Source organism: Trinickia sp. HAY1-2D (genome assembly GCF_056754935.1).
Map to the genome: position 1 here is coordinate 914,785 of NZ_JBPGWX010000001.1, position 57,671 is coordinate 972,455.

Here is a 57,671-nt window from a genome sequence, read left to right on the forward strand (position 1 = left end):
ATGCATGGTTCGCCGTTGCGGCTGACCGGCAGCATTCCCAAAGTCCTGGAAATTAAATGAATCGCGCGGGGCCGCTCGGCGCCTCAGGCGCAACTTCGGGTGATGATCGAAACGCGGCAAGCACTGAGAAACATACCCCCGAACTGGCGGGCAGCACATCTTCTTCAATGTCGTCGACGTTCGACAAGCTAGCTTCATATTCGTCGCTCGTAAGCCTCGCCACAGACACCCCGAAGGCGACATTTTCGTCGCCACCGCCCGAAGCACTGGGGCGCTTACCGAGTGTGATGCATTCGGTTTTGGAGCGGATCGCCGCCTCGGCCGCCCGCGACAGCAGGGCTGCGATGTCGCCAGTGACGCCGCCGGTTGCGTTCATGATGCCGTTGACGATAGCTCTGTTATCGGCGATCCGAGAGGCTTTGCGCAACGGAAGTTGTCGTTCGAAGCCGGCCAGAAAACTGCGTAAGTCCTCGCTCTCGCGCCAGCGTGGCAGTTCCATGCGTTTTAACGGCTTCCCTCAACATCTCGCACTGGCGCGTTTCAGCGAAGCGATCCGCTCATCGATCCACGCCCCGACGGTAGCTGACCTGCCCGTCGTCCTGAATCTCTGCCGAGAGGTATTGAGAATATTTGGCATATGCCCCGGCGGAGGGCGGGCCTGATCCATAGGGCACGTCCATACCCTGCAGCATGGCTTCCATGGCTTCCCGCTGCTGCATGCCAGCGTGCGAAGTGCTGTCGCCACCGGTCACATACGCATCGACCTCGTAGCCTTCCGAACGCAGTGAGTTGATTTTCCGGGCGACGTCCAACCCTGGCTTGCGCACACCGGGCAGCAAATGGAACACGGAGGCCGAAGAGGAGATGACACTGCCATCAGAGCCCCGGCGTACTCCTCCGACGGCGACGCCGGTGCATAGATCCAGCCCGGTAGTCCTCAGCGATTGACCGCGCCCGGAGATGGTTTGCGATTCAACACCCTGGGCAGAGAAGTCGACCCGATTGGAAGACGACGACGCGCGTTGGCTTGTCGTCGGCACTGGCCGTGAACGCCCGGTGTGTCGGCCCAACTCTTCATAGTGCGAGCCCAACCCGAGGCTCTCCCCCGGAGCACGCGACGTGCGGCGGCTCGCGGCCGAATAGCTCGACCCATCCGAGCTGACAGATGCCTCGCTCATGTCGCTGAGTACCGAAGCAGCCGATGCCATCGATGCCGTATCGCGGGGCGTCACCGTACGGTTCGACGGCGCCGACGCGCTGCTGCGGCCGCTCTGGCGCGAGGAGGACCCGAGTGCCCATGACGACAGATTGTCGATGAGGCTCGAAATACCGCTGCGCCGGCTTCGTGTCGATCGTTCCTCCCTCGGGGATGTCGCCGGCGCGCTCGGCGAACTCGAAGGGGCTCCGCTCCATTCGCTGCCGCCGCTGCGGTAGATTCGACTCACTGCTTCTGCTCCTCTTGCAAACGCGGCCGGCTGCCGCGCAATCGGGGAATTGGCGTTCTGAAAACGAGATTGGATTCTTGATCACGCGCTTCGGTGTGGCCGCGTCCCGACGCGAAAAAATGGCGAAAAATGTGCGAGGTACCGCAAAGCTCACCGACGCTACTCCTATTTCGCCAAGTCATACATGGTTTCGGTTCGAGCTCGATATCAAGAATGCCGAGACATCGATCATCGGGCCGGCGCTGTGAACGGCGGTTGAAAACCGACAATAAACGGCGGCGTCACAGTGCGGCGGCGCCACGTGTGAATGGTCAAGGCTGCAGAAGGGGCGGGCTTCCCGATGCCAGCGACCGCGGTCGGGCGCCCAAAGCAAAAACCCCCGGTCTGCTTGTCGCGAGCCGGGGGTTTTATGCACGTTGCGTAGGTCAGAGTAGGCACTGAGGTGCGCACTCTGCCTGGCAGAGGGAGCCTGACGATTACCTACTTTCACACGGGCAATCCGCACTATCATCGGCGTGGAGTCGTTTCACGGTCCTGTTCGGGATGGGAAGGGGTGGGGCCGACTCGCTATGGTCATCAGGCATGACTTGTTGCTGTGCGGCTTGGGCTGCACAGCCAATCTGGGAAGAAGTGGGGGTGTAATGGGGGGTAGTGACGTATCGCTAGTGAGGAGTTCACTAGGGCAAGGCGCGGATCACAACCTGGGCATATAAAACGCTCCGGTTATAGGATCAAGCCGTACGGGCAATTAGTATCGGTTAGCTGAACGCATTACTGCGTGTACACACCCGACCTATCAACGTCCTGGTCTCGAACGACCCTTCAAGGGGATCAAGTCCCCGGGGATATCTCATCTTAAGGCGAGTTTCCCGCTTAGATGCTTTCAGCGGTTATCTCTTCCGAACATAGCTACCCGGCGATGCCACTGGCGTGACAACCGGTACACCAGAGGTTCGTCCACTCCGGTCCTCTCGTACTAGGAGCAGCCCCCTTCAAATATCCAACGCCCACGGCAGATAGGGACCAAACTGTCTCACGACGTTTTAAACCCAGCTCACGTACCTCTTTAAATGGCGAACAGCCATACCCTTGGGACCGGCTACAGCCCCAGGATGAGATGAGCCGACATCGAGGTGCCAAACACCGCCGTCGATATGAACTCTTGGGCGGTATCAGCCTGTTATCCCCAGAGTACCTTTTATCCGTTGAGCGATGGCCCTTCCATACAGAACCACCGGATCACTATGACCTGCTTTCGCACCTGCTCGACTTGTCGGTCTCGCAGTTAAGCACGCTTATGCCATTGCACTATCAGCACGATTTCCGACCGTACCTAGCGTACCTTCGTACTCCTCCGTTACGCTTTGGGAGGAGACCGCCCCAGTCAAACTGCCTACCATGCACTGTCCCCGAGCCCGATTCAGGGCCCAAGGTTAGAACCTCAAACAAACCAGGGTGGTATTTCAAGGACGGCTCCAGCAAGACTAGCGTCCTGCTTTCATAGCCTCCCACCTATCCTACACAGATCGGTTCAAAGTCCAATGCAAAGCTACAGTAAAGGTTCATGGGGTCTTTCCGTCTAGCCGCGGGGAGATTGCATCATCACAAACACTTCAACTTCGCTGAGTCTCGGGAGGAGACAGTGTGGCCATCGTTACGCCATTCGTGCAGGTCGGAACTTACCCGACAAGGAATTTCGCTACCTTAGGACCGTTATAGTTACGGCCGCCGTTTACCGGGACTTCAATCAAGAGCTTGCACCCCATCATTTAATCTTCCGGCACCGGGCAGGCGTCACACCCTATACGTCCACTTTCGTGTTTGCAGAGTGCTGTGTTTTTATTAAACAGTCGCAGCCACCAGTTTATTGCAACCCCTTCACCCTTCTGGCGCAAGCCAGTCAAGCTACCAGGGCGTACCTTATCCCGAAGTTACGGTACCAATTTGCCGAGTTCCTTCTCCCGAGTTCTCTCAAGCGCCTTAGAATACTCATCTCGCCCACCTGTGTCGGTTTGCGGTACGGTCATCATGAGACTGAAGCTTAGAGGCTTTTCTTGGGACCCCTTCCGATTGCTTCGCAGCTTAAAGCCGCTCGCGCCACACCCTTGAATTACGCGCCCGGATTTGCCTAAGCGCCTTCTCCAATGCAGCGACCGGGACGTCCAACACCCGGACAACCTTCCGCGATCCGTCCCCCCATCGCATCTCACAATGGTGCAGGAATATTGACCTGCTTCCCATCAGCTACGCATTTCTGCCTCGCCTTAGGGGCCGACTCACCCTACGCCGATGAACGTTGCGTAGGAAACCTTGGGCTTACGGCGAGGGGGCCTTTCACCCCCTTTATCGCTACTCATGTCAGCATTCGCACTTCTGATACCTCCAGCATCCCTTCCGAGACACCTTCGCAGGCTTACAGAACGCTCTCCTACCATGCGTGTACTCCTTCAAATCCACCTTGCATTACACCCAACGATCATTGTTGAGCGCTTTGTCGCCACTGACGTGGCGACAAGCTTGGTGCACTTGAAGGAGTACACGCATCCGCAGCTTCGGTATATGGCTTAGCCCCGTTACATCTTCCGCGCAGGACGACTCGATCAGTGAGCTATTACGCTTTCTTTAAAGGGTGGCTGCTTCTAAGCCAACCTCCTGACTGTTTTAGCCTTCCCACTTCGTTTCCCACTTAGCCATATTTAGGGACCTTAGCTGGCGGTCTGGGTTGTTTCCCTCTTGACACCGGACGTTAGCACCCGATGTCTGTCTCCCGTGATTGCACTCTTCGGTATTCGGAGTTTGCTATGGCGAAGTAATCCGCAATGGACCCTTCAACCATGACAGTGCTCTACCCCCGAAGGTGATACACGAGGCACTACCTAAATAGTTTTCGGAGAGAACCAGCTATTTCCAGATTTGTTTAGCCTTTCACCCCTATCCACAGCTCATCCCCTAACTTTTCAACGTTAGTGGGTTCGGTCCTCCAGTACGTGTTACCGCACCTTCAACCTGGCCATGGATAGATCATCTGGTTTCGGGTCTACGCCCAGCAACTGAACGCCCTATTCGGACTCGCTTTCGCTACGCCTGCCCTAATCGGTTAAGCTTGCTACTGAACGTAAGTCGCTGACCCATTATACAAAAGGTACGCCGTCACCCCGCTTTAAGCGCTCTCGCGCTTAAATCCACTTTAAGCGCACAGCTTGCTATTTCAAGCTTGAGCGTCTTTTGACGCATTCATTTCATGAATGCGCCGAAAGCGCTTAAAGCGGGGCTCCGACTGTTTGTATGCATGCGGTTTCAGGATCTATTTCACTCCCCTCCCGGGGTTCTTTTCGCCTTTCCCTCACGGTACTGGTTCACTATCGGTCGATCACGAGTATTTAGCCTTGGAGGATGGTCCCCCCATCTTCAGACAGGATTTCACGTGTCCCGCCCTACTTGTCGTACGCCTAGTCCCACCACACTGTTTTCGCTTACGGGGCTATCACCCGCTATGGCCGCACTTTCCAGAGCGTTCAGCTAACAGCACAGCTAACTCGTACAGGCTCTTCCCATTTCGCTCGCCACTACTCTGGGAATCTCGGTTGATTTCTGTTCCTGCGGTTACTTAGATGTTTCAGTTCACCGCGTTCGCCTCTCGTAGCCTATGTATTCAGCTACGGATACTCCATACGGAGTGGGTTTCCCCATTCGGACATCCCCGGATCAAAGCTCGTTTGCCAGCTCCCCGGGGCTTTTCGCAGGCTACCGCGTCCTTCATCGCCTGTGATCGCCAAGGCATCCACCACATGCACTTGTTCGCTTGACCCTATAACGAGAGCGTCTCATCCCTTACGGGGCTCGACACACATCGTTACAGGTTTGAGTTCTCGCGTTTGCCGTATTCCAAGTGAACTTTCGATCACTTTTCATACTGATACAATCACTACCCTGATATCTTCCACGTCCATCTCATAGACGCTTCCAATATCCATTACTACTTCTTCCAGATTGTTAAAGATCGACAGTCGATAACTACATCGCACTGACTGGCTCAATCGCCAATGACAAATATTCGACTCGCGCGAGAACCTTGCCGCTCTCGCTCAAACACTTCCCATTGATGATTCCCCCTTCGGGGATCGCCCCCTCGTAAGCGCTAAAGCGCCAACGAGGGCGGGGATGGTGGAGGCAGACGGGATCGAACCGACGACCCCCTGCTTGCAAAGCAGGTGCTCTCCCAGCTGAGCTATGCCCCCAGGCACAGACTTATCGGACTCGGGTTCATGCTTCAGCCACACCGCAGACAATGGTGGGTCTGGTTGGATTCGAACCAACGACCCCCGCCTTATCAAGACGGTGCTCTAACCGACTGAGCTACAGACCCCTGAGTCTGTCAATCTTCACAGCCGATAAGCGTGAGCACTTAAGCTTTGAGCACTAGCTCGAGAAAGGAGGTGATCCAGCCGCACCTTCCGATACGGCTACCTTGTTACGACTTCACCCCAGTCATGAATCCTACCGTGGTGACCGTCCTCCTTGCGGTTAGACTAGCCACTTCTGGTAAAACCCACTCCCATGGTGTGACGGGCGGTGTGTACAAGACCCGGGAACGTATTCACCGCGGCATGCTGATCCGCGATTACTAGCGATTCCAGCTTCATGCACTCGAGTTGCAGAGTGCAATCCGGACTACGATCGGTTTTCTGGGATTAGCTCCCCCTCGCGGGTTGGCAACCCTCTGTTCCGACCATTGTATGACGTGTGAAGCCCTACCCATAAGGGCCATGAGGACTTGACGTCATCCCCACCTTCCTCCGGTTTGTCACCGGCAGTCTCCTTAGAGTGCTCTTGCGTAGCAACTAAGGACAAGGGTTGCGCTCGTTGCGGGACTTAACCCAACATCTCACGACACGAGCTGACGACAGCCATGCAGCACCTGTGCGACGGTTCTCTTTCGAGCACGACCACCTCTCAGCGGCCTTCCGTCCATGTCAAGGGTAGGTAAGGTTTTTCGCGTTGCATCGAATTAATCCACATCATCCACCGCTTGTGCGGGTCCCCGTCAATTCCTTTGAGTTTTAATCTTGCGACCGTACTCCCCAGGCGGTCAACTTCACGCGTTAGCTACGTTACTAAGGAAATGAATCCCCAACAACTAGTTGACATCGTTTAGGGCGTGGACTACCAGGGTATCTAATCCTGTTTGCTCCCCACGCTTTCGTGCATGAGCGTCAGTATTGGCCCAGGGGGCTGCCTTCGCCATCGGTATTCCTCCACATCTCTACGCATTTCACTGCTACACGTGGAATTCTACCCCCCTCTGCCATACTCTAGCCTGCCAGTCACCAATGCAGTTCCCAGGTTAAGCCCGGGGATTTCACATCGGTCTTAGCAAACCGCCTGCGCACGCTTTACGCCCAGTAATTCCGATTAACGCTCGCACCCTACGTATTACCGCGGCTGCTGGCACGTAGTTAGCCGGTGCTTATTCTTCCGGTACCGTCATCCCCCCATCGTATTAGGACGAGAGTTTTCTTTCCGGACAAAAGTGCTTTACAACCCGAAGGCCTTCTTCACACACGCGGCATTGCTGGATCAGGGTTGCCCCCATTGTCCAAAATTCCCCACTGCTGCCTCCCGTAGGAGTCTGGGCCGTGTCTCAGTCCCAGTGTGGCTGGTCGTCCTCTCAGACCAGCTACGGATCGTCGCCTTGGTAGGCCTTTACCCCACCAACTAGCTAATCCGCCATCGGCCGCCCCTTGAGCGCGAGGCCCTTGCGAGTCCCCCGCTTTCCTCCATAGAGCGTATGCGGTATTAATCCGGCTTTCGCCGGGCTATCCCCCACTCCAGGACACGTTCCGATGTATTACTCACCCGTTCGCCACTCGCCACCAGGGTTGCCCCCGTGCTGCCGTTCGACTTGCATGTGTAAGGCATGCCGCCAGCGTTCAATCTGAGCCAGGATCAAACTCTTCAGTTCAATACCTGTTACTGTTTTCGACTCTTTACGAGTCGGTCGCTCACTCAACGTACTGACGTGTTTTCGATTCCATCCATTGCTGGATAGCTCGAAACCTTCCTCAATACTGTGTGAGACTTGATACTTTCGCTTAGGCACGTCACTCCGAAGAGTCACGTGCCGCTCGCCGCATCAAGTGCCCACACTTATCGACTGTGAATTGTTAAAGATCGCGTCGCTCAACCGCTTGCCGTCATCACCACCCGGCTCACCGTCTTGCGTTGCTGCTTAAGCAGCAGAGAAGCGAGATTATGCAGCCCTTCTCGTACATCGTCAACTGGTTTTTTCTCGCTTCGCTTAAAACCCGTCGACCGCGGCACGCTGCAATCCTGCGCCTCTCAAAGAGGATGCGAATAGTAGGCCAAGCAGACTCGCATGACAAGCCCGTGAACCAAACTTTTTCAGCGCCCGCGCGCGGCCGCTACGACCGCCTCCAGTGGGACCGCACGCGCGGCAGACCTGCTGCGGTATCATCGCGGCCGCACTCACTGCTGCCTTCAGATGCGCCGTCAATGACCGAGCAGAACTATCAATCGATTCTCGAGCAGATTCATCGCGACATCGAACCTTGGCGCACCGCCGGGCGTGTTGCCAATTACATTCCCGAACTCGCCAGAGTGCCCGCTGAACGCTTCGGCATGGCTATCGTGACCGTTGGCGGGAACGTCTTCAGCATCGGCGACGCCAACGTACGCTTTTCCATTCAGAGCATCTCGAAGCTATTCGCCTGCACGCTCGCGTTCCAGTTGCTGGGCGACGCACTATGGGAACGCGTCGGCCGAGAGCCGTCGGGTACGGCATTCAATTCGCTCGTGCAACTCGAGACCGAACGCGGCAAACCGCGCAACCCGTTCATCAACGCCGGCGCACTCGTCGTCACGGACATCCTCTGCCGCCGCTTCGTCGGCGCGGAGACTGCACTCGTGCAATTTATGCGGCGGCTGACAGGCGCCACGGATATCGACTACGACCTGCGCGTCGCCCATTCCGAACTCGCGCACGCCGAACGCAACCGCGCGATGGCGCACTTCATCGCAAGCTTCGACAACCTGCAGATGCCGCCCGAAGTCGTCATCGACGCATATTGCCGCCAGTGCGCGATCGAGATGAATTGCGTCGAGCTCGCCAAGGCGGCGCTGTTTCTCGCCAACGGAGGTGTCGCCCCCGTGTCGGGCGAACGCATTCTCGACGAAAGCTCGACCAAGCGTCTGTCCGCACTGATGTTGACCTGCGGCACCTACGACGCAGCGGGCGACTTCGTTTATCGCGTCGGGCTGCCGGCGAAAAGCGGCGTCGGCGGTGGCATCGTCGCCGTGCTGCCTGGCGAAATGGCGGTGTGCGTGTGGTCGCCCGGGCTCGATGCCAATGGCAATTCACTCGCCGGCACGTTGTCCCTGGAATGGTTGACCACCCTGAGCAAGCGGTCCATCTTCTGAGGAGAGCGATCGCTCGGAACCTCGCTCGAACTCAATCGGTAGCAACGACGTTCGGTGCCGAACTCTTTGCTCGCGGCAGGGTTGCCAGTCGCCTGGTACCCCACTGCACGATCATGGCCAACAGTGACGCCTCCAAGAACGCGACAGCCGGATGCTGATGAGGCAACGAGAACGCAAGCAGCAAGCAAAAAGCCGCAAACGAGAATCTGCCGAGTACCATGCCTCGCAGCAGCGAAATCACAAAGTCTGGTCCATACGCGCGGTGCGATGAGACCGACAAGACGATTCCGAGCAGCGGAAAGACCGCGAGCAAACCGCTCCATGCGGCGCCCAGCCGACCAGACAAGGAAGTAACCAGCAGCGTGAGGACCGCGCCTGCAACCATCCGGCCGATCAAGTCGGAGCGCCCAAGCGATGCGCCTGCGGCGCTGGACGAACTGCGCGGCAAGAAGAACTGGCCGAAGCCCACAGCAGCGAGGGCTGCGGTGACGGCCCAGCCAGGCGATGCCGGCAGCATCGACAACCCGCACGCAGACATGAACCACGCAACCAGGCCGGCAGCTAACGCTATCGGCCACGAATGGGAGCGACAGCTCCACGCATAGGCGAAATTGAATGCTTCCGATGCGAGGATCGCAGAGAGGGAAAGCGTAGCAGCATGCGCGCCGAAGACAGGGCCATGCGTGAGTACAAGGATGAACAATATCGGCCCGGCGACAACGGGTAAGCCGGCTAACCATCCAGCAATCGATGGCCCCCACCACCTGCCCGACATTGAAACGATAGCCAAGAAGAACGGAACAAGCGTCAGTTTGAGCGCGAGCATGCCGGATCGAGCTGATTTAAAGCACGATCATACCTTTGCGAGCGCGAAGGGCTCGCTAAAAAAGCGATTTTCCTCTGACCGATATAGGCACGTCCGTTGCGGTTATCCCACCATCCGGATGCCGATAGGCCGTAGCCAACCGGGAGGAGGCAATCATGAGACAAACCGTCGTAGGCGTTTATGACGGCTATGCCGATGCGTGCGCGGCACAGCGTGCGCTGACTGAAGCCGGTCTATCCCAGGCCGACATTTCGATTTACGCGGCGTCGGTTGGCACGTCGTCCACGGGTGGCCCGCGCGTCTATGCTCCCGGGGGCACAGAGGTGCGCCGCGAAAAGCCGGTCTTCGATCAACTCGAACAATTGTTCTCCAGGCTGTTCAAGCCCGGCGAGTATCCACCCGAGACGGAAGATTATCGCGAAGTCATCCGGCGCGGCGGAGCGGTCGTCAGCGTCGATGTCCCGGAAGTGCAAACCGATCTCGCGTGCGACGTCATGCGCCGAACCGGTGCGAACGACATCGCGGAACGTGCCAAAGCGTGGCGCGATCGCCTGGACGAACAGTCCCGGCGGGCACAGGATGAAGAGCGCACGATGAGCAGCCGTGAAGAGCCGCCACTGGCATCTGCGCCGCAGCATTCACTCGGGCAGCAACAGCATCAATCGACGAATACGAGCGAAGCAAGCTCGGCCTCCCTCGACGATATGCCCGCCGCCGGCGGAACGCCGACGCCTCGTACTACACCCGCACCGTCTTCCGCATCGGCTCCAAATCCGAGCAGCCGCATGCAGCAAGTGTCGACGCGCACGGATGACGGCACGCTCCTTCGCACCAACGAATCCGCCGCGCAACCGGGGCTTTCCTCGGGCGTTCCAGGCGATGCTTCGGACGTCTTCGAGAGAGAGCCGCAGTCTGCTGGCACGGCTCGCGAGTCGGAAGACAATCCATCGGATTCCGATCGACGGCGCGACGAGGCGGTGAAGGCATCCGCGCCACAATACACCCCCGGTACCGGATACGCCGGCGACCCGGGCATGGACACGGCGTTCAGCGACGATAGTGCATACGATGAAGAATTCCGCCGTGACTATGACAGCCGTTATGCGAATGCGGACGCGCCCTACGATGACTATCGCCGCGCATATGTCCACGGCGTGTCGGTCGCGCAGGACGAACGAAATCGCGGACGGGATTGGTCTCAAGTGGAACCCCATGCACGCGAGCATTGGGAAACACGCTATCCGGAAAGCGCCTGGGAACGCTTCAAGGCCGCCGTCCGGCACGGATGGGAGCGGGTGACGGACAAGCGATAGCGCTCGCATCGCCTCTGCCAGAACAACGAGGAAGCGCCGGCCGAGCGGCGCTTCCTCGCCTTCCCTCCGCCCCTCTCTCCCAGCGTCAGCCGTATCGATCGACGTGTCGCTCCTCGGGCGCTACGTTTTCTTCGATACGTATCTACCGATTCCCCCTTACCCCTGCGTGCCGATTCATCCTAAGCTTTAGCCATCAGCGCGGCCTTTCGCCGCCGGCGGCGGCGTCTCGGAGGGCGCCGGATGAAAAAAATGGAGACCCGCCTGTTCCCGCAGCGTCACTGCTCGCCGTTTGCCTGCGCGCCCAGGCGCCGGGCGCGATTCGTTCCGATTCCGTTCGGCAGGGTAGTCGCCTTCCTTTCGGTGTGCCTCGCTTGCGCGCTCGCCGGTGCGCAAGCCAGCGCGAACGAAGTCGTCGTCGCGACGGTGGCAGGTGCCATTGGGCCGGCCAGTGCGGATTTCATCATGCGAGGCCTTGCCCGAGCGGCCCATGACCGGGCCGAACTCTTCGTCCTGGAGATGGATACCCCCGGTGGGCTCGATACGTCGATGCGGCAAATCATCAAGGCGATCCTGGCGTCGCCGGTGCCGGTCGCCGCGTACGTCGCCCCGAGCGGCGCACGCGCCGCGAGCGCGGGAACCTATATCGTCTATGCGAGCCATATCGCGGCAATGGCCCCCGGCACAAACCTTGGCGCCGCTACGCCGATCGAACTAGGTGTCGGCGGGAGCCCCGCATCGCCGCCCACGCCCGCCGCAGCGCCACGCGACCGTCCCAACGACGCGAATACCGAAGCCGCCTCCGCCGCCTCTACACCGTTGCCGTCCGATACGCGATCGACAGAAGCTCGCAAGCGCATGGCGGACGCTGTGGCCTATATCCGCGGCCTCGCGCAAATGCGCGGGCGCAACGCCGAATGGGCCGAACATGCGGTCCGCTATGCGGCAAGCCTGCCTGCCGGCGACGCCGCAACACAGCATGTCATCGATTTCATCGCGAACGACCTGCAAGACCTGCTTGCCAAGTCGAACGGTCGTACGGTGCAGACCTCGACCGGCGCTCACCGCCTCGACACATCGCATGCCAACCTCGTCATCCTCGAACCTGACTGGCGCAGCCGCTTGCTTGCCGTCATCACCGATCCGAACGTTGCGCTGATCTTGCTGACCATCGGGGTGTACGGTCTTTTCTTCGAATTCGCGAACCCAGGATTCGTATTGCCCGGCGTGGCGGGCGCAATTTCCCTGCTGATCGGACTCTTTGCGCTGCAACTGCTGCCGATCAACTACACCGGCCTGGCGCTCGTATTTCTCGGCATCGCCTTCCTGATCGCGGAGGCATTCCTGCCGACCTTCGGTGCGCTCGGCTTCGGCGGCATCGTCGCGTTCGCGGCCGGTGCACTCATGCTGATCGACACCGACGTCCCCGGTTACGGTATCCCGTTGCCGGTCATCGCCGCGCTCCTCACGGCAGGCATCGCGTTCGTCTTCCTCATGTCCCGGTTCGCGCTCAAGGCGAGACGCCGGCCCGTCGTAACGGGAGCGGAGGCAATGATCGGCAGCGTCGGCGAGGTGATCGACGACGGTCTGTCGCCGGCGCTCAGCGGATCGTCCGAGAGCGAAGGAATGGCAGGATGGGCGCGCGTACATGGCGAGCGCTGGCGCGTACGCGCACAGGCCGCCCTGCCCGCCGGCACGCGCGTGCGCGTCACGCGCCGCGACGGGCTCGTGTTGATCGTCGTCCCCACAGGAGAATCGTAATGATCGGATTTACCTTCGGCTTCACCAGTCTGCTCATTCTGTTCGCCATCGTTCTCGTTGCCTCGTCGATCCGGGTGTTTCGGGAATACGAACGGGGAGTTGTGTTCACGCTGGGCCGGTTCTGGAAAGTCAAAGGCCCCGGGCTCGTGCTGATCGCCCCGGTGATCCAGCAAGCCGTACGTATGGATTTGCGAACCATCGTCTTCGACGTGCCGCCGCAAGACGTCATCACGCGCGACAACGTGTCCGTCAAAGTCAATGCGGTCGTGTATTTCCGGGTCGTCGATCCCGAAAAGGCGGTCATTCAGGTGGCGCGCTTTTTCGAAGCGACGAGCCAGCTTGCGCAGACGACGCTGCGAGCCGTTCTCGGCAAGCACGAGCTCGACGAACTGCTGGCGGAACGAGAGCAATTGAACGCCGATATTCAAAAGACGCTCGATACGCAGACCGACGCATGGGGAATCAAGGTCTCGAACGTCGAAATCAAGCATGTCGATATCAACGAAACGATGATTCGCGCCATCGCGCGCCAGGCCGAAGCCGAACGCGAACGCCGCGCGAAGGTGATCCATGCGGACGGCGAACTGCAAGCGTCGGAAAAACTGTTGCAAGCCGCGCAGACGCTGGCTCGGCAGCCGCAGGCCATGCAATTGCGATATCTGCAAACACTCACTACAATCGCTGCCGACAAAAACTCCACTATCGTTTTCCCGCTCCCGATCGATGTCCTGGAGAGCCTGCTGAGCCGCCGCTGAGGCGCGCGACGCCTGATTTTCGGGGCATGTTCGATGCGCGAGCGATGGCGCGGCTCAAATAGTCGCTATTACGCCTGACAGCTGGCATCGGTATATCGGCTGTGTACAGTGGGACCCACCGCATTCGACGTCGGACCGCACCGCATCAGGAGACACACCGTCCATGGAACAAGTGAAAGCCTTCCCCTTGCTGGAATCGGCAAAACGGTATTTCGGCTTCGAGGAAGCCGGCACAAATCTGCGCACCGAATTGCTTGCCGGACTCACCACGTTTCTGACGATGGCTTACATCATCTTCGTCAATCCGGCCATTCTGGGCGATGCCGGCATGCCGAAGGAGTCGGTGTTCGTCGCAACCTGCCTCGTCGCGGCGCTGGCCACGCTCATCATGGGTCTCTATGCGAACTACCCGATCGCCTGCGCGCCGGGCATGGGCCTCAACGCCTATTTCGCCTATACCGTCGTGAAAGGCATGGGCTTCACCTGGCAAGCCGCGCTGGGAGCCGTTTTCATCTCCGGTTGCCTTTTTCTCGTCGTCACGCTCTTGCGTGTGCGCGAAATGATCGTGGACGGCATTCCGCACTCGATCCGTGCTGCCATTACAGGCGGCATCGGGCTGTTCCTTGCCATCATTTCGCTGAAAACGGCCGGCATCGTGGTCGGCAATGCCGCCACACTCGTAACGCTGGGCGATCTGCACAAGCCGCCCGTCATCCTCGCCACGATCGGCTTTTTCATGATCGTCACGCTGGACTTCCTGCGCGTGCGCGGTGCCATTCTCATCGGCATCCTCGCCGTGACGGTGCTGTCATTCTTCTTCGCCGGCAATCAGTTTCACGGCGTCGTTTCTCCGCCGCCCTCGATCGACGCGACACTCTTTCACCTCGATATTGCAGGTGCGCTGTCGACTGGCGTCATCAACGTCATTCTCGTTTTCTTTCTCGTGGAGTTGTTCGATGCCACCGGGACGCTGATGGGCGTTGCCAATCGGGCGGGGTTGCTCGTCGAGGGCAAGATGGATCGGCTCAATAAGGCGCTGCTGGCCGACAGCACCGCCATCGTCGCCGGCTCGGTGCTCGGCACCTCGTCCACCACCGCCTATATCGAAAGCGCATCGGGCGTGCAAGCCGGCGGACGGACGGGCGTCACGGCGATCACCGTCGCCGTGCTCTTTCTTGCCTGCCTTTTCATTGCGCCGCTGGCCGGCGTGGTGCCGGGCTACGCAACGGCGCCGGCGCTGCTCTATGTCTCGTGCCTGATGCTGCGCGAGCTCGTCGATCTGCCCTGGGACGATGCGACCGAGGTCGTTCCGGCCGCGTTGACCGCGCTGCTGATGCCGTTCACTTATTCCATCGCCAATGGCGTGGCATTCGGATTCATTTCCTATGCCGGACTGAAGCTATTCACGGGGCGCGCTCGCCAGGTGAAAGCCATCGTATGGATCATCGCGGCAGTCTTTCTGTTCCGATTCTTCTATCTCGGCTCGGAATGACAATGCGCGCGGCGCAGGCCGCGCGCATTCGGTGAATCGTCCGCCCCCCGCGCTTCAGGCGCGGGCGTTCGCTTCGTAAAAGCGTACGTAACCGCTTCTCAGGACCGCGCATTGGGCGCGCGTCTCGTAGAGCAACCGACGGGCTGCCGCTTCGATGCGCGCACGATGCGCGTCGAAGGCGCCGACCATGTCCTCCAGCCGCGGGGAGGCTGCGCCGAAATGGTCTTCCAGCGCCTCCGCCGTGATCTCGCATTGCACACGCTCCCCGTCGACCAGCGCTGGGAACGCCAGCGTCAACTCGCGTGCCGAGTATTCGGGAATTTCGTTCGGAAAACTGATCTGCATGGGATTCGCCTTTGCCATGACGAAAGCACCGAACCGCGCCGTGCGGGGATTGCTGCCTTCTTGAAGACAGCGCGGGCTACACGGCGGAAAATGACAGAATTCCGACCGTTGGATGTACTTTAGGCGTTTTGCGGCGACAAGCAAGTTTTCGCGAGCCGTGCTTGTCCCGCACCGCCTTGCGTTGTCTTCGTCGCTCGTCAGGTATGCTGCGCTGCAAAACTCATCTGCCGGCGCTCCGCCGCTCGCGCCCAAACCACTCATGTCCGACATTGCCCGCTACCCGTTGGTCCGCATCGAACCGCTCGGTCTGGAATTCGATGCGCCGGCGCACTTGACGCTCCTGGAGGCGGCTACCGCCGCCCGGCTCAGACTGCCGAGGTCGTGCCGCAACGGGGCATGTCGCACGTGTATGTGCCGCTTGGCGAGCGGCCGAGTCAGCTACCGCATCGAATGGCCAGGACTGACGAAGGAGGAAAAGGCTGAAGGCCTCGTATTGCCCTGTGTCGCGGTAGCCGAGACGGATCTCGTGTTGATGGTGCCGGATGCCGAAGCGCTTTGATCCGGAAGCAGCGACGTCACTGGGCGTGCACTGAGAACGCGTCACCACCGCGTTGGGCAGGCTATTCGTCCATCAAACGGACCTTCACCTTCTTCCCTTTCACCTTGCCCGCGCCGAGCTTGTGCAACGCATCGCGCGCAACGCCGCGTTCGATCGCCACGTATGTCGAAAACTCGGTCACATTGATCTTGCCGATCTGCTCGGCGCGAAAACCTGCTTCGCCGGTGAGCGCACCCAGCACGTCGCCGGGCCGAATCTTCTCCTTGCGGCCACCGAGGATTTGCAGCGTTTCCATCGGCGGTAACAACGGCGCGGTGCTTGCGGGTGTCAGCTCCGCAAGCGGGTGCCATTCCACTTCGCGCATTTGCGCCTGTTCTAGGTTTCCGACGCGCCCCATCTCGTCCATGCTCGCGAGACTCAGCGCCCAGCCGTCCTTGTCCGCCCGGCCCGTGCGGCCGATTCGATGCACGTGCACTTCGGGATCGGGTGTCACGTCGACATTGATGACCGCTTCGAGATCCGCGATGTCGAGACCACGCGCGGCGACGTCGGTGGCGACGAGCACCGAGCAGCTACGATTCGCGAATTGGATCAGCACCTGATCGCGTTCGCGCTGCTCGAGTTCGCCGTGCAACGCCAATGCATGAAAGCCCTGTGCACGCAGCACGTCGAGCAGATCCCGGCATTGTTGCTTCGTGTTGCAAAACGCAAGCGTGCTCACAGGCCGGAAGTGGTTCAACAGCATGCCGACCGCATGCAGCCGCTGATCCTCGGTCACTTCGTAAAAGCGCTGGCGAATCTTGCTGTCATCGTGACGCTCTTCGAGCACCACTTTTTTTGGGTCACGCAGGAACTGCTGGCTCAGCTTGCCGATGCCTTCCGGGTACGTCGCCGAAAACAGCAGCGTCTGGCGCTGCGCCGGACATCGACGCGCCACCGTCGCGATATCGTCGAAGAAACCCATGTCGAGCATGCGGTCTGCTTCGTCGAGTACGAGCGTATTCAACGTATCGAGCGTCAGACTGCCTCGCTCGAGATGATCGATGATGCGCCCGGGTGTGCCGACGACGATATGCGCGCCATGTTCGAGGCTTGTCGTTTGCGGACGCATCGGTGTGCCGCCGCTCAACGTCAGCACCTTGATGTTCTCCTCGGCTCGCGCAAGACGCCGGATTTCGCGCGTGACCTGGTCGGCCAGTTCCCGAGTCGGACATAGCACCATCGCCTGGACCCCCGAACGGCGTACATCGAGCCGCGCGAGCAGCGCGAGCGCAAACGCCGCGGTCTTGCCGCTTCCGGTCTTCGCTTGCGCGATCAGGTCTTGTCCCGCGAGCGCAATCGGCAGGCTCGCGGCTTGGATCGGCGTCATGTCGACATAGCCGAGTTGGGCAAGATTGGCGAGCGTGGCGGGCGCAAGCGGAAGGTCGCCGAAGTGTGAGGCTATCGATTTATTTATCATGTCGTGGCGCGGGAAACAGCTTGCGCAGCAAGGCTTGCGGCGATACCTGGCTTCGGGTCGAAGCCAGTACGCACACGGGAATCCGCGGGCGTCGTCGGCACCAGCACTGGCCGCATAGGAGGCGCCATTGTCTCCTATCGGCGTCTCGGATCAAAGCCCCAATATGTCCGCGACATCCTCCTCGAGCCCCTCGCCCGCCCTGCTCGTGACTTCGTGGATGCCCAGGCCGCGCAAAACTTCGCGTCCAGCTTCGTACCGCTCGTCAGGCCGCGCGTCGGACGGTGCATAGAATTCGATGAATGGATCGTAAAGCTTCTGGCCGCGTGACATGGGGGCGTTGAGTAGCATAAATGTCCGTTTGCGCATCAGCGGATCAGCTGCACCGATCTCGATACCCGCTTCTTCCGCCTTTTGCACCGCAGCGTTCACCGCGGCCACGAATGCCAGTTCCTGAAGCGTGCCGTCACCGCCCTTATCGACGAAACCGAAATCCGCCGGCGTCACGATTTGCTTCATTCGCATCACGATGTCGGAAGCGATATGCCCGATATGGAGCCATGACGGCAACCGTCCGTCCTCGTTTTCGAGCTTGATGACCATCGGTGTACTCACGCCCAACAGGCGCTGGTCCGCGTCGCGGGATCGCACCGTATCCACAAAGGTCTTTGCGGCGTGAAGCATCATCGCCTTGGAGCCTGCGCCGTAAGCCATGTCGAAACCGTTTTCCGCCATGAAACGCCCGATGGCCTGGGAGCCGCGGAGCAGTTCGTCGTTGACCGACTTGGCCGAACTGAAAAAGGCCCCCAGCGGTGGGCGCTCCACCCTCCCCTCCATGAGCTCGGCCTCAGGGTCGAACAGATCGAACGGGTCGATCCGTGACGCGGGCACACGCCGGTATTCTTCCCAGTGCTTCCGGACACGCGCCAAAGCATGCGTGCGATCGGTGTACACACTCGACAACAAGCTCGGTTTCTCGGCCAGGCCGTTTCCGTAGACTACCCGGGACTGGCGTCGCAGAATCTCGAGCTTGGGGTCGCCGCCATTGAGCAGCACGAGCATACGCTTGCGATCGGGATGCTCGTGCTTTGCAACATGAGCCGAAAAGTATGCGTACGCAGCTTTCGAAAGATCGAGCACGTCATCGGTTGTGTGTGCGAGAACGAGTGCATCGTTTCCGTACATCCGCCACTCGATTTCATGAGGATCGAAAAACGCCTGCGCAGCGGACAAAGCGGCTGAAGACGCCAATTCCGGTGGCTCGGACGATTTGATCAACGCTGGTGTTTGCAACGGCAACGACTTTGCCTCGGCGCGCACCGTTCGTTGCAATTGCTGACCGAAGATGGTCGCTTTTTCGTCTCCGAACGTATGAACTCTGTAGTCGTGAACGAGCGGCCTGTCTCCCGTATCGACAAACTGCACGCCGGAGGCCACCATCGCCGCCTTCACTTTCATCCAGGGCAGATCCTCCACGTATCGGCCGTCAATACCAAGTTCGATGCGCTCCTCGACAGATCGATTGTCGATGCCGACTTCGTCCTCGGGCACGCACCACGAGAACGAATCGTTTTGATCCACATGCTCAGGGGGCCTCCTTAGCGCGTACGTGGTACTGCCCGAGAAATTGCGCACGACAGGCTTCGCCTCGCGAGCGCTTTGCGCATCGCGACCCAGGTCGACTTGTACCAGTGTCGCCGCGCATACGCTGCGAATGCGACGCTTGAGCCGGACGCCCGGGTTGGCCTTTTCGTACGCGTCATACGCCTCGTCGATCAGTTCGATTGCCGCGTGGACACCGCCGAACTTGTTGAAGAACCATGTCGTTTCCGCGCCCGGCATCGATTGCAGTTTGGGATCGTGGCCGCCTACCTTGTCCTCTACTTCCTCGAAGAACTTCTCCAACATGTCCGCCGGGAAGTATGGCCCGATCAGATGCCAGTCCGGGCACTCGATGCCGCGATCGTCTGTGATGAAAGTCAGCTTGTCGCCGCGATCGGCATCGATGCCAAGCCCCTTCAGGCGCGCGAGGAACTCCTCGCGCGTCACGGTCGGATGTTCGCCCGTCAAGGCGTGATAGATCGTCCGGTAGAACGACTCCGCCTTACCGGATCGTCCGTCGAGCGCGGGAGACCGGCCGCCGGAATTGGCCTCGTAGGCGTGGTAGCGCTCACTAGGCTCGCCCAATGGAAGATCCGTCTGGATCAGAGAAAGCAACTGAGTAACCTCTTTGCCGAACGCTCCTTCCCAATGAGCGAGCTTGTGCTGCTGAGCGCTGCCAAAGAAAGGGTGACTGACGATGATTTTTTCACCTGCCGACTCTGCCGACGGGAGGGCGCCGGGCTGCGCATTTTTCGCTTTCGTCGCCTCACCTGGCGCGCGCGATACCGGAACCTGCTTCAGCGAATCGGCAAATACGACTCTCGCTCGGGGCGAGCCGTCGCGCGTGGTGCCGACGATTTTTTCGAGCGCTTGCCGATAGTACTCGCGCACCGGTGCGTTGCTTGGCGCAGCGTTGCCCGGCGGCAAGCCAAAGAGTCCCAACAACAGGGGCCGATAAAATCCGTAGTTGGTGACGACCAATTCCTTGGGCAGCCTGTCGGCCGACTGTTCATCCGCCATACCGGCCCGCAACTGCCGCACCACCTCGAGGAACTGTTGCGCCGCATGCGGACCGCCTTCCGGCAGCACGAATACATCCGCATCAGCGTAGCGGGCGAACCGCTGTTCGTGCTCGCGTGGATTCTCGTTCGTGCCGAGTATCGTTACGCGAGGGACGCCGATGAAGTGCGTGCGCGCAGCGCTGAGGGCGCGCACCGCATCGCCCGACAACGCGACGCCGGCCGTATGGATGTGATCCGTGCGGGGCTTGCCGGCCTGGTTGACGTATTCCGCGCCGTGCTGGGTCACGAAGTCGAACCGCTTCATGTTCTCCAACTGCCTCGGCACCCACGATTCAGATGCATCGAGAAACGGCTTGCGGATCACATAGGGATTGCTGAGCATGTCGAAAATCTTCGCGGCCCGCCCGATCGCGCTTTCGGCATGGCTGATAGCCGCGTTCAATTCCAGGTTCGGCCGAGACACTGCACGCGGCCCAATGGAAGGCAACCCTCTCAATTGCCCCGACGCCACACGCCGACGCAACGCTGCGCCTTGGAGATAATCGAGCCCGCCCTCTGGCGGCTGATTTCTGCTATGCGCCGGTTCCAAAGGCCGGCCCGCAAGCGCGTCTCGTCCTGCCCCGGCACCCCTGGTGGTCATGTCGTTCACTCGTTCACCTTTTAAGAAAGCGTTGCGCCATGCGCACGGTTGCGCGCGACGCGCATTGTCACGGAATGACCGCACCAGCCGTTACGCGCACAACGAAGTGACAAGCGACGATCCGAATCGATTGATGCAACGCATCAATCGATTCAGGGACGGCTCCATTTCGACGTCTTTTCGGGTATTCCGCCCAGGCGGATGCGCTCGACCCACGCGGGATGCCGAGTTCGAAGACCTCCCATGCGCCGAGCGGATAAACTCGTCGGCACCCGTGGATCGCTACTCACGCTCACTCACTCTTGAACTCGATAGGGAAATGAGCCATGCCTGACAAACCATCCGCCACCCCCGACAGCACGGCCGTGCGCGTTGCGCTTTGGCGAGCCCTGCACGCCGAGGTCGATGCCCCGCCGCACGTGCTGGAAGACACGATCGGTCTGCAGATCGCCGCCCCCGACGAGGACTGGCGCGCGCGACCCGATATGCATCCGGAAGGCACAAGCGGCTATCGCGCATCCATCGTCGCGCGCGCCCGCTTCGTCGAAGACGAACTCGCCGAGGCGCTCGCACGCGGCGTAACGCAATATGTCATCCTCGGCGCCGGCATCGATACGTTCGCGCAACGCCGGCCCGAGCTTGCTGAGCGGATGCGCATCTACGAGGTGGACCAACCGGGCCCGCAAGCATGGAAGCAGCAACGTCTGGGCGAGATGGGTCTGGCTATTCCAGACGGGCTGAAGTTCGTACCCGTCGATTTCGAAGCGGGCGATTCGTGGTGGGAAAAGCTGGTCGCGGGCGGCTTCGATACGGCGCGCCCGGCCATGGTCGCGTCGACCGGCGTCTCGATGTATCTGACGCGCGAGGCCGTGGCGGCCACGCTGCGTCAGATCGCAACGCTCGCATCCGGCTCGACGCTCGCCATGACATTTCTGGTGCCGCTGGAGCTGATCGATGTCGAGGAGCGGGCGCAGCATCAGGCGGTGTACGATCGGGCGCGCGCAGCCGGGACGCCGTTCCTGAGCTTTTTCGCTCCCGATGAAATGCTGAAACTCGCGCTTGAAGCCGGCTTCAGGCAAGCGCGGCATGTGTCGACAGCCGATCTCATCGATCGATACTTTGCCGATCGAACCGATGGCTTGCGACCGTCGAGCGGCGAATCGATTCTCGTCGCCGGGACCTGACGAACGGTGGCCTTCAGCGTCGCGAGGCCACGACGATTCCGCCGACGATCAACGCGAAGGCTTCACCGTGATAGAGCTGCGGCCACTCGCCGAGAAACGCCGCGGACATCAGCGCAGCAAAAAGCGGCGCGAGATTGGCGAAAAAGCCGGCAATATTCGGTCCGACACGCTGAACGCCGAGCCCCCAGCAACAATAGGCGAGGATGGCCGGTCCCAGGCCGACATAGAGCAGCGCCGTAACCAAGGGCCAGCCCCAGACGATATGCGCACCGGTCAACGCCCATTCGCCGGCCGAAAAAACCCCGGACCAAAGCAAACCGAACGCGATTTGCGCCACCAGAAACGCCGACCAGTCGTTGCGCCATCGAGCGGGCTCGCGTGTACGCATGAGCAGCCAGCTGTATAGCGCCCAGCCGAACGCCGCCACGAGCATATAGAGATCGCCCGCCACGAGATGAAACTGGGCCAGCGCGGTCCAATGCCCCCGGCACAGCACCAGCAAAACGCCGGCAATCGAGAGCGCGGTGCCAACCCATTGCCGCCCGGTAATTTGCTGCCCGAAGAAAAGCCGTCCCACACAGAGCATCCAGATGGGAATGCTCGCGGCCATCAGCGTCACGTTCAACGGCGTTGAAGTCTTCAGTGCAAGGTATTGCAACGCGTTATAACAACCGACGCCGAACAGGCCGAGCAGCGCAAACCGGCGCCAGTGCGCCCACAATCCGCTCGATGGGTGCAGCACACGGCCCGCGAACGGCGCGAGAAAGACAAAGGCTACGAGCCACCGCAAAAAGTTGAGCGTAAGCGGCGGTACGAGCCCACCGACCATCCGGCCGACGACGGCATTGCCCGCCCATAGAAAAGGCGGCACGGTAAGCAGCAAGGCGGTGCCCGGTGTTAAGCGCTGTTGCATGGAATGCGCACTTATGTGCGTTCTCGCGTGAGAGGTGGGGGACATCGGCAATTCGTGCAGATCATAGCGAGATTGCCGTAGCCGACGCGGACTATCCCTCATAGACGCAAGGTCTTGGCTACGGTGCTCGGGACTCATCGCCTGCACGATCAACGCCGTCATGGTAGTTTCGCGTCTTTATTCGACAACGAATGGATCGGATCGATGGAATACCGCAAACTCGGCGACTCGGACGTCAAAGTCAGCGCAATTGGCCTCGGCACGATGACTTGGGGCGAGCAGAACACGGAAAGCGAAGCACACGCGCAGATCGACTACGCACTCGATCAAGGCGTAAATCTGATCGATACCGCGGAGATGTACCCAGTTCCGCCTAAAGCCGATACGCAGGGTTCGACCGAACGCTATATCGGCTCTTGGCTGGCGAAGCACCCCGGCGCACGCGAGAAAATCGTGCTCGCGACGAAAATCGCGGGCCCGGCGCGTCAGCCGCACAACCCGCGTCACATTCGCGGCGAACAGAACCAGTTCGATCGGGCGAATCTCACCGAGGCACTGAACGGCAGCCTCGAACGTCTACATACGGACTATATCGATCTATACCAATTGCACTGGCCGGATCGCAGCACCATGACGTTCGGAAGGCCAACCTATCCATGGGTCGACGACGAATACACTGTGCCGATCGAGGAAACGCTGAGCGTACTCGCCGAATTCGTGAAAGCGGGCAAGATCCGTCACATCGGTGTATCGAACGAGACTCCGTGGGGCGTCTCGCAGTTCCTGCGCGCCGCCGAACGCCTCGGTTTGCCGCGCATCGTCAGCATTCAAAATCCTTACAGTTTATTGAACCGGACATTCGAAACCGGACTGTCCGAGTTCAGCCATCGCGAACGGATCGGCTTGCTCGCTTATTCGCCCCTTGCATTCGGTTGGTTATCGGGAAAATACGAACGCGGGGCGCGGCCGGCCGGAGCGCGCATCACGCTTTACGAGCGTTTCCAGCGGTACAGTAAGCCGCAAGCGATCCAGGCGACGAGCGCTTATGTTGCGCTGGCCCGACGCTACGGCCTCTCGCCCGCGCAATTCGCGCTGGCATTCGTGAATTCCCGGCCGTTCGTGACGAGCAACCTGATTGGCGCAACTTCGCTCGAACAATTGCGCGAGAATATTGCGAGTATCGACGTGACGCTGCCCGAGGCGGCGTTCGCCGAAATCGATGCGCTTTACGAGGCGCAGCCCAACCCGGCGCCCTGAGCTGGGGGCGGCGCTCCTCGCGCGTCCTTGGGAATCCTCACGAATCCATGCGTCTTTCGCGACATTGGCGTCTTCCGAGCGGTGCGCTTGCCCCGGCGATCGGCGCCGCGCTCGCATGGGTCGTGACGTTCTCGCCGGGATATGCCGCGGCGCCCTCACCGGCCGCGCCGCTCAGCGTGAAAGAGCTGGCGCCGGGACTCTACGCGCACCGCGGACATGACGACGTGGCCACGCCTCGAAACGGCGGCGATATTGCCAATATCGGCTTCGTCATCGGCACGCGTTGCGTCGCAGTGATCGACACGGGCGGCACACTGGCCGAAGGGCGCGCACTGCGGGCGGCCATCCGCCGCGCCACGCCGCTGCCGGTTTGCTATGTGATCAACACACATATGCATCCCGACCACATCTTCGGAAACGCCGCATTCCTCGACGATCACCCGCAGTTCGTCGGCAGCGACAAGCTCCCGGAAGCCGAGCTCTCGCATTCGCAAAGCTATCTGCACGTGCTCACGCGCGAACTCGGCAGCGTTGCCGCGGGCAGCCGGGTGATCCCGCCGACGCTGCTCGTTCACGGCACGCTCGATCTGGACCTGGGTTCCCGGGTGCTGACGCTGCAAACCTGGAAAACAGCACATACGAACAGCGATCTGACCGTCTACGATAAAAGCAGCGGGACACTGTGGCTCGCCGATCTACTCTTCGCGGGCTGCCTGCCGGTGGTGGACGGCAGCGTAGCGGGTTGGCTCGACGATCTCGCCGCAATCCGCGCTTTGCCGGGAGTCCGGCGCGCGGTGCCGGGCCACGGTCCGCTAGATGCGCCCTGGCCCCAGGCACTCGACGCCGAGCGCGGCTATCTCGAGCGACTCGCCAACGACGTGCGCGCGGCCATTCGCGCGGGCCGGACGATGCGGCAGGCCATCGACACGATCGGTGCGAACGAACGCCCGCAATGGAAGTTGTTCGATGTCTATCAACGCCGCAACGTCACGACGGCGTATGCTGAGCTCGAGTGGGAGCCCTAGCTGCCTAGCTGCCTAGCTGTGGAGGCGACACATGAAGACCGAATCTATTCGTCGGGCAATTGCGGCCGCGGCGTTCGCCGTGGGCGCGATAGGCTCGCTCGTCGCAGCGCCCGGTGCCCGGGGCGCGACACCGTCGGCCGATGACGACCCGAACAAGGTAGCCAGTTGGGTCGATTTCCGCGACGGCACCTTCAAAGACCGCCAGATCGATCCGCACGGGGAGGCGGTCATCAAGCTCGATGCACCCGCCCGCGCGGCGGACGCCGCGATCGTGCCCATCTCCATCACGGCGCAGTTTCCTCAAACGCCGGCGCGCTACATTCGGCGGATCTACCTGTTCATCGATCAGAACCCCGAGCCCTACGCGGGCTGGTTCGAATTCACGCCCGAATCGGGGCGCGCGAGTATCGAAACGCGCGTACGCGTGGAGGACTACACGTTCATGCGCGCGATTGCCGAGACCAACGACGGCCACCTCTATAGCGCGATCCGCTTCATCAAGGCATCGGGAGGCTGCTCGGCTCCCGTCGGCAAAGATGACGAAGCGGCGCTCGCAAACATCGGAAAGATGCGTCTGCGCGCGCAAGGGAGTGCCGCCGCGGGCCAACCGCAGCTTGCGCAGTTGATGATCAGCCATCCGAACCGCACCGGCATGGCGATGAACCAGATCACTCGGCAATATGCATCGGCGTATTTCGTCCGCAAGATCGAGGTCTCCTACGGGGGCAAACCGGTGATGACCGCAAACGTCAACTTCTCGATCAGCGAGAATCCGAATTTCCGCTTCTACTTCCTGTCGCGCACGCCCGGCGAATTGAAAGCGACGGTCCGCGATTCACAGGAGCACGTGTTCGAAGCCACCATCCCGGTGCCGGCCAAGAACGCGAGTGCCGAGCCGGCGCCCGCGCGGATGTGACGATGGGGGAAACGCCGCTATCGCGCACACGCGGCGCGCGGGTCGGGTTGCTCGGAAAAACCGCCGCGCGCGCGCTGCGCGTGAGCGTTGCGATGGTATGGGTGACGAGCGTCAGCATCATGGCGCTACCCGTCGCGGCCGCAACGCCCACCGCAAAAATCAGCACGGCGAGCCCAGAGCAGACGATCAGCGCGGCGTCTGGGGCGGCGGCCGCCGTCGATCGCGAGCCAGAAGTCGCGAACGAGCGCGACATTCCCCGCCCCGTGCAAATCGCGCCGGGCGTTTATGCCATGCTGGGCAGCGGGGACGCCGTCGCGCCCCGCAATCACGGAATCGTCGCAAACAACGGATTCGTCGTTGGCAAGCGCGGCGTGGTCGTGATCGACACAGGCGCGTCCTATCGCTACGGCCGTGCCATGATCGAAGCGATTCGCAGGGTCACACCGCTGCCGATCCAACTCGTCGTCATTACGCATCAGGCGCCGGAGTTCGTATTCGGCGCGGCGGCTTTTCGCGACGCGGGTGTGCCCATCCTTGCGCATCGCCGTACTGCCGAACTGATCGCCGCCCGCTGCTCCATTTGTCTGGCGAACCTGCGCCGCACGCTGGGCGAGGAGGAAATGAGCGGTTCGCGCGTGACTGTTCCCGACCGCACAGTCGAGGCGACCACGCGCATCGACGCGGGCGATCGGCAACTGGATCTGCTGTATTTCGGTACGGCCGCAACACCTGGGGACCTCGCGGTTCGCGATGCGCAGACCGGGGTCTTGTTCGCCGGCGCGCTCGTGAGCGTGGGCCGCATTCCCGAGTTGCGCAACGAATCCATTCCTGGGTGGCTGGCAGCGCTCGACCGGATTCATACGCTCGATGTCAACGAGGTCGTACCGGGCTTCGGTCCGGTCGTGAAACCTGACCGGATCGATTCGGTCGGACAATATTTGAGAGAGCTCGATCGAGGCGTACATCAGGCCTATGGCGCTGGCGTTGGGCTGACGGATGCGCGGACGCAAGTGCAAACGCCGAACTTTCGTCATTGGAAGCTGTATTCGGCCGCGCACCCCCAAAACGTGCAACGCGTTTATCTGCAATTGGAACCGCGCTGACGGATGGCGATGATGTCTTGCCCGCTTCGTGTTGCCTAATGACCGCGAATGATGTCCGAACGCGAAGTCGTATAAACGACGCCTTCGGCGTTGAAATGGACGTTGAAGTAGGCCTCGCCCGCGGGCGGCCCTTCATTCCATTTCCAGCTCCAGACCGTCTCGGGCTTGAGTCGATAAACGGCGACCTCGCCGGGCTTGCCGAGCAATCGACGCACCTCGTCCTCGGTCATGCCTTGCCGGACCTTCGCGAAGTTCTCCGCGCTCAGCACCTGCGTGACGGCGCGTAGCTTGCCTTGCGGGTCGATGTCCACCATATACGTCGTCACGCCCTGCGGGCCGCGCGGATATTCGAGCCGCTTCGAACCGTCGGTGAAGGTGCGCTCGGTTTCGGGTTGGCCCATTTGATCGCGAATCTGCGCTTCGGTCGTAACGCCCGGCGTCAATCCTCTCAGCAATAGCGCATCGGGCTTGATTGCGTTGAGAAAAGCCTTGAATTTTTGCATGGCATGTTCGCTGTCCTGTTGATCGCAGCCGGCCAGCAGCACTGCGACGCCGACAGAAGCGACGGTCATCAGCCGGAAGACGAATTTCATTTTGCGCAGAAGTCCCGCGGAGTCATGGAGTTCCATCGTACCCCAAAGCCTCCCATGAGCCGCTCGGGAAGTCGGGCACGAGGGCGTGATGCCCGCGCCGCGTTACCTCGAACACGCCGTCGCTGCGCGCAGCGCTTTGCCGCTTCGCACGTGCACGCACCGGGGCCGCGAACCATCCTACCATTGGCCCATTCGAGCCACCCCGCCCAAAAACCAGATGCCAATATCGATCGACGGAAGCAACTTTCCTCCGCGCCAGGAGCCAAGTACGGCGCATGGCGAAACGCCGGCCGCGGTATCGTCCCCTACCGTCCGCGCGTTGGACCGCCATGGCGATGCGCCGAGCAGACTTTCCGCTGGCCGTGACAGTGGCGCCCCCCGCATCGATGGTGAAACGCCGGGTGCGATGGCTACCACGCGCTTTGCGCATGCAAAGAACGCGGACGGCGTACGCGCGCCAGACACGTCATCGTCAGCAGCGCCCCTCGTAATACGCGACGGCGCCGCGCTCAAGCGGCTCGGCGAGCGGTACGACGGCACGGAGGCGCTGCCGCTGAAACTCGAAGGCTATTTTGGACCCGGCGAGTTGCAATACCTGCCGGAATGGGTCGGCGCGCTCGATCTCTCCGAATGCCGGGGGCTCAGGCACGCCGACCTCGAAGGTTTGTCGTCGTTGCGGCTCACTACGCTCGATGTGAGCGGACACCCGATCGGCCAATGGAAGGCCGCGCCAACGCTTGCGCAACTTGGCACTTTGACATCGCTGACAGCGTGCGGCTGCGGTCTCGACGATGCCGGCGTGAAATCTCTCGCCTCGCTGCCCGCGCTGACGTCGGCCATGCTGGGGAACAATCGCATTGGCTATGAAGGGATCGCGACGATCTTCGAGAGCGACACGCTTCGGCGCATCGACGTCAGTCGTAACGAGTTCGGCACTCTGGGCGCGTTGTCAATCGCCCGAGACTCCACGTCGCGCGAGTGGGTCGACGTGTCCGGCAACCATATCGGAATCATTGGAGAACAGGCGCTTCGCGAACGCCAGGCAAATAGCGGCGTCTCGATTATCGGTATCGGCGAACATCCAAAACGCGCCTAAGCGGCGACGCTCGCTCGCGACCCGAACCAGGCAGGCACGTGCGCGAGCGCGTCGTCGAGCTGGACGAGCACATGCAGACTCAGCGCCGCGATTTCATCGGTTGGCGCTTTGAGATCCGGCACGGCGACGACTGCCATGCCAGCATCGACCGCCGCTCGGATGCCGTTCTCGCTGTCCTCGAACGCAAGACAATGAGCGGCCGGGGCACCCAGGCGCTCGGCCGCGAGCCGATAAACCGCGGGATCGGGCTTACCGCGGGCGACTTCGTCGCCACCCGCTATCGCGCGAAAGAACGGCAGCACGCCGACGCGCCTCAAGCGCAATTCGATCTCCTCCCGCCCGGAGGAAGAGGCCACGGCACAGGGAATGCCCGCGCGGGCGAGCGAGGCGAGCAAGTCGCCGGCGCCCGATTTCAACGGAAACAACGGCCCTGCCTGCGAATCCGTCAATTGCGCGCGCACGCGAGCGCGCGCCTCGCTGAAAACGGCCTCGCTGCCCAGCATCTCGGCCAGCATGACGTGACACTCGCGCAACGATCGCCCAATGATCCGAACATAGTCGCTCGGCAGCAGCGTGATGCCCAACTCCCGCGCGACGGCAATCCAGGTATTCATGATCGTGCGCTCGGAATCGATGAGCAATCCATCCATATCGAAAACAGCAGCTGAAAACATCTATTCCGTCCGAGCGCATGCGTGAAGACGACGCACTATACCAAACCGTTGCCCTCGCCGCGCGAATCGCCTTGTCGTCAAGCCGGCGCCGGCGGCCGCGTTTCAATGCGGAATTCCGCACACGAGGAACGCTGAATTCCGACGCGTCGCACAGGGCGCCCGTCGCATCTAGCAGGCCACGCCAGCTTTTCTTTTAAAAACAAGGGCTTGTAACATGATCGGCGTGTAGCCGGAATTGGCATACCCATTGCGTTGCCAAGCGCCGTCGCTCCTTCCCGAGCGAATGGTTGACAACATTCCGGAGACACGATGAATCCTGTTCCTTCAAACGTGGCCGCGCCCACGCGCGCCGCCAGTACCGGCGAATTGCCGGTTTCCACCTCGAAAGACACGCGCTGGCGTCTGCGCTCGATCTTTTCCGGCTCGGTCGGCAACCTTATCGAATGGTACGACTGGTACGTGTATTCCGCGTTCGCGCTCTATTTCGCGAAGTCGTTTTTTCCGGCCGGCAACAGCACTGCCCAACTGCTCAATACGGCAGCGGTCTTTGCCGTCGGCTTTCTTGCCCGCCCGATCGGCGGCTGGTTGATGGGTATTTATGCCGACCGGCACGGGCGCCGCTCGGCCCTGCTCATCTCCGTGGTCATGATGTGCCTCGGTTCGCTCATCATCGCGCTGTGCCCGAGTTATCAAACCATCGGTGCGGCCGCTCCGGCACTGCTCGTGCTCGCGCGCCTGCTGCAGGGTCTCAGCATCGGCGGCGAATATGGCACGTCGGCCACTTATCTGAGCGAGGTCGCCACCGCAAAGCATCGCGGCTTTTACTCGAGCTTCCAGTACGTGACCTTGATCATGGGGCAACTCGTGGCGATCGTGCTTTTGATCGTCATGCAGCAATTCCTGCTGACGACGCAGCAACTCGAGTCGTGGGGCTGGCGCATCCCGTTTTTTGTCGGTGCGGCGTGCGCGCTCGTCGGCATGCGTTTGCGCGCAACGATGGAAGAAACGGGCGAATTCGAAAAAGCCCGTAAGGCGCGCAAAGCGCGCGGCTCGCTGGCCGAGTTGGCCAGGCATCCGCGTGCGGTGCTGACCGTCGTGGGGCTCACGATGGGCGGTACGGTCGCGTTCTACACCTACTCGATCTACATGCAGAAGTTTCTCGCGAACACCGTCGGCATGAGCAAGCTCGACGCAACGCTCGTTTCGGGTGCGTCGCTTGTGCTTTTCGCCGCGCTGCAGCCGCTCGTCGGGGCCATTTCGGACCGCATCGGCCGGCGCCCGATCCTCATCGCCTTCGGCATTTTCGGCACACTGTTTACCGTGCCGATCATGACGGCCATCAGTCATACTCACAGCGCGTGGACCGCCTTTTTCCTGATCGTGGCGGCACTCGTCATCGTGTCGGGCTACACCTCGATCAACGCAGTGGTGAAGGCCGAGCTTTTCCCGGCCGAAGTGCGTGCCTTGGGTGTGGGCCTTCCATATGCTGTTACCGTATCGATTTTCGGCGGTACCGCCGAGTACATTGCGTTGTGGCTCAAGCAGGCCGGACATGAGGAAATGTTCTATTGGTACGTCACGGGGGCGATCTTCTGTTCCCTGCTCGTCTATATCTTCTCGCGCGATTCGAAACGGCATTCGCGGATCGAGGACTGATCCCGGCGTGGCCGGCTGCGCGGCGGGACGCACGCGATGAAGCTGCGTTCCGCGCTGCGTCTACGGTATGTCGCGACCGGTGCCGGCGTTCTGGCATGCTGCGCGCTGATGGCCTGGTTCGCCTACGTGGGGGCCCTGCGCCACTATGAACGCGTCCGTGCCGCAGAGGTGGCGCAGCGCGCCTCGTTTTACGCGTTATCGCTCGAAGCGCAGCTTGCGCGCTACGAGTCGCTGCCGCGTATTGCCGCGCTGGCCCCGGTGCTGTCGCGGCTGCTGCGCAATCCGGGCGATGCCGCGGAGCAAGCGGCGGCCAATAGCTATCTGAAAGCGGTACAGATAAACGCACAGCTCGCCGCAGCCTATGTGATGGATACTCGCGGCAATACGCTTGCCGCGAGCAATTGGAACGAGCCCGGCAGTTTCGTCGGCAGGAACTACGCTTACCGGCCGTACTTCAGCGACGCCATCGCACACGGCGTCGGCCGCTTTTACGGTGTCGGCAACACCACGGGGGAAGCCGGCTACTTTCTGTCCGTGCCGATACGAGATCCCGAGCATCCGAATGCACCGCCCGTCGGCGTAGTGACGATCAAGGCGCCGCTCGCCAGCTATGAGGACGCACTGGCCAACAGCGGCGATATCGTCGTGCTTGCGGATCGCGACAACGTCGTATTTCTCGGTTCGGTACCCCAATGGCGTTATCGTGCGCTCGCCCCGCTTTCGGCCGAAGCTCGGGCACGTTTGCGTGCGACGCGGCAGTACGGGGACGCTGCGCTCGAGCCGCTCCCGGGCGATACGCGACATCGATACCGCGTGCATTATCGGCCGACGGGCTCGCTCGGCTGGCGCATCGCCATTCTCACGGCCCCCGCCGAAGATCGCCAGACGGCCGCGCTGGCGGCCATCGGTGCCGCCGCGGCCAGCGCGCTCGCCTTCGCGTTGGCCGCGGCGCTGTGGCTGCGACACACGCGCGAGCGCGAACGCGTGCGAGCCCGCCTTGCATTACAGGCGGCCCATCGCGATCTCGAAGCGCGCATCGCGGAGCGTACGGCCGAGCTGACGCAGGCCAACAGCGATCTCGCCCGCAAGGTGGAAGCGCTCGATGACGCGCGGCGGATACTGCGCGATACGCGCGATGCGGCGATCCAGGCCGGCAAGCTCGCCGCATTGGGGCAAATGGCGGCGGGCATCACGCATGAACTGAACCAGCCGTTGACGGCCCTGATGACGCTTTCGAACAACGCGGTCCGTCTCATCGAGCTTCAACGTATTCGCGAGCTGGCGCGCAATCTCGAGCTCATCGACGATCTCGCCGCGCGGATGGGAAAAATCGTGGCGCACGTCAAGGCATTCGCACGCAACGATGCGGTGGAGCGCGAACCGGTATCGATCAGCGAGACGATCAAGCAATCGCTCGCGCTCGTGCAGGCGCACCGCAAAGCAAACGACGTGACGATCCGCGTGGCGCACATTCCCGACGAAGCCATTGCATTGGCTAGCGCGATTCGCGCGGAGCAGGTGTTCGTCAACCTGCTCACCAATGCAATCGACGCGTGCGCCATGAGCGAAGATCGAAAGGAAGTCGTCATCGAAGCCGAGATGACGACCCGCACCGTGCGGGTGAGTTTCCGCGACAGCGGGCCCGGCATCGCGCCCGAAGCGTTGTCCAGACTGTTCGAACCGTTTTATACGACGAAGCAACCGGGCAAGGGGCTCGGGCTGGGACTGGCAATTTCGCAGGCCATCGTCGACGAATTCGGCGGCAGCCTCACCGCGGCCAACGTCGAAGCCGAGTCCGGCCGACGCTCGGGTGCGGTGTTCGTCGTCGAACTGCAACGCGCAACCGTTCAATCAGAGTCCATCAATTGAATTCAGTCGATTTTCAGAGCGACCACCCCGTGTATGTCGTGGAGGACGATCCCGCCGTACGGCTGGGATGCTCGCAAGCGCTCTCGCTCGCCGGCATTGCCGTGCGCGAATTCGAAGACGCGGAAAGCGCCTTCGCGGCACTGTCCCACGCGGTGCCCGCCGCAATTGTCAGCGATATCCGTCTGCCGGGCATCGACGGACTCACGCTTCTGGCGAGCGTCAAAGCGCGTGCGAAGGACGCGGATATCCCGATCATCCTCATCACCGGCCACGGCGACATCGCGATGGCGGTGACCGCCATGCGCGCCGGCGCCTACGATTTCATCGAGAAGCCGTTTCAGTCGGACCGTCTCGTCGAGTCGGTGCGCCGCGCGCTCGAGCATCGGCGGCTCGTCGTGGACAACCGCCACTTGCGGGCGCAACTGCGCGGCGAGCAGCTCATGCTGGGCCGCTCGCCGGCCATGCGTAATGTCCAGGCGATGATCGATGCCATTGGCCCCACACCGGCCGATGTGCTGATTCGGGGCGAAACGGGAACCGGCAAGGAGGTGCTCGCGAGAGCGTTGCACGCGTCCAGCCGCCGCAGCGGTCCCTTCGTCGCGCTCAATTGCGCCGCATTACCCGAGGCGCTCTTCGAAAGCGAAATCTTCGGCCATGAAGCCGGGGCATTCACGGGCGCGCAGCAAAAGCGGATCGGCAAGTTCGAGCACGCACACGGCGGCACGCTGTTTCTCGACGAGCTCGAAAGCCTTTCGCTGGCATTGCAGGCCAAGCTGCTGCGTGTCTTGCAGGAACGCAGCGTCGAGCGTCTTGGCAGCAACACGGCAATGTCCGTCGATGTGCGCGTCATCGCGGCCGTCAAGGAGGACCTCAAGCAGCTGGTCGAACGCCAGACGTTTCGGGCCGATCTCTATTACCGCCTCAACGTGGCGACGATCGATCTTCCACCGCTGCGGGAGCGGCGCGACGATATCCCCGAGCTCTTTGCGCATTTCGTCCGCGATGCCTGCGCACGTTATGGACGCGCCGAGCCGGCATGGACAGCCTCCGATATGGCGCGCTGGCAAGCCTACGATTGGCCCGGCAATGTCCGGGAGCTCAAGAACATCGCCGAGCGCTTCTCGCTCGGACTCGACGATGGCTTGCCGCAACCGGCGCACGATGCGGGTTCGCTCGAAGCTCGGATGGCGCGCGCCGAACGCGCATGCATCGAGGAGGCATTGCGAAGCGCCGACGGACAGGTGCTGCGAGCAGCAGAGCTGCTCGATGTGCCGCGTAAAACGCTCTATGACAAGATTGCCCGACATGGCATCGATGTGAACGCGTTTCGCTAAGCGTCTGCCGATCGCGCCGCGGACCTCGTCCGCTATCCCATAAATCCATCGATGCCCACCCGTCAACGGCGATAGGTGCCCCTCTCCGCCGACGACGCCTATGCTGAATCGACTCACTTGTCGACGGCGGCGTCGCGCACCTCATCCGCCGTCTGCTGCATCCACTGAGCGGAGAAGACGAATGATGAATCCAAGAATCTGGGTTGCCATCGCTGTCGCCGGATGCTGCGCGTGTCTCGGTCAGCCCGCGTCGGCGCAAGAATGCGAGGCCTCCGACACTTGGTTCGCGTCGACCGGCGTTCCAAAGCCGGACGATGCGCATCGAAGCACATTCCACTCGAACTGCGCGTTCCATCAATTCTCGTGGCAAGCGTTCCTATGGCTCACCGACGCCCTACAAAACGGCACACCGCGGTTCCAGAGCATGTTTTCGGATGCTTCAATCGATTCCAAGGTCAAGAATCCAACCGAACATGTGCTCGACGGCGTGCAGCAGGCCGATTCGCTCGGCATTCTGGTGGACCAGAATGGCCGAGCCGTCTATACCAACATGCTCATCAACGATGTTTATCGCCAGTTCGTCATCGACCGCCGACTGAACACGCGGGAAGGCATGAAAGAGGCCGCTGCCAACCTGGTCTTCCCGACCGGCACCATCTCGCTGAAAGCCGCCTGGAAAATCGTCGGCCCGAACGAAGACGTCAGCCGCTTCTATACCACCACTGCAAAGATTGCGTTGCTCTCGAAAGCGGGTAACACCGTGGATATCGACCCACAGCGCAAGCTCGAGACCGTAAAGGTCGCTCTGGTCGGCTTTCATATCGCGTGGGTGGTAGACGGCCATCCCGAAGCCATCTGGGCCACCTTCGAACAGGTCGATAACGCGCCGGATTTCAAGGAAAACCAGCAGATGTCGCAACCTGTCGCGAACAAGTCCTACACGTTTTACCGTGCCGGCACCCCTGCTCAGGATTGCAACGTCAACAATGCATCAGTGATCGAGCTCGATAAGTCGACGCAAAAGCTGACGCCCGTGACTCAGACTTGCCGGCAGTACCGGACCGGCGGGGGCGAAGAACTCAACGTCAAGAATATCGATTCGCTCAACAAGAGCGTTCGCGACCACCTCGCATCCAAGCAGTCAGTCTGGCGAAACTACGAAGAGGTGGGTGCCGTATGGATGGGAGAGGATCAGGCCTCGGCGAAACCATTTCATCCTGATTGGAGTCCGCAGATCGATAACTCGCAGATCAAGGGCTCCGATCAGCTCTCGAACTCGGTGATCGAGACGTTTACGCAGAACAAGGTTTCCAAAAATCAATGCTTCAGTTGCCACAACACGATGGCAGTCACGGATACACGCGACCAGCCGCTCGTATTGCCGGGCAAAGATATCAACACCAGTCATATCTTGCTGCGCAAATACATGAACAACCCCGTCATCAAGCGATAGCCGGCACACGACGCGGACATTCATTTCCGCGCGATACCGACATCCCGCACGTTCGCCGTCAAGATCAGGGAGCCCGCCATGTCGAAAACCAGCCTACGCATTCATCCCAGCATCGGATTCGCGCGGGTCGGCAGCAGTGAGGAGTACTACATCGGCCCGGAAACGTCCGCTGGCTTGCCCGTCGCCGGGCAAGAGGCCACGGGAGGACTTCCGATCAAGCCGGGTACGGAAGAAAACACCCCCATTACCAGTGCGGACCTTCGCGATCAGCACGGACGTCTCAAGCGCCAAGCCGCACGCTTCCGAATTTACCAGTACGACGATACCGGCTCCACCGGATATCCCTGTGGCGCAGGCACGGAGGTCGTCATCGGCTCGAGAGTCGATGGCAAGCTCGTGAAGGACATCGTTTGGACAGTGCATCTTGCCAACAAGAAAGCGAACTGCTGGCGGATCGAGGCAGCGCCGTGGCCCGGCGGCCTCGACGGCTATGAAGGCGATAAACAGCCACCGCTTCGCAATCCGAATTTTATGCGGGACCCTTCCGGCAAGCCGTCGGATCCTGGCGACGAGATCCGCCTGAGGCACCTGGTCATCGATGCCGGTCCTCGAGCGATTGCGGCATCGAAACAGGAGAAAGTTGCATTCGATAAGACCACGATGGCGAGCTACTGCAACGCCAAAGGCCAGCTGGTCGACTTACACCACTATCCGAAGTCGTTTCCGCCGTCCGATGGTACGGAGCCGGTTGCGTCGTCGGCCAGCCAGCCGATTACGAAGCTGGGAGAGATGACCACCGAGCCAAAGGGGCGTCTGCTTGTGCTGGGGGCTTACGGTCGCGCTTGCGGTTTCGATTCCAAGGGACATGCCAACCCGGATGCACCGTTGAACGAGGATGTCGATAACGACAATTGGTTCGACGACACCGCTGACGGCCCCGTTACCGCATGGCTCGTTTTGGACGATGGCAGCAAGCGTGAAGTGGACAGCGGTGCGTGGGTGGTGTCGACCGACCCGGCCTATGCGCCGCAGACGAGAAACGTCGTGACGCTGTGGGACGACATCCTGAACACATGGATCGAGAAGTTCCAACTCAGACCTGACATCTACAGAGATCTCGCCTACCAGACCGACTTCCATCCGTCGTTCGATGAGGACGTCTTCCCGATTCTTCGCGCGGCCTCATTGCAGATGTGGACCACGAACCTGCCGAAATCGGCGATCAGTAGCCATCGCAACCTCGACCAGCTCAAGGCGACGAAGCCTACGTTCAACATTCTGTCCTTCATTCGCGACCCAAAGTCTTCGACGCAGATAAAGACCGGCTCGCCGCTGATGCCGCTTTCCCTGGGCGATAACGGGAAAAGTTTCCTGACGCTCACCACGTCGCAGTATTTCTTCATCAAGCAGTGGACCGACGGCCGGTGCCAGCCGTCCGGGCGGCAGGCGCACCTCGGCCCGGGCGAAGCGCTCGATAAAGCCGTGCTTTCCAACTGTCTGGGTGGGCGTTTCAGCCCGGGAATCGACCTGACGTTTATCGTCCGGGATGCGAATCTGTACAAGGCGAACTGGCATGACCCGACGATCGGACCGTTTCGGATCAACATGCGCAAGCTCGACTACGAAACCGCCACCGCGGATAAGCCATTTCTCGGCATCGGTTATATACCGCGATCAACAAAAGAGAAATATCAGACGGTCGAGCCCGGAGATCTTTGCAAGTTCATGTCCATTCCATGGCATACGGACTACAACTCATGTGCGACGCATGTCCCCGACCCCAATCCGAACGGCCCGTTGACCGAGAGCAACGTATATGGAGGACGGGTCAATACGACCTTGTTCTGGTCCTGGCCAGCACAAAGACCGGTGGCGGTCTACACCTATGACGATCTTGCGGCGAACGGCGGTGAGCTGCCCGTTCAGCGTTATTCCGTTCGCGGCGAAGGCACGGCGGCCGTGTCCCATGCCGGATCCGACAAGTTCAATACGCCCGCCATGAACGTCGGGCGTTATCAGCAGCGCCGGGATATTCTCGTCAATTGGGACAAGATCGGCTTTGTCATACAGGGCGTCGCGATAGAGGGATATCACCCCAGCTATCCGCGAGACTACTATCTGGAGGTCCAAAGCCGCTTCAAGAAGGATCACAGCAATCTCGTCGAACCTTGGGCCAACACAGTGACCGATCCGGTCCATCCGCCGAGGAACCGCGATAGGTGAACACCCAATGCGAAGGGGCCCATGCCGCCCTCGTGGAGAATCGGCTTTCACCGGCACCCAGTCAATCGCACTATCGGGTCGCGGTGATAGGAGGCGGACCCGCCGGTAGCAGTTGCGCACTGGCGCTGGCAAACGCCGGCGTCAGCGATATCCTGGTCGTTGAAGCTTCTTCATACAGCGGATTCAAGGTGGGCGAAAGTATTCCACCCGAATCCCGGATGTTGCTCAGAAGCCTGAATATCGACGAGGCGTTTCTCACGCGGCATCATGAGCCGTGCTACGGCAGTTGTTCCTATTGGGGCAGCGACAAACGCGGCTACAACGATTTTCTTCTCAACCCCCATGGGCACGGATGGCATCTCGACCGAAGCCGGTTCGATGCCTTTCTCGCCGCGCAAGCGCACGCCGCCGGCGTGGAGTTACTGACCGGGAGTTCGCTGTCGGGATCCGAGCCGCTCGGTTCAACGGGACACATGTTGCACATTAAATGCCCCGGCGGCGTCCTCGCGCGCGTGCACGCGGATTTCGTTGTGGATGCAAGCGGTCGACGTTCCGTGTTTGCCCGACAACGCGGTGCCAGACAAATCAATTCAAATCCCCTCATCTGCTTTGCTGCGAGCTTGCGTCGCCACAACGTCGACGTAGCGTTTTCCAGGCTTACCCACCTCGAGGCTGTCGAGCAAGGTTGGTGGTATGTCGCGTCCGTACCAGGCAACGCGGTCGTCATCGCGTTCGCAACGAACGTCCAAATCGTGCGCACGAGGCAGTTGCAAAAAGCTGAGCGCTGGTACCGAATGCTGCGCGCTGCGCCTCATACATCGCAACTGATGGAGGGCACCGATCCGCGGGACGCGCAGGTTCGGTGTTATCCCGTGCCGTCGTACTGCCTGGACCGCCTATGCGGCGAACGGTGGCTCGCGATCGGCGATGCCGGGTCGGCCTACGATCCCATTACCGCTCAGGGAATCGTCAAATCTCTCTCAAATGGGATTCACGCGGCCCAGGCGATTCAGAGCCACATGAGTGGAACCTCCGATGCGCTCGAAGCGTTTGCGCAAATGGTCCGCGCACAGTACCGCCGATATCTGGACTTGCGACGCGATCTTTATTGCCTCGAGCAGCGTTGGCCGGCCTCGGAATTTTGGCAAAGGCAAATCACGCCGGCGAGCATGTAGCAAGGCTAAATCGTACAGTTAGCGCCGCTTAACCCTATGTCGTTTCTCGAAACGTATACTCGAACGCATCCGAAATCCATGTCGAGGTTGCGCAACGATGAACGCCCACTCGGAGCACTATCCCAAGGCCATACTGTTCGATTTGCTGACCGCATTGCTCGATTCGTGGAGCTTGTGGAATCGCAGCGCCGGGACGATCGAAGCCGGCCGCGCATGGCGCGCCGAATATCTGCGGCTCACCTACGGATGCGGACGATACGTGGCGTACGAAACGCTCGTCAGACAAGCCGCCGAGAACGTGGGATTGCCGCCGTCCGCGCCGCACGCTCTCGAGGACAACTGGCTGACACTCGAACCTTGGCCCGAGGTCGCCCAAGTGCTGGGCCGGTTGCGCAGCCGCACGAAACTCGCGGTCGTCACGAACTGCTCCGAGCGGCTCGGCAGACAAGCCGCCGCGATCGTGCCTGTCCAATGGGACGCCGTCGTGACGGCGGAAGAGGCCGGCGCCTACAAGCCTGACAAGCGCCCCTACGAGCTCGCGTTGAAAAAGCTCGGCGTGGGCGCGGGCGATGCCGCCTTCGTTGCCGGATCGAGCTACGACATGTTCGGCACCGCCGCGCTCGGGATGTGTACCTACTGGCACAACCGTGTCGGGTTGCCGCTCGCCGCCGGCGCCCAACGTCCCGCAATCGAATCGCCCTCGCTCGATTCGCTCGATGCCTGGGCGAGCCACTTCCACAGTCCCGCGTGATTCCGATCGCCGCATGCCTACACAACGCGCACGCGGCTCAATCGTCGATTAATCCGCCAAAACGTAGTTCCAGCCCAAAAATTAGCCGGAGATTACGAACAATCCGTCAAATATGAAGTAACGACACGTCATTATTGCGCTTTCAAGAATTGTGTTTCTACGGATATAGCGATGTTCGTTCAGCGCGCGGGCGAATACATTTAGGGAGCTCGATTCAAGGAGCTGCAATGAGGACTAGAAAATCTCCCGCCCCCGACCTAAGCCGCGTCCAGATCGAAATACTCGAGCAGTCCGAAAACACGCTCGTGATCCGCTGGGTCGAGCCGGGTCGTTGCCATTATGGCGAGCAGCGCTGGCGCCGCCGCTCGGCCAATTCGTCGGGAACCTGCGTCGTTTCACGCCGTGCCATTCGCCGCGGCGACGCCGTGTTTCGCCCCGCCGAGCGGCCTGCACCGGCCAATGCGTCGGCCATGATTTCGGTGGAAGCGTTCATGCAAGGCGAGACGAGCTGTCCACGGGCAACCTGAGTTAGCCCTGGCCGCCGCTTGCGCTAATGCGCCTCGAGCGATGCTCGGACCGCCTGCAAACCGTTCGCTCCCTTTACCGTCGTGACACCATCGAGCCACTTTTCGAGCATCGCCGGATGAGCCGATAAAGCTTGTCGTGCGGCGGTCTCCAGGCTGGCCTTATCGCGCAGCACGCGCGCGATCATCTGGTTCTCTATCGCCACATCGAACGTCATCTGCTTGAACAGCCGCGCGAGATTCGCGCATTCGCCGGTGAAGCCGCTACGCGCCACCGTATTGACCGTTGCGCCCCCATAGTTGGGACCGAAATAAGTGTCGCCTCCCGATAAATACGTGAGATGAAACTCGGTATTCATCAGATGTGGCTCCCACGCAAGAAACACGATCCACTGTTTCTCGCGCACCGCACGTGAAACCTGGGTCAGCATGCCGGTCTCGCTCGATTCGACGATCTTCCAATCGCCGAGGCCGAACGCTTTATCGGCAATCATTTTCTTGATGTTCTGATTGGCCGGCGCTCCGGGCTCGATGCCGTAAATCCGGCCGCCGAAGCGCGACGCATTGCGGGCGAGATCGGCGAAGCTGTGGACGCCGGCCGCGGCCACGTAATCGGGCACGGCAAGCGTGAACTTCGCCCCGGTCAGGTTGGCCTGCACCACGTCCAACGAATGGGCGTCGATAAACGGTTTGATTAGCGGCGCCTGAGCCGGCATCCAATTGCCGAGAAAAACGTCGATCTGTCCTTTGCGAAGACCTTCATAGGTGATCGGCACGGACAGGTTCTGCACTGTCTGCCGGTAGCCCAGCGCCTTGAGCACGACGCCCGCCATCGCGTTCGTCGCATCGATATCGGTCCAGCCCGGATCGGCCATGCGCACCGACGTGCAGGTCGCGCCGTCGGCCGCGGCAGCCGTCGACGCCCAACTGATGAAGAATGCGGACAAAAGCGACGACAGGCACCAAAAAGCAAGCGTGGTCTTCCTCATTGCGGCTCTCCATGAGAGGCGGTTGGGTTCAGCGCGACGCGGGGCAGGCGCGCCATCGCTTCGAGCGTGTCGAGTTCGAGATGGTTACGCATGAAACGGCGGCTCGCGTCGGAAAACGGTTGCCAGTCCCATGACGCGATCTTCCCCTGCGTCGTGGCTTCGTAGTGAAAACGCCGGCGCCGCTGGCTCACCTGCACCTGTTCGCGCAAGCGCGCCAAATCCCACCGCTGCAGCACGCGCGCACGAAACGCGTCGAGCACGCGGGCCGAACCCGGATCGGACGCCAGGTTATGCAGCTCCCGCGGATCGTCCGCAAGGTCGAATAGCTGATCGGGGTCGGCCGGCGAGTGAATGTATTTGTATCGCCCGTGCCGAATCATCACGACGGGAGCGATCGCGCCTTCGGCGAGATATTCGCCGAAAACCTCGTCATGGCCGTCCTCGCCGCGCAGATGCGGCATCAGACTCGACCCATCGACAGGGTCCGGCCAGCTCCCTCGCGGCTTGCCGCACGCCAGCTCGACGAACGTGGGTAACAGATCGATGTGCGAAACCGATGCTTTGACCCGGGCGGCGGCGAAACGCTGCGGCGCGTGCACGATCAGGGGAACACGGCAAGCGTTTTCGAAGAACGTCATCTTGTACCAAAGCCCGCGCTCGCCCAACATGTCTCCGTGGTCCGACGTCACGACGATGACAGTGTTCTCGGCGAGGCCCGTCGAACGCAGCGCGTCGAGCACCGCACCGAACTGTGCGTCGACGTAGGAAACCGCACCGTAATACGCGTGCCTGGCATTGCGGACCTGCTGCGGCGTCGGTGGCGTGCGGTCGATCTCGCAAACGGCACGCACACGCTTGGAATGCGGATCGCTCTCGTCATGAGAGAGCGACACGGCGGGCATATCGATCTCATCGTCGCGATAGAGGTCCCAGTATTCGCGTGGGATTGCATAGGGATCGTGCGGGTGGGTCAACGAGACGACCATGCAAAACGGCCGATCGTCGATGCCGGCTTCCCGCTCGCGGGCCATGTCATAAAGCTTTTGCTTCGCGCAAAACGCCACCTCATCGTCGAAGTCGAGCTGGTTCGTTCGAACACATGTGCCCGCGTCGATTACCGAACTCATGTTGTGATACCAGCTTGGCCGAACGTCGGGATGGTCCCAATCGGGCACCCAGCCGAAATCCGCGGGATAGATGTCGGTCGTCAGGCGTTCCTCGAAACCATGAAGCTGATCGGGGCCGCAAAAATGCATCTTTCCCGAGAGTACCGTGCGATAGCCGGCAGCCCTCAGATAGTGTGCGAAGGTCAAGGTCTGGGCGGGCAATTCGGCTGCGTTGTCGAATGCGCCGATCGCGGAAGGCAGTTTCCCCGCCATGAATGCGAAGCGCGACGGCGCGCATAGCGGGCTCGCGCAATAAGCCGATTCGAAGACGACGCCCTCGCGGGCAAGCGTATCGATATGCGGCGTCTTCGTGAGGCGATGTCCATAGGCGCCCAACGCGAAGGGCGTCAGTTGATCGGCCATCAGGACGAGCAGATTGGGTTGAGTGGCGTGCATTGTCGATCGATGCGGATTCGATGGTTCGAATAGTCAGGAGTCCGTGGTAGACGGCGTTTGGCCGCGCAAAACGCACCGAGCGGGCGGCATGCGACATGCGCGACATCGAATCCACTATTGCGCTTCAATATGTGCTTGAGAAGCGCTGGGGCGTTATGTGCTCATAAGGTGGGCTTATGGCTGCGAGCGGCCGTCCGCGCTTACGGAGGGCCGCGTGTCGCGGCTCAAACGGGAAGGCTTACGCCGGTCAGTTTTTCGCAGACCTCGATCAGACGGTCCCCCGCCGCAACGTCGCGTGCACGCCGCGCGACGCGAGCGTTCCCTACGCGCTCGCCGCGCATTTCCATCAAACCTCGAGGGCCGTAATAGCCCCCGCTGATGGCTGCGTCCGAGGTTGCCGCGAAAAGCGTCGGCAACGCGCCGGCGTAGTCGCTATTGAAAAGAAGTCCGATGAGCCCGCCGACCATCCCGCGTGCTGCACGCTCGACGGCCGGTCGGTCCGAGCCGCGAAAAAGATTGGTATTCGCCACGCCCGGGTGGACGGCAATCGACATGATGGGCGAGTGGGCCGCGCTCAACCGCCTGGCGAGCGCGAGTGCAAAGATCAGATCGGCCAGCTTCGATTGACGGTAGGCCGCCATCGGTGAATACGATCGCTTCGATTGAAGATCGTCGAACGCCAGACGTCCGCCCTTATGCGCGATGGATGCGACGGTCACGATGCGAGGCGGCTCGCTGGCCTGAGCCGCAGCCTGCTCGATAGCCGGAAAAAGCAACGCGGTCAACGCGAAATGGCCGAGGGCATTGACACCGAATTGAAGCTCGAAACCGTCGGCGGTCGTGCGCCGGCGCCGCGGCGCCATGACACCGGCGTTATTCACGAGTACGTGCAAGGGGCGCTGCCGCGCGAGTTCGGCCCGGGCGAATGCCCGCACCGATGCCAGCGACGCGAGGTCGACGATCGCGATCTCGACGTCGGCGGCGGGTATTTCGGCTCGAATCGCGTTTGCCGCGCGCTCGGCGCGCTGCAAGTCGCGGCAAGCGAGCACGACCTGCGCGCCCTTGCGCGCCAGCACACGCGCCGCCTGATATCCGATGCCGCTGTTTGCACCGGTAATCAGGACGCGCTTGCCGGTCTGCTCGGGGAGATCGGAGACGGTCCAGGACTGGGCGTTCTTCATCGGCGCTCCCGTTATGGGTACAGTTGGCATCGAAGACTAACACTGGCAACGGGCCGCGTGGTTACGGGGTTGCCGAGCAACGGAGGCGTAGCGCATTGGCCCGCTGGAACCGGGGTGACGTCTGCAGCTTCGCCAATCATTCCAGCGGAAATCCATCCCTGAACGCTTGCCGCAAGAACTCGGTAAAGCACTTGACCGCGCGTGCCACCTGTACGCCGTGCGGTCGCACCACATGCAGTTGCGAAGCGAATGCGCCCACCGGGCGCCAGTTATTCAACAGCATGGAGAGCTTGCCCGCTTGTAAGGCGGATTGCGCGGTGAAGTCCGGCAACAGCGCAATGCCGAGATGCTCGAGTGCGGCATCGCGCAATGCCTCGCTGTTGTTCGCCGATACCGGTCCATTCACCGTCACATTGACGCGCGACTTTTCGTTGCGTCTGCCGACTTTCTCGAAAGACCACACGCCGGAACCCACTGGGCGCGGATAGTAAAGGCAATCATGCTGCGCAAGATCGCCAGGCGCCTGCGGCGTGCCGCGCCGCTCGAGGTACGCGTGCGTCGCAGCGATCACGGAGCGCGTATCGCAGAGCTTCCAGGCCACATGGGTATCCGGCACGTTCGCGCTATGGCGGATGGCAAGATCGAAACCCTCGCTCGCAATCGAGGTAAGCCGATCGGACAGCTCGAGCTGCACCCTGACCTCCGGATACGCGCGCGAGAACTCGGCGAGGCGCGGCACGAGTTGCTGGCGCGCGAACGCGACCGGCGCAGTGACGCGCACCGTCCCACGCACCGCATCGGCCAGTTCACGCACGCTCGCGAATGTGGCGGCGATGCGCTCGAAGTCCTCCCGTGTGTCGTCGACGAGCCGCCTGCCCGCTTCAGTGAAACGCACGCTGCGGGTGGTGCGCTGCACCAATACCACCCCCGCTGCCCGTTCGAGCTCCGCGATGCGGTGGCTGACCGCCGCCTTGCTGACCCCGAGCCGAGCTGCTGCCGCCGTGTAAGTACCCTGCGACGCCAGCACGTTGAGCCAATGCAAGTGGGTCCAGAGCGCTTCGATCTTTTGCGTATCCATATATGGAAGCCCGTAGCACGCCGATAAGCCTGCCGATGATAGCACCGCGTCGAGCTATGTTTTACGCATCGCTCATTGATTGTTCGCCGGAAAAAACAATCAATTCAGTTGGAGAGGCTTTGCATGCGGCCCCCGCATTCGTACACTGTCAGCATCAACCCACCCGTGAGGAGACGAAATGCAGCCCTATGCCGATTCCGCAGACGTGATTCACTTCATTGGCGGTAAAACCGAGCGTGGCGCGGGCGATCGCACGCAGGCAGTCTTCAATCCGGCGACAGGCACGGTGGCCCGCCGCCTCGTGCTCGGCACCGCAGCCGACGTCGATGCCGCCGTGGCGAGCGCGAAAGCCGCGTTCCCGGGCTGGCGCGACACGCCGCCGATTCGGCGCGCACGCGTGCTGCTGCGCTTTCTCGAGCTCATGAATCGTCACAAGGACGAACTTGCGGCCATCATCGTCGCCGAACACGGTAAGGTCTTCTCCGACGCCCAGGGCGAAGTCGCGCGCGGCATCGACGTCATCGAATTCGCCGCGGGGATCCCGCAACTGCTGAAGGGCGACTACACGGAACAGGTCTCCCGCGGCATCGACAACTGGACCGTGCGGCAACCGCTCGGTGTCGTTGCCGGCATTACGCCCTTCAACTTCCCCTGCATGGTCCCCTGCTGGATGTTCCCCGTCGCGCTGGCCGCCGGCTGCACGTTCATTCTGAAGCCGAGCGAGCGCGACCCGTCGGCATCGCTGCTCATGGCGCGTCTGCTGAAGGAAGCGGGCCTGCCCGATGGCGTGTTCAACGTCGTGCAGGGTGACAAGGTCGTGGTGGATGCGCTGCTCGAGCACCGGGACGTGAAGGCGGTCAGCTTCGTCGGCTCCACCCCGATCGCCAACTACATCTACGAAACGGGGGCCAAGCACGGCAAACGCGTGCAGGCGCTGGGCGGTGCGAAGAACCACCTGGTCGTGATGCCGGATGCGGACATCGATCAGACGGTGGACGCATTGATCGGCGCGGGCTACGGTTCGGCCGGCGAGCGCTGCATGGCGATCTCCGTCGCCGTGCTGGTAGGCGAGGTGGCCGACAAGATCGTGCCGCGCCTTGCCGAGCGCGCGCGCAAGCTCGTCGTGAAGAACGGCATGGAGCCCGACGCGGAAATGGGGCCGGTCGTGACCCAACAGGCGCTCGAGCGCATCGAAGGCTATATCGCGACGGGCATCGAAGAAGGCGCGACGCTCGTGGTCGACGGCCGCGGCCTGAAGGTGCCGGGCCACGAAAACGGCTTCTTCACGGGCGGGACGCTGTTCGACGATGTCACGCCCGAGATGCGCATCTATCGCGAGGAAATCTTCGGCCCGGTACTGGCGTGCGTGCGCGTGAAGGATTTCGCCGAAGCCGTGCAACTGATCAACGACCATGAGTTCGGCAACGGCGTGGCGTGTTTCACGCGCGACGGCCACGTGGCCCGCGAGTTCGGCCGGCAAATCGAAGTGGGCATGGTCGGGATCAACGTACCGATTCCTGTGCCGATGGCCTGGCACGGGTTCGGTGGCTGGAAGCGAAGCCTGTTCGGCGACATGCACGCCTATGGCGAGGAAGGCGTGCGTTTCTATACGAAACAAAAATCGATCATGCAGCGCTGGCCCGAAAGCACCGAGAAAGGCGCGGAATTCTCGATGCCTGTCGCGAAGTAAGCCGCAACGCGTCACCGCGCGTTGGATTCGCGCGGCGACGACACGATTGCCCGGAACCCGGAAACTCCCTAATATCGGAGAGGATTGCCCTACTCGCTTCGTACTCCTTCACTTTTTCACACTGTTTGTTATCCGACCGCGGTCGGAGGCCGGCATGAACGATCGATTTCGTCGCCCCGACAGCTTGCCGCCTATGCAGGCAGTCTTCGTGTTCGAAGCGGCGGCTCGCTTGTCGAGCTTCACCGCCGCTGCACGCGAGCTCGGTTCGACCCAGCCCGCGGTGAGCCAGCGTATCGTTCAACTCGAAACCGATCTTGGCGTCCCGCTCTTCGAACGCAGTCATCGCGGCGTGAGATTGACCGCGGACGGCATACATCTTTTCGAGGCAGTGAAGAAGAGCCTCGACGAAATCCGGCATGCCGCCGCGGATATCCGAATCCGCACGGCGCATGGCACACTCACGATCCTGACCGACTTCGGTTTCGCGACCTACTGGCTCATGCCGCGTCTGGCCGAGTTCAAGCGCGCCGTGCCCGGCGTCAACGTCAAGATCGTCACCTCGCAGGAAGGCTTCGATCCTGAGCGGGATCGCGCCGATATCGCGATCGCTTTCGGCTCGGGAGATTGGTCGCCTTATCGCTCGACACGCCTTTTCCCCGAACAGGTGACCCCTGTTTGTACGCCAGCCTTTCGAAATGCGCACCCGGACATCCCGAGCCCGGCGGACCTTCGCGCGTTGCCGCTGCTGCATGTGCAGCCGACGCACCCTGAACGCTGGCTCGACTGGACAGGCTGGTTTGCCGCGCATGACCTCGGCGCGCCGCCGGAAGACCAGGGCATGACGTTCAACAGCTACGCGCTCGTGATCCATGCCGCGCTCTCGCATCAAGGCGTGGCGCTCGGCTGGGTGCCGCTTATCGACGAGTTGGTTGCAACGGGACAACTCGTGCGCGTGGCCGAGCCCCCCGTGATCACCGAGCGCGGCTATTTCCTCGTCTGCCCCGCCGCGCGCCCGGAAGCGCCGGCTGCACCCGCGTTCCGGCGGTGGCTCTTCGCCGCCTGCGGCTGCGCCGCAAACGCCGCGCCCTACTGACGGGCCGATCGTTGACGGGCCGATACCAACGGGACGGCGTTTCGGTTCTATCCCGCGCTTCTTTCACCTGATTTACTTCGGCATGCTACGCGCCGCATCCGCATTCCACCGCGGTAGCTCGCGCATTTCCCAACGAGATTCAGAGGCCACGCGCATGCCATCGACCGATCGCACTCATCAGTTCATTTTGACGCTCGATTGCCCCAGCGCCGCGGGGCAGGTCGCCTCCGTGGTGGGACTGCTCGACAAGCATCAGGGTTATGTCGACGAACTGACCGTCTTCGATGACGACAGCAGCGAGCACTTTTTCATGCGCTGTGTCTTTCACGGGGCGCGCCGCGACGGGGCAGCGCTCGACATCGACGCGTTGAAAAAAGAGTTCGCGCCGATTGCCGATCGGTTTCGCATGCAGTGGGCCATCCACGATGCGAACATGCGACCGAAGGTGCTCATTTTGGTGTCCAAGCTCGAGCACTGCCTCGCCGACCTGCTGTTCCGCTGGCGCATGGGCGAGTTGAAGATGGATATCGTCGCAGTGGCTTCGAATCACACGACGCTCGAACCCCTGGCGCACCAGCACGCGCTCCCGTTTCATCACCTGCCGATTACGCCCGAAACGAAGGCGCAGCAAGAGGCGCGGATTCTCGATCTCTTCGATACGACCGGTGCCGAACTCATGGTGCTTGCGCGCTATATGCAGATTCTTTCGGGCGAAACCAGTCGCAAGCTTGCCGGACGCGCGATCAACATCCATCACTCGTTCTTGCCGGGCTTCAAGGGCGCCAAACCTTATCACCAGGCGCATGCGCGCGGTGTGAAACTGATCGGCGCAACGGCGCATTTCGTGACCGACGATCTCGACGAGGGGCCCATCATCGAACAGGTCGTCGAGCGGGTCGACCACTCGCATCGGCCCGAACAGTTGCTTGCGGTGGGCCGGGATGTCGAGTGCATCACGCTCGCGCGTGCCGTCAAGGCATTCATCGAGCGACGTGTATTCATCAATGGCGATCGGACGGTCGTCTTGCAGTGAGAGAAATCGAATGCGAGCGGCTATGCGGTCGGTTCGAACAGTCGAGCGAGTCAACGGATGCCTGCAACCGGAGCGTCTGACGGTACGTCGTAGGATGCTTGTACATTTTTTGTCGACGGGCGCTCCCACCTGCGCGACATGCGGTTGACCCGGTCGCGGCACGGCGCTTCGACGAACCGATAGACGACGTGTGCAAGGAGGACCGAGCCCACGAGATAGACAGCCGTAGTGGCCAGAACGGCCGCGAGCGGACGAGGGTGGAGTCCAGCGAGGGGAGCGAACAGCGGGCCGAGCAGATCCGCGTGCACGAGGTAAAGCGAATACGATACCTTGCCAAGCGACTGCCACATCGGACGTTGAAAGAATCGTGCAGCGGGTCCTTCATCGGAGGCTACGGCCGCGATCAAGAACACAAAGACGACGGGCGCGGCAAATGCAAGGCCGCGCACCGAGCCCGCGAGATTCATGTAGACCAGCACGGCAGCGGCCACAACGAGCTGTGCATGTCCTCGAGATAAAGCACGCACTATGTGCGTGTCGCGGTATTCAGCGAGCAGTGCACCGAGGAAGAATCCGACGACACATCGCGCCCAACCGAACCGGAAGGTGAGTTCGAGGCATCGACCGCGATGCAAACAGTCCTCTTGCATGGTCGAAGCCCAGACGCATATCGCCCACGCAGAAAGCGCACATACCGCAAGGATCGCCACGCGGTGTCGTCCCCTTGCGAGTATGCAGATCGCCGCGAACATCAGATAGACATAGAACTCGTCCGCGGACGACCAGCTTGCAAAGTCTCCGACGAGATGATCGAACAAGTTGAACCCGTGAACCATCGTCAGGTTTGCCACGAATTCGCTCAGGGGCGGCAGCCCGACAGGGTGCGCGGAGAGGATCCAGGCGACGAGGTTCCAGTTTGCGATGTACAGCATCAACCCTACAAGATGGACGGGCCATAAGCGGCCGAGCCGCCGGACCACGAACGTAGGGAGATCGGCGATGCGCTGGAGCCGCGAGCCGTAGGTGGCGCAGATGACGAACCCGCTCAAAACGAAGAAGAGATCGACAGCCAGGTAACCGTTGTCGAATATCGGCGGCTGCGTGATTTTGGCATGGTAAAGCACGACAAGAAGCGCCGCGAGGCCGCGCATACCTTCCAGGCTTTTTATTGGGCGGTTCATCAGCGACCTTTTGCCGTGTCAATTGCCGGCCGGGAGCAAGGTGCCTGTTATGGCTACGCTTCGACACTGAGCCCCCGTCGAAACGACATGCCCCCGCTTTCAATCCCCGTGTGCTCGCATGGTTACGTGGAAAGTCGCGGGATAACGTGCGGGACGCCACAAAAAAACCGATCTTTCCAATCCCGGAATCGTCGGCACGCCGGAAGGCCAGGCTTTGTCCGCGCTTCCCTGATATCGAACCTCAGCCCCAAAAAGATTACGCCCGGCATCGTTCCAAAATGCCGGGCGCTCAGTCGCTTCGCTAAGACGATCGATTACTGCGAACCGGCCACCCACTCGTTGATCCGGTCCTTATGCGCGGCGATCCACGTGTTCGCCGCATCTTGCGGCTTCGCACCGTTTTGCGTCGCCAACATCACGCTGTCGATCTCGCCCGGCTTCCACTGGAATTTCTTCAGGAACGCCACCACCTGCGGTGCCTTCTTCTCCAGCCCCGGATTCACGACGTTGTCGACGTGCTCCGCTCCGCCGAATACCTTCTTCGGGTCCTCGAGGAACTTCAGCTTCCACTTCGCGAACATCCAGTGCGGCGCCCAACCCGTCACGATCACCGGCTTCTTCGCGTTTTCCGAGCGAGCCAGCTCGGCCGTCATCGCGCTGCCCGAACTCGGCATCAGCGTGTAGTTGAGGCCATAGTTCTTGATCGCTTCCTCCGTCTTGCGCATCACGCCCGCGCCCGCGTCGATGCCGACGATGCGGCCACCGAACGCACCCTTCTCGGTGTTGAGATCGTCAATGCTGTTCGCCTTGGCGTAGGCGGGAACGATCAGACCGATCTTCGCATCGTTGAAGTTCGGGCCAAGATCTTCCACCTTGCCCTTGAACTCTTCCCAGTACGAGCCGTGCGTGACCGGCAGCCAGGCGGACAGCGTCGCATCCAGATCGCCGCGGGCCACACCTTGCCACATGATGCCCGCTGCCACCGGCACGAGCTGTACCGGATAACCGAGCCGCTTTTCGATGACTTGCGCGGCAACGTTCGACGTTGCGACGCTGTCGTCCCATCCCTCGACGTAGCCGATCTTGATCGTCGGCTTGCTATCGGCCGACGCGGAAAACGCCGTACAGGCGAGACCGGCTCCAATAATAGCCGTCAGCACCAACTGCTTGATAAGTTTCATGTTCAGGTCTCCTGATCGTCGAGATCAGCGCATCTAAGGAGTCTCTAGAGTGCGCAGCCATTAAAACGCGGTAGTCAAGTTTTCCGACACCGTCTTGTCCGTAAACGACGTTTCTTTTATTTATCGATGACGAGATCCGTCAGAGGTTTACTACAGCACAGCAAAACCATGCCCTGGTCGATTTCGCGCTGACGAATTCCACCGTTGTGCTTCATCTCGACCTGCCCCGACACGAGTTTGACCTTGCACGTGCCGCACATGCCTTGCGTGCAGGAGGACGGCAAGCGCACGCCTGCCTGCCGTGCCGCGTCGAGTACGTGTTGATCGGCCGCGCATTCGATTTCGCGTCGGCTCTTCGCAAACGAAACGGCAAAACGCTCGCCGGCGGGCGCCGCATCGGAGACGGCCGGCGACGCTACGACGGCGTCCAGCTCGGGCGCCACCGTTTCCTCGAACGAAAAACTCTCTTCGTGATACTGGCTGCGATCGAACCCGGCATCCGTCAGCATCTTGCGTACGGCCTCCATATACGGCGCCGGGCCGCACGTGAAGATTTCGCGCTCCATGAAATCCGGAGCGATGAGCGAAAGCAGCGGCAAGGTCAGAAAGCCGGTGATACCGGACCAATTGCTTCGTTGCCCTATCCGTTCGCAGACGAACGCAGTCCGGAAATTCCGGTGGTTCGATGCGATCAGATCGAGCTCGCGCGCGAAGATGATGTCGTCGGGCGTCCTGGCGCTATGCAGAAAAACGATGTCCCGGTCTTCGCCAAGTTCGTGGTGGGTACGGCTCATCGACATGAGCGGCGTAATGCCCGACCCCGCGGAGAGAAACAAATACTTGCCCGACGGGCGCCGCGCACAGGTGAACACACCGGCAGGCCCCAATACGCGCACGGCATCGCCGGCGCGCAGATTGTCATGCAGCCAGTTCGACACCTTGCCGCCCGGCACGCGCTTGACCGTGATCGAGATCGTATGGGGGCGCGTGGGTGCCGACGAAATCGTGTAACAGCGATTGATCGTTTCGCCGTCGATTTCGAGTTCGAGCGTCACGAACTGCCCGGGCTCGAAGACGAACGTCCGCCCTTCCCGCGACATGAAGAAAAAGCTCTTCACGTCATGCGTTTCCTCGCGTACCTGGCAGCACACGAGCGTTTCCTCGTCGTCGCTCGTCCACCGCTCACCCAGCCGGCTCCAGAACGCGGGCCGCGTGAGCCGGCTCTCGCCGGGCTCCAACATTTGCGCGTCTCGCATCATCGTATGCCTCGCTTCCATTCCCTTTCGGATGTTTTCCGTTGCCCGTTATGCCGCGATCCCGGCACGCAGACGTCGCACGTACCAATCGCTGAACTTCTCGACGAGACCTTCGGTGAAGGGCGAGTAAGGCCCCGGCTCGTAAGCGCTGCTGCCGATGCCTCGTTGCGAATACTCAACCAGCGTACGGTCCTGATCGTTAGTCGCGTTCCAGACGGCCGTCAGGTTCTCGATGTCGTAATCGACGCCTTCGACGGCATCCTTGTGCACGAGCCATTTCGTACGCACGAGCGTCTTGCCGGCCGACAGCGGAATCACCGTGAAGGCCACGATGTGATCGCTCATGAAGTGATTCCACGAGTTCGGCTGCGTCCAGAACGAAAGGCCGCCCAGATCGGCGCGCTTGAATTCGCCGAGCAGCTTCTTGCTGGCCACCTTCGCATCGAGCGTCTGCGATTCGCCGCTGCGGTCCAGCGGCAGCCGCTGGGTCCGGAAGCCTGTCACATCGGACAGACGTTCGATTTCGACCGACGGCAAATTCATCGCTTCCCATTGCGCAGCACGTTCGAGGCAGGCGCGCTCGAAGGCCGCCATCCCCTCCGCATTCGACGGCGACGGCTGATACCCGAAACCGTACTCGTAAAGCGAGATCGTCAGCTCGGGATGGTTTGCCACGCAGTGATAGCACTCGCGATTGTTCTCCATCGTGAGCTTCCAATTGCCGTCTTCGACCAGGTCCACCTGAACGGCAATCTTGCAGTTGGGCAAGTCGTGCGGAAGCAAATAGGGCTCCATCGCCGCGCGCATCACTTCGAAGTCGCCCGGGGGCTCGTCGGCGAGGCAGATGAAAATGAGGCCCGCGAGGTTCTGCAATGCGACCGGCTTGAGACTATGCTTGCAACGGTCGAACTTCTCCCCCATGTGCTCGGCGAACATCAGCTCGCCGGTCAGGTTGTAAGTCCAGCTGTGGTAGGGGCAGACGATATTGCCCACCGCGCCCTTTTCCTCGTTGCACAGGCGCGCCCCGCGATGGCGACACACGTTGTGAAAGGCGCGAATCGCCATATCGTCGTCGCGCACGATCAGCACCGACTCGCCTGCCAGTTCGACCGTGACATAGTCTCCCGGCTCGGGGATATCGGGCTCCACGGCAACCTGAATCCAGTGTTTGCGGAAAATCGCGTCCATATCGAGCGCGAAGATCTCCTCGCTCCGGTAAAACGGCGCCTCCAGGCTGTAGCCTGGCTTGCGTCGTTCCACGAGTTCGCGAATGGCTGCCGATACGTTCATGTCTACTCCGGATTCGTGACGTCCTGGTTCCAAAACACATTCCACCTGCTCGACGATGCGGCCCGGCGATGGGTCCGCAGCCGTCGATTCAGTAATCGATGAGTCGATGCTCGCGCAAATAACCGAGGATGACTTGCGCTTTTTCGACCGAACTCCCCTCAATTACGACGTTTCCGCCGCGGCTTTCGGTAGTCGTCGCCATCAGCATCCGCGCGTGGCCTGAACGCTTCTCGCTCGCGACGAGCTTGCGCGGCTTGCGTTCCGTCGGCGCAACCGACCAACACGGCGCGTCGAGGTCCTTGCGCGACGCGGGCGGGCCCTGCACGATCGCGCCGTCGGGCACGCGCGCATAGGCGTAGCGCGGCTTCACGTTCGCTTGAGGATGAATAGCGACGACGCACGGCAACGCGACCGCCACCCGCCGGCGCACGCCCTTCGGCATGAACTGCGTGACGGTCGCAAAACCGTCGCCGAGAGTGACATCGAGCGCGGAGCCGACGAACGTGTAGCCGAGCTGCGCCGCCAGCTGGTAGGGCAGCATCCCGGTGTCGTAGGCGCCTTCGGCGCGCGTACCGGTCAGCACGAGCGAAACGCCCCGCAGCCGCTCGGCCAGCGCCGGTATCGGATCGTCGCCGTCGAGTCCCGAAGCGCAATCGATGACTTCGATCCGTCGCGCGCCGAGCGCCAGATAATCGGTGAGCGCTGGATTCGAGGCGTCGCCCGCATGGAGCACCTCGACCGAGCAACCTTTGGTTTGCTCGAGTCCGCGCGCAACTTCGAGCGCGGCCGCGTCGTTTCGGCTATAACAAGGCGCCGCGCTGACGCGATGCCTGCCGACCGAGACGAGCACCGCGATGCGTGCGTCATTCATCGCTGCGTTCATGCGGCTACTCCTTCGTTGAGCGTCGCGCGCGAGGATGCCGTGCCCGCCGCCGGCTGCGCGGCGCGCGCGGCCGTTACGGCTTGGGTCAGCGCGGCGATGGTCGCCTGCGCGTCGCCGACGAGCGTCAAATCGGCGCGCTTCGCGATCGGTGCGCTGGCGTCGAGGTTCACGGCGATCACATGGCGACAGTCTTTGATCCCTTGCAAATGCTGTACCGCGCCGGAGATCCCGAAAGCGATATAGACACTCGCGCTGACCGTCTTGCCCGTTGCGCCGACTTGCTTGTCGCGCGTGAAATAACCGTTGTCGACCGCCACGCGGCTGGCGCCTATCGCCGCTCCGAACGCACTTGCGAGCCCCTCGAAAGCCGCAATATCGGTCACCCCGTTGCCTGCTGAGACGATGAAGTCCGCCTCCTCGAGCGCGACCTCGGCCGCATCGAGCTGAACCGTGCCGAGGTCGCGATAGAGTTGGTCGCGCGTATCGACGACGCCCTCGGCCGCCGATTCCGCCGGCAATTGGGCGCGCTCGCCGGCGCCAACGAATGGCAGCTTCGAAGAGACGGCGTCCGCGGCGAGCAGCACCACATCGGGCCACGCACGCGACGCGAACTGTCGTTGAGCGTCGACGTAAACACCCACGTGCGACGCATCGATTTCCACTACCTGCGTGGCGATGCTCGCCCCCGCTAGCGCCGCATAGCGGCGTCCGAGATCGCCGTCTCCGGTGGCGTTATCGGGCATCAGGACATGCGCCGGCGAAAACGCGGCAACGCACGCCTTCAGCGCGGCAACGGCGCGATCGGGCGCGAAAACCGGACGGCCCAGCGCCGGCAATTCGATGACTTTATCCGCGCCCAGTTCGGCGGCATCGTCCGTCAGTTCACCGAACACGACGAGCACGACTTCAGTACGCGCATCGGCAACGATCGCGGCGGCGGCCACGGCCTGTCGCGCATGTTCGTCGAGCGCACCCCGGTCGCTATGCGCGGCCACGAGCAAAACGCGCCCGGCTTGCTCCACGGTGCGGCGCGGCTTCTCGCGCTCGCCGTGCGCGCCCAGACGCGGGATATCGTCCGTCGCGGCGCCCGCCACGTGCTCCTGCCCCAGCGTGATGCGGCGCAGCCCCGACGACGCAATGACGAACGGCCGGCGCGGATCGATACGTTTGATCGGATTCATCGTCTTCACTCCAGCGCCGCTGCAACGAGTTCGGCTACATCGAGCACTTCGGGCCGAGGACCGACCACGCCCTCGAGCATCGCCGTGCAATTCGGACAGCCGACGGCCACGATCTCGGCACCGACCTCGCGCGCATCGGCCATCCGCAAATCGGGAATACGTGCCTTGCCCGGGATATCGGTGAGCGGCGCGCCGCCGCCACCCCCGCAGCAGCGCCCGCGCATACCATGGCGCTCCATCTCCACGACTTTGATGCCGATCGATTTGAGGGCGCGGCGCGGTGCTTCGGTCTCGCCGTTGTAGCGCCCGAGATAGCACGGATCGTGATAGGTGATCCGCTTGTCCGCGAGCGCGGCCGATGCTTTCGGCGACAATTTCCCCGATTGCACGAGCTCGGCAAGAAGGCTCGTATGATGCTGGACCGTATAACGCGCACCGAGCGCGCGGTATTCGTTGCGCAGGCTGTGCATGACGTGCGGATCGGCCGTGACGATGCGTTTGAAGTTCAATCCATCGAGCGTTGCGATCAGGCGCTTGGCCATGCGCTGGAACGTTGCCTCGTCGCCAAGGCGGCGCGCGACGTCGCCGGTGTCCGTTTCGTTGGGCCCCAGCACGGCGTAATCGATGCCCGCCCGGTTCAGCACCTTGACCAATGCACGCAGCGTGCGCTGATAGCGCATGTCGAACGCGCCTTCGCCCGCAACGAGCAATACGTCGACAGACTTGCCCGGTTCAGCGATGCGTGCGTTCAAGTCGACGGCCCAGTCGTAGCGCGCCGCGATGTCGTAGCCGCCGGCACTGCCCGTCTCGCGCAGATTGGCGAGTACTTCGGGCGCCTTGCCCGGCAGATCGCCCTCGGTGAGCGTGCGATTGCGGCGCATATCGACGATTGCGTCGACGTGCTCGATCAGCATCGGACACTCCTGAACGCAGGCGCGGCATGTCGTGCAGGACCAAAGCGTGTCGGCTTCGATCAAACCTGAGACGATCGGCAGATCCGGCTGGCCGCCATGCTTGCCGAGCGCGATGCCCGGGGTGGGGCTGCCCGCATAAGCGGCGTCCGTGCCGCCCACCATGCCGGTAACCAGGTCTTGAATCAGCTTCTTGGGGTTGAGCGGCTGTCCTGCCGCGAACGCTGGGCACGCCGCTTCGCATTTGCCGCATTGGACACATGCGTCGAAGCTCAAAAGCTGGTTCCAGCGGAATTCGACAGGCTTGCCGACGCCGTACTCGCGAGCATCGAGCTCCGGCATCTTGAGCGCCGTCGGCGGGACGACACCGGGCTTGTCAGTTTCCGCCGCGCCAGTGCGGAAGCGTTCCTGACGCGGGTGGAAGGCGAGATGAAGAAGGCCCGCGAGCGCGTGCTTCATCGGCCCGCCGCGCGCGGCACCGACGGTCATCGCAAAGGCGCCGATCGCGATCAGGACCGCGATGATGACAGCGACGAAGCCCGAGGCGGCCGCGCTCGGCACGACGGCGAGCAAGGTCAACCCGAGTGCGAAGGAGCCGAGCAGCCAGGGCAGCGCATTCCACGGCCCGCGCGAAAGCCTGGCCGGCATCGCACGTTGGTCGCGCCGGCGGCGCCAGACGAAGACCGCACCGATCAGCATCGTCACGGCGGCCACGCCGATGAGCTTATCGAGCCACGGCGAGTAAATCGCGAGCCCGTAGTTGACG

45 protein-coding genes, 2 tRNA genes and 3 rRNA genes (1 of these 50 running past the window's edge) are annotated in these 57,671 nt (G+C 61.6%); 25 read left to right on the forward strand and 25 right to left on the reverse strand.

Going from position 1 to position 57,671, the window contains the following annotated elements; genetic code table 11:
• Window positions 1–52: 52 nt before the first annotated feature.
• Both ACR9ZC_RS04020 and ACR9ZC_RS04025 read right to left on the reverse strand, forming a co-directional pair.
• Window positions 53–499: a hypothetical protein gene (locus tag ACR9ZC_RS04020; RefSeq protein ID WP_481579223.1), complete on the reverse strand. Its 447-nt coding sequence runs from the start codon at window positions 497–499 to the stop codon at window positions 53–55.
• A 58-nt stretch (window positions 500–557) separates the two neighbouring features.
• The gene (locus ACR9ZC_RS04025; RefSeq protein ID WP_481579224.1) at window positions 558–1,040 is read right to left on the reverse strand and encodes a hypothetical protein; all 483 of its coding nucleotides are present in this window, start codon (window positions 1,038–1,040) and stop codon (window positions 558–560) included.
• A 136-nt stretch (window positions 1,041–1,176) separates the two neighbouring features.
• Between ACR9ZC_RS04025 and ACR9ZC_RS04030 the strand changes: the two genes are divergently transcribed.
• A complete protein-coding gene (locus ACR9ZC_RS04030; protein WP_481579225.1) occupies window positions 1,177–1,434 on the forward strand; it encodes a hypothetical protein in 258 nt (85 codons plus the stop codon).
• Between the two features lie 88 nt (window positions 1,435–1,522).
• Window positions 1,523–1,693, forward strand: coding sequence for a hypothetical protein (locus ACR9ZC_RS04035; RefSeq protein WP_481579226.1), 171 nt, complete (start codon window positions 1,523–1,525; stop codon window positions 1,691–1,693).
• Window positions 1,694–1,912: 219 nt separating this feature from the next.
• On the opposite strand, the gene rrf is transcribed toward ACR9ZC_RS04035, so the two are convergent.
• The 5 genes from rrf to ACR9ZC_RS04060 form a co-directional block, all read right to left on the reverse strand.
• A 5S ribosomal RNA gene (gene rrf / locus ACR9ZC_RS04040) occupies window positions 1,913–2,026 on the reverse strand.
• 146 nt (window positions 2,027–2,172) lie between these two features.
• Window positions 2,173–5,253, reverse strand: a 23S ribosomal RNA gene (locus ACR9ZC_RS04045).
• 354 nt (window positions 5,254–5,607) lie between these two features.
• Window positions 5,608–5,683, reverse strand: a tRNA-Ala gene (locus tag ACR9ZC_RS04050).
• Between the two features lie 51 nt (window positions 5,684–5,734).
• Window positions 5,735–5,811: transfer RNA gene (locus tag ACR9ZC_RS04055), tRNA-Ile, on the reverse strand.
• Window positions 5,812–5,874: 63 nt separating this feature from the next.
• Window positions 5,875–7,407: ribosomal RNA gene (locus ACR9ZC_RS04060) — 16S ribosomal RNA — on the reverse strand.
• Together the 16S, 23S and 5S rRNA genes with 2 tRNA genes alongside form the textbook arrangement of a ribosomal RNA operon.
• A gap of 551 nt (window positions 7,408–7,958) precedes the next feature.
• Here ACR9ZC_RS04060 and ACR9ZC_RS04065 point away from each other — a divergent pair.
• Window positions 7,959–8,882 (forward strand): glutaminase, encoded by a 924-nt coding sequence (locus ACR9ZC_RS04065; RefSeq protein WP_481579227.1) that lies wholly within the window; start codon window positions 7,959–7,961, stop codon window positions 8,880–8,882.
• 31 nt (window positions 8,883–8,913) lie between these two features.
• Here the strand turns inward: ACR9ZC_RS04065 and ACR9ZC_RS04070 are convergent, their stop codons facing one another.
• Window positions 8,914–9,708, reverse strand: coding sequence for a hypothetical protein (locus ACR9ZC_RS04070; RefSeq protein WP_481579228.1), 795 nt, complete (start codon window positions 9,706–9,708; stop codon window positions 8,914–8,916).
• Window positions 9,709–9,863: 155 nt separating this feature from the next.
• On the opposite strand from ACR9ZC_RS04070, the gene ACR9ZC_RS04075 reads away from it, so the two are divergent.
• The 4 genes from ACR9ZC_RS04075 to ACR9ZC_RS04090 all read left to right on the forward strand — a co-directional run bounded on the left by ACR9ZC_RS04075 (window position 9,864) and on the right by ACR9ZC_RS04090 (window position 15,026).
• On the forward strand, window positions 9,864–11,021 hold the full coding sequence (locus ACR9ZC_RS04075; protein ID WP_481579229.1) for a hypothetical protein: 1,158 nt from the start codon (window positions 9,864–9,866) through the stop codon (window positions 11,019–11,021).
• Between the two features lie 240 nt (window positions 11,022–11,261).
• Window positions 11,262–12,779, forward strand: a complete 1,518-nt coding sequence (locus ACR9ZC_RS04080; RefSeq protein ID WP_481579230.1) for an NfeD family protein — start codon at window positions 11,262–11,264, stop codon at window positions 12,777–12,779.
• The gene (locus ACR9ZC_RS04085) at window positions 12,779–13,534 is read left to right on the forward strand and encodes a slipin family protein (RefSeq protein WP_440559113.1); all 756 of its coding nucleotides are present in this window, start codon (window positions 12,779–12,781) and stop codon (window positions 13,532–13,534) included. Before ACR9ZC_RS04080 ends, ACR9ZC_RS04085 begins: the two co-directional genes overlap by 1 nt.
• A gap of 190 nt (window positions 13,535–13,724) precedes the next feature.
• On the forward strand, window positions 13,725–15,026 hold the full coding sequence (locus ACR9ZC_RS04090) for an NCS2 family permease (protein ID WP_481579715.1): 1,302 nt from the start codon (window positions 13,725–13,727) through the stop codon (window positions 15,024–15,026).
• Window positions 15,027–15,080: 54 nt separating this feature from the next.
• Here the strand turns inward: ACR9ZC_RS04090 and ACR9ZC_RS04095 are convergent, their stop codons facing one another.
• Window positions 15,081–15,371, reverse strand: coding sequence for a DUF1488 family protein (locus ACR9ZC_RS04095; protein WP_331572881.1), 291 nt, complete (start codon window positions 15,369–15,371; stop codon window positions 15,081–15,083).
• 259 nt (window positions 15,372–15,630) lie between these two features.
• Between ACR9ZC_RS04095 and ACR9ZC_RS04100 the strand changes: the two genes are divergently transcribed.
• Window positions 15,631–15,930 (forward strand): 2Fe-2S iron-sulfur cluster-binding protein, encoded by a 300-nt coding sequence (locus tag ACR9ZC_RS04100; RefSeq protein WP_481579231.1) that lies wholly within the window; start codon window positions 15,631–15,633, stop codon window positions 15,928–15,930.
• 61 nt (window positions 15,931–15,991) lie between these two features.
• Here the strand turns inward: ACR9ZC_RS04100 and dbpA are convergent, their stop codons facing one another.
• A complete protein-coding gene (gene dbpA / locus ACR9ZC_RS04105; RefSeq protein ID WP_481579232.1) occupies window positions 15,992–17,389 on the reverse strand; it encodes an ATP-dependent RNA helicase DbpA in 1,398 nt (465 codons plus the stop codon).
• Between the two features lie 150 nt (window positions 17,390–17,539).
• Window positions 17,540–20,452, reverse strand: coding sequence for a hypothetical protein (locus ACR9ZC_RS04110; RefSeq protein ID WP_481579233.1), 2,913 nt, complete (start codon window positions 20,450–20,452; stop codon window positions 17,540–17,542).
• A gap of 524 nt (window positions 20,453–20,976) precedes the next feature.
• Between ACR9ZC_RS04110 and ACR9ZC_RS04115 the strand changes: the two genes are divergently transcribed.
• Window positions 20,977–21,834, forward strand: a complete 858-nt coding sequence (locus ACR9ZC_RS04115) for a class I SAM-dependent methyltransferase (RefSeq protein ID WP_481579234.1) — start codon at window positions 20,977–20,979, stop codon at window positions 21,832–21,834.
• A gap of 13 nt (window positions 21,835–21,847) precedes the next feature.
• Here ACR9ZC_RS04115 and ACR9ZC_RS04120 read toward each other — a convergent pair whose 3' ends face one another.
• Window positions 21,848–22,747 carry a DMT family transporter gene (locus ACR9ZC_RS04120; RefSeq protein ID WP_331572891.1) on the reverse strand — a complete coding sequence of 300 codons (900 nt, stop codon included), beginning with the start codon at window positions 22,745–22,747 and terminating at the stop codon, window positions 21,848–21,850.
• 204 nt (window positions 22,748–22,951) lie between these two features.
• Here ACR9ZC_RS04120 and ACR9ZC_RS04125 point away from each other — a divergent pair, with 204 nt between their 5' ends.
• Genes ACR9ZC_RS04125 through ACR9ZC_RS04140 form a run of 4 tightly spaced genes read left to right on the forward strand, consistent with a single transcriptional unit; the run spans window position 22,952 to window position 27,048 of the window.
• The gene (locus tag ACR9ZC_RS04125) at window positions 22,952–24,004 is read left to right on the forward strand and encodes an NADP(H)-dependent aldo-keto reductase (RefSeq protein ID WP_481579235.1); all 1,053 of its coding nucleotides are present in this window, start codon (window positions 22,952–22,954) and stop codon (window positions 24,002–24,004) included.
• A 47-nt stretch (window positions 24,005–24,051) separates the two neighbouring features.
• A complete protein-coding gene (locus ACR9ZC_RS04130; RefSeq protein ID WP_481579236.1) occupies window positions 24,052–25,029 on the forward strand; it encodes a quinoprotein relay system zinc metallohydrolase 2 in 978 nt (325 codons plus the stop codon).
• Between the two features lie 31 nt (window positions 25,030–25,060).
• On the forward strand, window positions 25,061–25,945 hold the full coding sequence (locus tag ACR9ZC_RS04135; RefSeq protein ID WP_440559119.1) for a quinoprotein dehydrogenase-associated SoxYZ-like carrier: 885 nt from the start codon (window positions 25,061–25,063) through the stop codon (window positions 25,943–25,945).
• Between the two features lie 2 nt (window positions 25,946–25,947).
• A complete protein-coding gene (locus tag ACR9ZC_RS04140) occupies window positions 25,948–27,048 on the forward strand; it encodes an MBL fold metallo-hydrolase (RefSeq protein WP_481579237.1) in 1,101 nt (366 codons plus the stop codon).
• A gap of 35 nt (window positions 27,049–27,083) precedes the next feature.
• Here the strand turns inward: ACR9ZC_RS04140 and ACR9ZC_RS04145 are convergent, their stop codons facing one another.
• Window positions 27,084–27,641 (reverse strand): hypothetical protein, encoded by a 558-nt coding sequence (locus tag ACR9ZC_RS04145; RefSeq protein WP_440559121.1) that lies wholly within the window; start codon window positions 27,639–27,641, stop codon window positions 27,084–27,086.
• A 406-nt stretch (window positions 27,642–28,047) separates the two neighbouring features.
• Between ACR9ZC_RS04145 and ACR9ZC_RS04150 the strand changes: the two genes are divergently transcribed.
• The gene (locus tag ACR9ZC_RS04150) at window positions 28,048–28,737 is read left to right on the forward strand and encodes a leucine-rich repeat domain-containing protein (protein ID WP_481579238.1); all 690 of its coding nucleotides are present in this window, start codon (window positions 28,048–28,050) and stop codon (window positions 28,735–28,737) included.
• Here ACR9ZC_RS04150 and ACR9ZC_RS04155 read toward each other — a convergent pair.
• Window positions 28,734–29,411, reverse strand: a complete 678-nt coding sequence (locus tag ACR9ZC_RS04155; RefSeq protein WP_481579239.1) for an HAD family hydrolase — start codon at window positions 29,409–29,411, stop codon at window positions 28,734–28,736. The two genes, ACR9ZC_RS04150 and ACR9ZC_RS04155, sit on opposite strands and share 4 nt — an antisense overlap.
• Window positions 29,412–29,720: 309 nt before the next feature.
• Between ACR9ZC_RS04155 and ACR9ZC_RS04160 the strand changes: the two genes are divergently transcribed.
• The 8 genes from ACR9ZC_RS04160 (at window position 29,721) to ACR9ZC_RS04195 (ending at window position 40,399) form a co-directional block, all read left to right on the forward strand.
• The gene (locus ACR9ZC_RS04160) at window positions 29,721–31,067 is read left to right on the forward strand and encodes an MFS transporter (RefSeq protein ID WP_481579240.1); all 1,347 of its coding nucleotides are present in this window, start codon (window positions 29,721–29,723) and stop codon (window positions 31,065–31,067) included.
• A 36-nt stretch (window positions 31,068–31,103) separates the two neighbouring features.
• On the forward strand, window positions 31,104–32,936 hold the full coding sequence (locus ACR9ZC_RS04165) for an ATP-binding protein (RefSeq protein WP_481579241.1): 1,833 nt from the start codon (window positions 31,104–31,106) through the stop codon (window positions 32,934–32,936).
• Window positions 32,933–34,270, forward strand: a complete 1,338-nt coding sequence (locus ACR9ZC_RS04170) for a sigma-54-dependent transcriptional regulator (protein ID WP_481579242.1) — start codon at window positions 32,933–32,935, stop codon at window positions 34,268–34,270. The genes ACR9ZC_RS04165 and ACR9ZC_RS04170 overlap by 4 nt, the downstream gene beginning before the upstream one ends.
• Before the next feature lie 181 nt (window positions 34,271–34,451).
• Window positions 34,452–35,723 carry a hypothetical protein gene (locus ACR9ZC_RS04175; RefSeq protein WP_481579243.1) on the forward strand — a complete coding sequence of 424 codons (1,272 nt, stop codon included), beginning with the start codon at window positions 34,452–34,454 and terminating at the stop codon, window positions 35,721–35,723.
• Between the two features lie 78 nt (window positions 35,724–35,801).
• Window positions 35,802–37,946, forward strand: coding sequence for a LodA/GoxA family CTQ-dependent oxidase (locus ACR9ZC_RS04180; RefSeq protein ID WP_481579244.1), 2,145 nt, complete (start codon window positions 35,802–35,804; stop codon window positions 37,944–37,946).
• An 83-nt stretch (window positions 37,947–38,029) separates the two neighbouring features.
• On the forward strand, window positions 38,030–39,121 hold the full coding sequence (locus tag ACR9ZC_RS04185) for a tryptophan 7-halogenase (RefSeq protein ID WP_481579716.1): 1,092 nt from the start codon (window positions 38,030–38,032) through the stop codon (window positions 39,119–39,121).
• A gap of 97 nt (window positions 39,122–39,218) precedes the next feature.
• Window positions 39,219–39,872, forward strand: coding sequence for an HAD-IA family hydrolase (locus tag ACR9ZC_RS04190; RefSeq protein ID WP_481579245.1), 654 nt, complete (start codon window positions 39,219–39,221; stop codon window positions 39,870–39,872).
• 227 nt (window positions 39,873–40,099) lie between these two features.
• Complete coding sequence (locus ACR9ZC_RS04195) at window positions 40,100–40,399, forward strand: DUF3331 domain-containing protein (RefSeq protein WP_331572914.1); 300 nt, start codon at window positions 40,100–40,102, stop codon at window positions 40,397–40,399.
• Between the two features lie 23 nt (window positions 40,400–40,422).
• Here the strand turns inward: ACR9ZC_RS04195 and choX are convergent, their stop codons facing one another.
• The 4 genes from choX to ACR9ZC_RS04215 form a co-directional block, all read right to left on the reverse strand.
• Window positions 40,423–41,385, reverse strand: a complete 963-nt coding sequence (gene choX, locus ACR9ZC_RS04200; RefSeq protein ID WP_481579246.1) for a choline ABC transporter substrate-binding protein — start codon at window positions 41,383–41,385, stop codon at window positions 40,423–40,425.
• Window positions 41,382–42,947 (reverse strand): choline-sulfatase, encoded by a 1,566-nt coding sequence (betC, locus tag ACR9ZC_RS04205; protein WP_481579247.1) that lies wholly within the window; start codon window positions 42,945–42,947, stop codon window positions 41,382–41,384. Before betC ends, choX begins: the two co-directional genes overlap by 4 nt.
• Before the next feature lie 224 nt (window positions 42,948–43,171).
• Complete coding sequence (locus tag ACR9ZC_RS04210) at window positions 43,172–44,128, reverse strand: oxidoreductase (RefSeq protein ID WP_481579248.1); 957 nt, start codon at window positions 44,126–44,128, stop codon at window positions 43,172–43,174.
• A 136-nt stretch (window positions 44,129–44,264) separates the two neighbouring features.
• A complete protein-coding gene (locus tag ACR9ZC_RS04215) occupies window positions 44,265–45,206 on the reverse strand; it encodes a LysR family transcriptional regulator (RefSeq protein ID WP_481579249.1) in 942 nt (313 codons plus the stop codon).
• 178 nt (window positions 45,207–45,384) lie between these two features.
• On the opposite strand from ACR9ZC_RS04215, the gene ACR9ZC_RS04220 reads away from it, so the two are divergent.
• From ACR9ZC_RS04220 to purU, 3 genes are all read left to right on the forward strand, one after another.
• Window positions 45,385–46,896 carry a CoA-acylating methylmalonate-semialdehyde dehydrogenase gene (locus ACR9ZC_RS04220; RefSeq protein ID WP_481579250.1) on the forward strand — a complete coding sequence of 504 codons (1,512 nt, stop codon included), beginning with the start codon at window positions 45,385–45,387 and terminating at the stop codon, window positions 46,894–46,896.
• A gap of 154 nt (window positions 46,897–47,050) precedes the next feature.
• Window positions 47,051–47,989: a choline sulfate utilization transcriptional regulator gene (locus ACR9ZC_RS04225; protein ID WP_481579251.1), complete on the forward strand. Its 939-nt coding sequence runs from the start codon at window positions 47,051–47,053 to the stop codon at window positions 47,987–47,989.
• 154 nt (window positions 47,990–48,143) lie between these two features.
• Window positions 48,144–49,022: a formyltetrahydrofolate deformylase gene (gene purU, locus ACR9ZC_RS04230; protein ID WP_481579252.1), complete on the forward strand. Its 879-nt coding sequence runs from the start codon at window positions 48,144–48,146 to the stop codon at window positions 49,020–49,022.
• A 50-nt stretch (window positions 49,023–49,072) separates the two neighbouring features.
• Here the strand turns inward: purU and ACR9ZC_RS04235 are convergent, their stop codons facing one another.
• From ACR9ZC_RS04235 to ACR9ZC_RS04265, 7 genes are all read right to left on the reverse strand, one after another.
• Window positions 49,073–50,203: an acyltransferase family protein gene (locus ACR9ZC_RS04235; protein WP_481579253.1), complete on the reverse strand. Its 1,131-nt coding sequence runs from the start codon at window positions 50,201–50,203 to the stop codon at window positions 49,073–49,075.
• A gap of 314 nt (window positions 50,204–50,517) precedes the next feature.
• Window positions 50,518–51,384: a glycine betaine ABC transporter substrate-binding protein gene (locus ACR9ZC_RS04240; protein ID WP_440559823.1), complete on the reverse strand. Its 867-nt coding sequence runs from the start codon at window positions 51,382–51,384 to the stop codon at window positions 50,518–50,520.
• A gap of 116 nt (window positions 51,385–51,500) precedes the next feature.
• Window positions 51,501–52,661 carry an FAD-binding oxidoreductase gene (locus tag ACR9ZC_RS04245; RefSeq protein ID WP_481579254.1) on the reverse strand — a complete coding sequence of 387 codons (1,161 nt, stop codon included), beginning with the start codon at window positions 52,659–52,661 and terminating at the stop codon, window positions 51,501–51,503.
• Between the two features lie 27 nt (window positions 52,662–52,688).
• Window positions 52,689–53,930, reverse strand: a complete 1,242-nt coding sequence (locus tag ACR9ZC_RS04250; RefSeq protein WP_481579255.1) for an aromatic ring-hydroxylating oxygenase subunit alpha — start codon at window positions 53,928–53,930, stop codon at window positions 52,689–52,691.
• An 88-nt stretch (window positions 53,931–54,018) separates the two neighbouring features.
• Entirely contained in the window at window positions 54,019–54,813 is a 795-nt protein-coding gene (locus tag ACR9ZC_RS04255; protein ID WP_481579256.1) for an electron transfer flavoprotein subunit beta/FixA family protein, read from the reverse strand.
• Window positions 54,810–55,994: an electron transfer flavoprotein subunit alpha/FixB family protein gene (locus ACR9ZC_RS04260; RefSeq protein WP_481579257.1), complete on the reverse strand. Its 1,185-nt coding sequence runs from the start codon at window positions 55,992–55,994 to the stop codon at window positions 54,810–54,812. Before ACR9ZC_RS04260 ends, ACR9ZC_RS04255 begins: the two co-directional genes overlap by 4 nt.
• A gap of 5 nt (window positions 55,995–55,999) precedes the next feature.
• Window positions 56,000–57,671, reverse strand: partial view of a (Fe-S)-binding protein gene (locus ACR9ZC_RS04265; protein ID WP_481579258.1) — the 3' portion only. The gene runs 254 nt beyond the window's last position; the window shows 1,672 of its 1,926 coding nt (coding positions 255–1,926); its start codon lies off the right edge, out of view; it ends in the stop codon at window positions 56,000–56,002.

What these genes read in the sequence shown, in the direction of transcription:
- ACR9ZC_RS04020 (WP_481579223.1), bottom strand. Translation starts at nt 499, where the DNA reads ATGGAACTGCCACGCTGGCGCGAGAGCGAGGACTTACGCAGTTTTCTG.
- ACR9ZC_RS04030 (WP_481579225.1), top strand. Translation starts at nt 1,177, where the DNA reads ATGTCGCTGAGTACCGAAGCAGCCGATGCCATCGATGCCGTATCGCGG.
- ACR9ZC_RS04065 (WP_481579227.1), top strand. Translation starts at nt 7,959, where the DNA reads ATGACCGAGCAGAACTATCAATCGATTCTCGAGCAGATTCATCGCGAC.
- ACR9ZC_RS04070 (WP_481579228.1), bottom strand. Translation starts at nt 9,708, where the DNA reads ATGCTCGCGCTCAAACTGACGCTTGTTCCGTTCTTCTTGGCTATCGTT.
- ACR9ZC_RS04075 (WP_481579229.1), top strand. Translation starts at nt 9,864, where the DNA reads ATGAGACAAACCGTCGTAGGCGTTTATGACGGCTATGCCGATGCGTGC.
- ACR9ZC_RS04080 (WP_481579230.1), top strand. Translation starts at nt 11,262, where the DNA reads ATGAAAAAAATGGAGACCCGCCTGTTCCCGCAGCGTCACTGCTCGCCG.
- ACR9ZC_RS04085 (WP_440559113.1), top strand. Translation starts at nt 12,779, where the DNA reads ATGATCGGATTTACCTTCGGCTTCACCAGTCTGCTCATTCTGTTCGCC.
- ACR9ZC_RS04095 (WP_331572881.1), bottom strand. Translation starts at nt 15,371, where the DNA reads ATGCAGATCAGTTTTCCGAACGAAATTCCCGAATACTCGGCACGCGAG.
- ACR9ZC_RS04100 (WP_481579231.1), top strand. Translation starts at nt 15,631, where the DNA reads ATGTCCGACATTGCCCGCTACCCGTTGGTCCGCATCGAACCGCTCGGT.
- dbpA (WP_481579232.1), bottom strand. Translation starts at nt 17,389, where the DNA reads ATGATAAATAAATCGATAGCCTCACACTTCGGCGACCTTCCGCTTGCG.
- ACR9ZC_RS04115 (WP_481579234.1), top strand. Translation starts at nt 20,977, where the DNA reads ATGCCTGACAAACCATCCGCCACCCCCGACAGCACGGCCGTGCGCGTT.
- ACR9ZC_RS04120 (WP_331572891.1), bottom strand. Translation starts at nt 22,747, where the DNA reads ATGCAACAGCGCTTAACACCGGGCACCGCCTTGCTGCTTACCGTGCCG.
- ACR9ZC_RS04125 (WP_481579235.1), top strand. Translation starts at nt 22,952, where the DNA reads ATGGAATACCGCAAACTCGGCGACTCGGACGTCAAAGTCAGCGCAATT.
- ACR9ZC_RS04130 (WP_481579236.1), top strand. Translation starts at nt 24,052, where the DNA reads ATGCGTCTTTCGCGACATTGGCGTCTTCCGAGCGGTGCGCTTGCCCCG.
- ACR9ZC_RS04135 (WP_440559119.1), top strand. Translation starts at nt 25,061, where the DNA reads ATGAAGACCGAATCTATTCGTCGGGCAATTGCGGCCGCGGCGTTCGCC.
- ACR9ZC_RS04140 (WP_481579237.1), top strand. Translation starts at nt 25,948, where the DNA reads ATGGGGGAAACGCCGCTATCGCGCACACGCGGCGCGCGGGTCGGGTTG.
- ACR9ZC_RS04145 (WP_440559121.1), bottom strand. Translation starts at nt 27,641, where the DNA reads ATGAAATTCGTCTTCCGGCTGATGACCGTCGCTTCTGTCGGCGTCGCA.
- ACR9ZC_RS04150 (WP_481579238.1), top strand. Translation starts at nt 28,048, where the DNA reads ATGGCTACCACGCGCTTTGCGCATGCAAAGAACGCGGACGGCGTACGC.
- ACR9ZC_RS04155 (WP_481579239.1), bottom strand. Translation starts at nt 29,411, where the DNA reads ATGTTTTCAGCTGCTGTTTTCGATATGGATGGATTGCTCATCGATTCC.
- ACR9ZC_RS04160 (WP_481579240.1), top strand. Translation starts at nt 29,721, where the DNA reads ATGAATCCTGTTCCTTCAAACGTGGCCGCGCCCACGCGCGCCGCCAGT.
- ACR9ZC_RS04165 (WP_481579241.1), top strand. Translation starts at nt 31,104, where the DNA reads ATGAAGCTGCGTTCCGCGCTGCGTCTACGGTATGTCGCGACCGGTGCC.
- ACR9ZC_RS04175 (WP_481579243.1), top strand. Translation starts at nt 34,452, where the DNA reads ATGATGAATCCAAGAATCTGGGTTGCCATCGCTGTCGCCGGATGCTGC.
- ACR9ZC_RS04180 (WP_481579244.1), top strand. Translation starts at nt 35,802, where the DNA reads ATGTCGAAAACCAGCCTACGCATTCATCCCAGCATCGGATTCGCGCGG.
- ACR9ZC_RS04190 (WP_481579245.1), top strand. Translation starts at nt 39,219, where the DNA reads ATGAACGCCCACTCGGAGCACTATCCCAAGGCCATACTGTTCGATTTG.
- ACR9ZC_RS04195 (WP_331572914.1), top strand. Translation starts at nt 40,100, where the DNA reads ATGAGGACTAGAAAATCTCCCGCCCCCGACCTAAGCCGCGTCCAGATC.
- choX (WP_481579246.1), bottom strand. Translation starts at nt 41,385, where the DNA reads ATGAGGAAGACCACGCTTGCTTTTTGGTGCCTGTCGTCGCTTTTGTCC.
- betC (WP_481579247.1), bottom strand. Translation starts at nt 42,947, where the DNA reads ATGCACGCCACTCAACCCAATCTGCTCGTCCTGATGGCCGATCAACTG.
- ACR9ZC_RS04210 (WP_481579248.1), bottom strand. Translation starts at nt 44,128, where the DNA reads ATGAAGAACGCCCAGTCCTGGACCGTCTCCGATCTCCCCGAGCAGACC.
- ACR9ZC_RS04215 (WP_481579249.1), bottom strand. Translation starts at nt 45,206, where the DNA reads ATGGATACGCAAAAGATCGAAGCGCTCTGGACCCACTTGCATTGGCTC.
- ACR9ZC_RS04220 (WP_481579250.1), top strand. Translation starts at nt 45,385, where the DNA reads ATGCAGCCCTATGCCGATTCCGCAGACGTGATTCACTTCATTGGCGGT.
- ACR9ZC_RS04225 (WP_481579251.1), top strand. Translation starts at nt 47,051, where the DNA reads ATGAACGATCGATTTCGTCGCCCCGACAGCTTGCCGCCTATGCAGGCA.
- purU (WP_481579252.1), top strand. Translation starts at nt 48,144, where the DNA reads ATGCCATCGACCGATCGCACTCATCAGTTCATTTTGACGCTCGATTGC.
- ACR9ZC_RS04235 (WP_481579253.1), bottom strand. Translation starts at nt 50,203, where the DNA reads ATGAACCGCCCAATAAAAAGCCTGGAAGGTATGCGCGGCCTCGCGGCG.
- ACR9ZC_RS04240 (WP_440559823.1), bottom strand. Translation starts at nt 51,384, where the DNA reads ATGAAACTTATCAAGCAGTTGGTGCTGACGGCTATTATTGGAGCCGGT.
- ACR9ZC_RS04245 (WP_481579254.1), bottom strand. Translation starts at nt 52,661, where the DNA reads ATGGAAGCGAGGCATACGATGATGCGAGACGCGCAAATGTTGGAGCCC.
- ACR9ZC_RS04250 (WP_481579255.1), bottom strand. Translation starts at nt 53,930, where the DNA reads ATGAACGTATCGGCAGCCATTCGCGAACTCGTGGAACGACGCAAGCCA.
- ACR9ZC_RS04255 (WP_481579256.1), bottom strand. Translation starts at nt 54,813, where the DNA reads ATGAACGCAGCGATGAATGACGCACGCATCGCGGTGCTCGTCTCGGTC.
- ACR9ZC_RS04260 (WP_481579257.1), bottom strand. Translation starts at nt 55,994, where the DNA reads ATGAATCCGATCAAACGTATCGATCCGCGCCGGCCGTTCGTCATTGCG.